The sequence below is a fragment of the Blautia schinkii genome (genome assembly GCF_013304825.1).
GTDB lineage: Bacteria > Bacillota > Clostridia > Lachnospirales > Lachnospiraceae > Blautia_A > Blautia_A schinkii_B.
In genome coordinates, this window is sequence record NZ_JAAWUO010000008.1 from 1 (window position 1) to 57,671 (window position 57,671).

Consider the following 57,671-nt stretch of genomic DNA (forward strand, 5'->3'; position numbering starts at 1 on the left):
GAAGTGTGGTAACACATGGAGCTGACTGTTACTAATCGGGTGAGGGCTTGACCAAGAAACGCAGGTTAAGAATTGATTCAAAGAGTTTGATTGACCATCAACAAAGCATGTATGTAGTTTTGAGAGTACAATGTAAAAGAATTTGTGGCCAACAGCCACTTTTTCTTGTATATAGGGGATTGGTCAAATGGTATGATAGGGGTCTCCAAAACCTTTGGTGGGAGTTCGATTCTCTCATCCCCTGCTATTTAAAAGTCGGAAAATCTTGAAAAATCAAGGTTTTCTGACTTTTTCTTTATTTTTACTGTCACACAAACAAAACCAGGGGATTGCCAATTGGCAATCCCCTGAATCATTAATATATATATATTATGCTTCTGCGTCAGCGTCAGCATCCTCATCCTCTTCCGGAGCTGCTGCGTACTCACCGATGTGAACAACAACTGCATCCTCAGGTGTGATAAAGTGAACCTGTTTGCCTTCCGGGATCGGGAGGTCTTTTACGTGGATGTCACGGACATCTGCCGGATAGCCGTTGAAGTCGATAACGATAGTATCCAGAAGGTTGGCCGGATCTGCTTTGTAGTGGATCTCTTCCATCTCCTGCTCAACGATACCCTGAACCATATCTGTATGTTCCAGTTTGACAGCAACTGTTGTGGAAACCTTCTCACCGGCTACCAGTGCCTGGAAGTCCAGAGCCATCAGCTGTTTTTCAATTGGATTATAATCAATGTTCTTTACCAGGGCATCAACTTTCTCGCCTTCGATGTCCAGATAAATCTGTGTACCTTCTTTATTTGCTTTAATGAATTTCGCTGCCTCGGCACCGTCAAACTGGAGTGCTACAGGCTCTTTCATTTCTTTTCCACTAAGAATTCCTGTGACGTAACCCTCACGTCTTAATTTTTTAGCTTTTACATTCGGGTTTCTTTTCTCTGCTTTCAATGTGATCATGTCAAATTCCTCCTCCTGATGCATGGATTCCGGTAATGTTGCTGTTCGCGCTGTTCGCAGTAACACGAATTCTGCATTTCTTTTCTGATTGGGATTATTATAGCACTTCTCGGGAAAGGTGGCTAACAAAAAGTTAGAAAATTTAAAAGCAATATTTTGTATTGTTTGACTTATATGCAAAACTTCAAGAGTAAAATTAGACAAAAACGAAGTGTATATTTTAGATTTTACAGAAAAAAATAAAACAACATGAAAAATTGCACAAATCAAGTAGCCATAAAAGCTTGAAAGTCGCCATTTATCTGGCACAGAGGCAAGTATTAAATGTGAATATTCTATTTTTATTTGATTCAGATATGCGAGGAGACGGGAAATATCTATATTGCTGACATATTGGAGAGAGCTGTTGTGATCAATGTAATAAAAATTGGAAGATATGATACAGGACAGAGATGACGGCGAAAGGAGGTGGCAACATAACGCAGCCGGAATTTTACTCTGGAGAAAGAATTTAACGGAATTGCATATAATTTCTGAAACAATTTTACATACACTTCACAAAGCCTTATCCCAACTACGATATCTGAATATCCGGAAAACTTCTATACTAAATAACATGTGAGCGAGAGAAGAGAAAGGAGATAAGTAATGTCAGAAATTGCACTTAGAAATGTATGTAAGCAATTTGATTCGGAGCATTACGGTGTGAAGGATTTTAATCTTGATATACATGATAAAGAGTTTGTGATCTTTGTAGGTCCGTCCGGATGTGGAAAATCCACAACTTTGCGTATCATCGCAGGTTTGGAGGAGATTACAGACGGTGAGCTGTGGATCGACGGTGAGCTTTCCAATTATCTGGAACCGAAGGAGAGGGGAATGTCCATGGTGTTCCAGAACTATGCTTTATATCCGAATATGACGGTTTACGGAAATATGGCATACGCCCTGAAGATCCGTAAGCTTCCGAAGGATGAGATCGACAGAAAGGTCCATGAGGTGGCAAAGATCCTGGAGATCGAGCAGCTTCTTGACCGGAGGCCGGCAGCTCTTTCCGGCGGTCAGAAACAGCGAGTTGCCATCGGAAGTGCAATTATCCGGAAACCGAAAGTCTTTCTTATGGATGAGCCCCTTTCCAACCTGGATGCAAAGCTTCGTGCTCAGATGCGTGTGGAGCTTGTGAAATTACATAAACAGCTGGACACCACCATTATTTATGTAACTCACGATCAGACAGAGGCCATGACACTTGGAACAAAGATTGTAGTCATGAAAGATGGATTGATTCAGCAGGTGGGCGCACCGCAGAGCATTTACGATAATCCGGTAAATCTTTTTGTAGCAGGCTTCCTCGGCTCTCCGTCTATGAACTTTTTCCGATGCACGGTGAAAGCAGAAGAAAATAACCGCACGGCTCTTCTTCTGGACGATGCCAAAACTGTAAAAAAGGTTTATCTGGACGGAACCAGAGGAAAACAGATCGCAGACAGATATAACGGCAGACACGTAATCCTGGGAATCCGTCCGGAGGATATCTACGAGCTGGATGAAGCGAAAAAGCTTGGTATTGAAAATGACAGCGTAGATGTAGACGAGCCTGTAGTAAACCGCGAGATGCTGGGAGCGGAAGTGATCCTCTATTTTGATGAGCAGGGCAAAACCCTGGCAGTTCGTTTAAGTCCGGAAAATCAGACACAGGTAGGGGAGAAGGTTTCTCTGTATTTTGATATGGAGAAGGCGCATGTGTTTGATCCGGAGACAGAAGAAAATATTTTTGTGCCATGAATTTATGTCACGGAAGAGCTTGAGTACAGGCAGATCAGCCTGTAGATAGAATCTGATTATGCAAGGAGGAGAAATAGTTATGGGAAATAACAGCAAAAGCAAGATTACACCGTACTTATATCTGGTACCCTGTATGTTGATTTTTGGAATATTCCTGTTTTATCCGTTTTTGAAAACAATATATTTAAGTCTTTACAAAACCAACAAAATGGGACAGGCAAAGCTGTACGTTGGTTTGGGCAATTATAAAGAGCTGCTTCAGTCAGCATCCTTTATCAACAGCCTGAAGGTGACGCTGATCTTTGTACTGATCGTTGTAGTTGGCGGCATGCTTTTTGGTCTGATCGCAGCAGTGCTTTGTAACAAGGCATTTCCGGGAATCCGGGTGTTCAGTACTTCCTATGCGCTGCCAATGGCTATCGCATCCAGCTCTGCAGCGATGATCTTCCAGATCATGCTCCACCCGGCAGTGGGTATTGTGAACAAGCTTACCGGCCTGGATATCAACTGGCTGAACGATCCGAACACGGCTCTGATCTGCGTAGCCATTCTTACCGCATGGCTTAACAGCGGAATTAATTTTCTGTATTTTTCCGCAGGACTCGGAAATATTGATGAGACCATTTATGAGAGAGCTTCTGTGGATGGAGCCAGCAGTGTGCAGCAGTTTTTCAGCCTGACGCTTCCAGGACTTTCCCCGATCATGTTTTACACACTGGTAGTAAATATCATTCAGGCCTTTCAGTCCTTTGGACAGATCAAGATCCTGACAGAAGGCGGACCTAATGAATCCACCAACGTAATTGTCTATTCCATTTACAGGGACGCATTCTTCAACTACCGCTTCGGAAGTGCGGCAGCCCAGTCCGTTATCCTGTTTGTGATCATCATGATCATTACACTGATCATGTTCCGTATTGAGAAGAAGGGAGTGAATTACTGATGAGCCAGATAGAAAATATGGCAGTTCCCACAGTGGGAAATATGTCAAAAGAGGAGCTCCTGGAGCTGAAAAAAGCCATGAATGCAAAAGCTCTTGCAAGGAGAAGAACAAAAACAGCGCTCCGTGTTACGGCAAATGTGGTATTTGCGGTTCTGATCCTGCTTCCATTGCTTTATGCCATCAGTATTGCGCTGATGCCTTCCAGTGAACTGTTTACTACAGAGTTGAATCTCTTTCCTAAGAATCCGACCTTTTCCAACTTTATCAATGCATTCCGCACGGTTCCGCTTCTCCGATTCATATTGAATTCCTTTATCATGGCGGGATGTATTACCATCGGACAGATCATTACCTGTTCTCTTGCTGCTTTTGCGTTTTCTTTCCTGGAATTCAAAGGAAAAGGTATTCTCTTCATGGTTGTGATGGCAACCATGATGGTTCCGGGAGAGGCAACGATCATTTCCAACTATCTGACTGTATCAGGCTGGGGAATGCTGGATACCTATCAGGTACTGATCGTGCCTTATCTTACATCCGCAATGGGAATTTTTCTGTTTCGCCAGTTTTATATGACCTTCCCGATCTCACTGTATGAGTCGGCAAAGCTTGACGGCTGCGGCAATCTGAAATTTATTGTAAAGATCCTGCTTCCGCTGACGAAATCCGCTATCGGTGCCATGGCAGTGTATACCTTTATCAATGCATGGAATATGTATATGTGGCCGCTGCTTGTAACAGGCTCCAACAATATGCGAACCGTTCAGATCGGTATCAGTATGCTGGACAGTGTGGATTCACAGTCCATCACACTGATGATCGCAGGAGTTGTTATGATCATTATTCCGTCCATTTCCATCTTTATCATCGGACAGAAACAGCTTATCCGCGGAATGTTTTCCGGGGCAGTCAAGGGCTGATACCGGAGCAGACCGCAGCCTCAGAGTGTTTTATCACAGGGGAAAAGATATTGTCACAGTCGTAAGACCTGGCAGTTCATCTTATATATAGGAAGAAAAAGAGAAAATTTTTCAAAAAGAGGAGAAAAAAGTTATGAAGAAAAAAATGATCGCAGCTTTACTTACTGCAGCAATGGCTGTTGGCTCTGTTTACGGAGTGACTGTATTTGCAGCAGATGCCGGCACAGATGAGAAAGCAGAGATGGCAGATGCTTCCGATGTAGACGGAACTACGATTACATTCTGGCATTCCATGGGTGGTGTTAACGGCGAGGCCATTGACACTCTGGTAAAAAAATTTAACGATGAGAACGAGTACGGAATCACGGTAGATGCGCAGTATCAGGGCGAGTATGATGATTCCCTGAACAAACTGAAAAGTGCTCAGATCGGAAATATGGGTGCAGATCTTGTACAGGTATATGAGATCGGTTCAAGATTTATGATCGATTCCGGCTGGATCGTGCCTATGCAGCAGATGGTCGATGCAGACAGCTACGATGTATCTGAGATCGAGCCGAACCTGGCTGCATACTACACCATTGACAATGAGCTGTACTCCATGCCGTTCAACTCTTCCACACCGATCATGTATTATAACAAGGACATGTTTAATAAAGCAGGTATCACAGAGGTTCCTGACAGTCTGGAAGGAATCGGTGAGATCGGACAGGAGCTTCTGGACAAAGGCGGCGCAGGCGAGGTAATGTCTCTTGGTATCTATGGCTGGTTCTTTGAGCAGTTTATCGGAAAACAGGGTCTTGAGTACGCAAACAACGGAAACGGACGTAAAGAGGCTGCTACAGCTGTTGCTTTTGACGAGAACGGTGCTGCAAAGAATATCCTTACAGCATGGAAAGACCTTAACGACAAAGGCTTTGCACCGATCGTAGGTAAAGGCGGTGATGCAGGACTTGCAGATTTCTCCGCAGGAAAGTCAGCGATCACTCTCGGTTCCACAGCGTCCCTGAAACAGATCCTTCAGGATGTAAACGGAAAATTTGAGGTTGGTACAGCATACTTCCCGAAGATCAAATCCAGCGACGAGGGCGGTGTTTCCATCGGTGGTGCATCTCTCTGGGCACTGAATAACAATGATCCGAAAAAGCTCCGTGCAACATGGGAATTCGTAAAATTCCTCATTTCTCCGGAGTCTCAGGCTTACTGGAACGCACAGACAGGATACTTCCCTGTAACTGTAAAAGCTCAGGACGAGCAGGTATTCAAGGATAATGTTGAGAAATATCCTCAGTTCCAGACAGCAATTGACCAGCTCCATGATTCTTCCGCAGATTATGTAGGTGCACTGTTAAGCGTATTCCCTGGGGCAAGAGCAACAGTAGAGTCTGAGATCGAGAGTATGCTCAACGGAAAAGAGGATGTAGATACAGCGGTGAAAAACATGGCTGATTCCATCAACAAATCCATTGAAGAATACAATCTTGTGAACGAATAATCAGAAAAAGCGCGAAAATCGAAAAAGAAAAATAAAAAGAAAAATAAAAAGAAGCAGCAGAAAAGCCCTGGAATCAGGTAGACAGTTACTACCTGTATATAATCGGATAATTGCAGAACAGTTATCCGGTTAGAATCCGGGGTTTTTCCTATTATATTGTGCAAAAATCGGCTATTGCCAGAAAATAACGGGATAAAAACGTTGGAATTACTGGACGGAATAGTATATATTAGCTATAATGATAAAGCTAATATTTACTCCTCAGGAAGGAAGATAAATCTGTGAACAGAAGTAAAAGAGAAGATTATAAAAGATTCGTGGTATTTTGTCTGGCAAGTCTGATCGTGATTGCACAGGCGGCTATTTTTGCCTATGTGTGGTATGATTTCTACAGAGGAATGATCGAGCAGCCCTTCTGGCGAAAAGGTAACTGGGTACTGATTCTGATTTATGCGCTGATCTACCTGATGTTTGCCAAGCTGTATGGCGGCCTGAAAGTAGGATATCTTAAGCGGATCGATGTATTTTATTCACTGACTCTGGCTCTTATTTGTGCCAATGTTGTGACATATTTTCAGATTACACTGATCAACCGCTGGTTCCTCTCAGCGAAACCGCTTTTTGAGATGACACTGGTGCAGATCGCAGTGACGATCATCTGGATCTGGGGTACGCGGTACATTTATTCGAAGCTTTATGGGGCCAGAAGACTTCTGGTGATCTACGGAGACCGTGATCCAGGAGATGTGATCCACAAGATGAATACCCGAAAGGATAAATACGATATCAGTGGAAAGGTTCATATCTGTGAAGGTGAGGAGAAGATCCACGCTATGATGGAGAAGTATGAGGGCGTGATCATCTGGGATCTTCCGTCCCAGATTCGAAACAGATATCTGAAATACTGCTTTTCCCATTCCATCCGCTGTTATATGAGTCCGAAGATCTCGGATATTATCCTGCTTGGAACAGACAGGATACACCTGTTTGACACACCGCTTCTGATGTGCAGGAATCAGGGACTTTCCATGGAACAGAGAGCATTTAAGAGAGTTCTGGATATTATTATATCAGGACTTGGAATCATTGTATCTTCTCCGATCATGCTGATCATTGCCATTGCAGTGAAGGCTTATGACGGTGGCCCGGTATTTTATCTTCAGGATCGTCTCACATATAAAGGAAAAGAATTCCGTATCCGGAAGTTCCGCAGCATGTGCGTGGATTCTGAGAAGAACGGAGCACGTCTTGCATCCAAGCATGATTCCCGTATCACACCGGTAGGACATATTCTTAGAAATCTGCATCTGGATGAGCTACCGCAGCTTTTCAATGTATTTATGGGAGATATGTCACTGGTAGGACCTCGTCCGGAGCGTGATGTGATCATGCAGGAATATGAGAAAGAGATCCCGGAATTCCATTACAGACTTAAGGTAAAAGCCGGACTTACCGGCTATGCTCAGGTATATGGCAAGTACAATACGACTCCGTATGACAAGCTGAAGCTTGACCTGTTTTATATTGAGAACTATTCATTTCTTCTGGATATCAAGCTGTTGTTTATGACTGTGAAGATCTTTTTCCAGAAAGAAGTATCTGAAGGTGTGGATGACGATCAGAAGAATGCTTTGAAGGATTCACAGGAAGAGAAATAAGATTTTTTAAGTGCGTGTCAGGCTGGCTCTGATGCGCACTTTGCAAATGGAGACATATGAGACATAAAGGAGGCGTTTTTTATGGAAAAACCACTGGTTTCAGTGATCATGCCTGTTTATAATGGTGAGAAATATATTGGAAAAGCAATCCGGTCAGTTCTGGAGCAGAATGTTCCTGTCGAGATCCTGGTGATCGATGACTGCTCCACAGACGGAACAGAACTTACTGTGATGAAATATATGGAAAGCGGAAGTATCCGTTATATCCGCAACGAGAACAATGTGGGAGCAGCCCGTTCCAGAAACAGAGGTGTGAAGGAATCACGGGGAAAATATATCGCCTTCCTGGATGCGGATGACTGGTGGGAAAAGGGTAAGCTTAGAGAGCAGATCGAAGTGATGGAGCTTACCGGATGTGTGATCTGCTCCACAGGAAGAGAGCTGATGCAGCCGGATGGCCGTACAACAGGGAAATATATCCCGGTTAATGAGCGGATCACCTACCGGGATCTTCTGAAGCATAACAGTATCAACTGTTCCTCTGTGCTCCTCAGAAGGGAAGATGCGATCGCTTTTCCAATGGAGCATGATGACAGCCATGAGGACTATATCACCTGGCTGAAAATTCTTCGAAAAGGTGGTTTTGCGGCAGGAATCAATAAACCGTATCTGAAGTGCAGGCTCAGTGAAGGCGGCAAATCCCGCAATAAACTGAGGTCAGCAGCCATGACCTATCAGGTCTATAAATATATGGGCTATGGAAAACTGAAAAGTTTGATATTCTTTGTATCTTACGCATTTCATGGAGTATGGAAGTACCGTTGAAAATGCTGGTAAACCAGAATAATCCTGGTAAATGTTAATTTTCTATTTCCAAATTCATAAATATATGTTATTATTTATTCATATTTTTTTAGCAAGTAGCGAAGCGGGTTATGGATATCCGTATGAATAAGGTGGGAACAGATGAAACAGAGAACAGACAGCCAGGGGGTTCCGTATTCCTATCTGGTTGATAACATTAAGGTATTACTGATTTTCCTGGTTGTATTTAATCATATTATTGCATTTCAGCTGGTTAAGGTTGACATGATCGTACGTTATGTATGGTACGCGATCACGATCTTCCATATGCCTGCTTTTGTTTTTATGTCCGGATATCTGTCCAAGAAGCCTCAGGATGTGCTGAAGAATGTGAAGAATCTGCTGATTCCTTACATTCTTGGATACAGTCTCACATGGTATGCCTATATATGGCTTGGCAAGAGCATGGATTATGAGCTTCTTCGTCCATCCGGAACAGTTATGTGGTATGTGCTTGCGCTTTTTATCTACAGACTGACTATCGAGGCTCTCGGCAAGGTGCGTTTTATTGTGCCGTTGAGCATTATTTTTGCGTTATGGGCAGGAACGAGACCGGAATTTACAACATATCTTTCCAGTTCCAGGATTGTTGTATTTTTTCCGTTTTTTGTGGCAGGCTATCTGTGGAAAAGTGATTATACGAAGATCGTACGTAAATTTAAGGGAAAATTGGTTCTGGTGCCAATTTCAGGACTGCTTCTTTACGCAATCCCTAATTTTATGATCGCCAATCAGATCCCGATCGATATTTTCAGGGGAAATCACACATATCAGTTATCCGGAATGGATGATATTACAGGAATGCTGATCCGTCTTCTGATGTATCTGGTATCCTTTGTGCTGGTACTTACATTTCTTGCACTGATGCCGGATGTGAAGCTGCCGATTACTTTTGTTGGAAGGAATACAATGGGGATATATTTCTTCCATTATCCGATTATGATCGTGATGAACGGACTGTTTCTTCTGAGCATTCCGCAGATGCTGAATGTATGGGTACTGTTCGGTGTATCATGGATATTTGTACTGCTTCTTGGAAGCAAGCCGGTATCCTTTATATATAATGGTGTTCTTAATCTTATCATTTTGATTTTCTTTAAGAGGGAAAAACCGGTCCAGGATGAAGGACTGGAAGATGAGTATGATGAAGAGGAACACTACAAAGTTATACGAAAAAGAAAAAAAGCAATTGAAGAACTGGCGGCAACTCTGGAAGAGGAGGATGCCATGAAGGTGAAAAATGATGTGGCGGCTGTGCTGGAAACTGAGGATGCTGAAGCGGCTCAGGTGGAAGTAAGTGCAGAGGAGCTTTATGCAGATAAGGATTTTGCTATGGAAACAGAGGGTGAGGATGCTGAGTCACCACAGACTTTTGAAGAACTGCAGGAGCTGGATGAATTAATGGATATTATAAAGCCACAGGAAGAGACAACGCTGACGGAAAAGGAATAGCAGAAAGAGCAGGATGATAATGAAAAGAGTTATTACTTACGGCACTTTCGATCTGTTTCATCAGGGTCACTATAATATCCTGAAAAGAGCAAGAGAGCTGGGGGATTATCTGATCGTTGGAGTCACCAGCGAGAGCTATGACATTGAGAGAGGCAAACTGAATGTCAAAGACAGTCTGCTGAAACGAATTGAGAATGTACGGAAAACAGGTTTTGCTGATGAGATAATCATAGAGGAGTATCAGGGGCAGAAGGTCAGTGATATTATTAAATATAACATAGACCTTCTTGTTCTGGGATCCGACTGGAAGGGTAAATTCGACTATCTCAAAAATTACTGTGAGGTTGTATATCTGGAACGTACCAAGAATATTTCCAGTACGAAGCTGAGAAGTGAGGGCAAGATATACAGGATCGGAATCGTGACCGATGATACAGAAGATAACGAGATGGTTCAGGAATCGAAATTCGTAAGCGGACTTCATGTAGAGAGTGTATATTCTGAGGATATTTCTGTAGCGGAAGAATTCTGTGACAAGTATGAACTGGATTCTTACGGAACAGATTACAGACGGTTTCTGGAGGGGCTGGAGATCGTCTACATTAAAGCCGGAATTAAGAAAAGGGCAGAGTATATAAGATATGCGCTGCAGCATGGCAGACATGTGGTTAGCGATACACCGATGACGCTGGATACAGGGGAGCAGAAAGCGTTATTCCAACTGGCCAAGGAACAGGGTGTTGTTCTCGTTGAGAAACTCACCCTTGTTTATCTACGTGCTTTTAACCAGCTTGTATGGCTGACACACAATGAACTGGTCGGTGATGTGGTAGCTGTGAAATGTGCAGTTTCACAGGATGATTTTCAGGGAGGAAAATCATTCAACGAGACTGTGAGCCAGGCACTTTGCGCATGTATCAAGCTGCTTGGAAAAGATTATCTGGATGTGAACACCAACGCTGTAAGGGGCAGCGACGGTGGCTTCGTCTATGATGTGATTACAGTGAAATATCCGAAGACACTGGCTACGATAGAGATCGGAACAACTGTAGATGTGGAGAATGAGCTTGTGATCATTGGAAGTAAGGGGAGGATCACAGTTCCCAATGACTGGTGGAATACCGGCTATTTTGAGGCGAAGGTGGAAGGCCAGGAATTTCTGAAGCGTTACAGCTTTAATTTTGAGGGAAATGGTCTTCGCTATCTTCTTCAGGAGCTGACCATTATGATCCGTGACAAACGGACAGAGTGTACCAGACTTTTTTATGAGGAGTCGGAGACACTGGCGGAGCTTTTGAAAATTATTGATCAAAGAGGTTGACAGATGACAGAAAAACAGGAGCTTCTTTTGCAGCTCTTCCGAGAGATCGATGAAATCTGCAAAAAGCATAATCTTAGATATGTGATGGCCGGAGGAACGCTGATCGGTGTCCTTCGAAACGAAGGCTTTATCCCATGGGATGATGATGTAGATATTTATATGCCGAAAAGTGACTGGGATAAATTCGTGGAAATCTGTAAGACAGAGATGCCACCTAACAGAGCGATCCACTGTTCTGATGTGGACAGGACGTATACGAATGGATTTCCACGTTATGCAAGCACAGACAGCTGTTCTATCCACAAGCATCAGATCATTGGAGAGGATAAGGCCGGGGAGATCATAGATGTGCTGACGCTGGATCCGATCCCGGACGATGACAGAGAATATGAGAAGTACAGAACACACATGATGATCTACACAGATCTTCTCAATATCAGCATGGTCGTGGGAGCGAGATGGGAGATTTCTGCTTTTCAGTATCTGTACTGGTTATTACGATACAAATTTTTTGGAAAAGACAGAACCTTGAAGAAGCTGGAGAAGATTATGTTTTCTTACAAAGAGGAAGAATGCAGCCGCTATGCAATGCGCTGGGGCGGATGTCCGTTCCTTTTTGACAAGGACATGATGTTTCCTGTGAAATATATGGATTTTGAAGGAACCAAAGTTATGGTTCCAAACAGAACCAGCGATTATCTGATCTGGCATTACGGAGATGAATGGTCTTATATACCGCCTCATGGGGAAAGGGAGTCCCATGAGTCTGTTTATGTGCCAGGAGCTACGTATCAGGAGATCCGTGACGAGTATCTGCCAAGGATCGATAAGGGCCGGATACGCAGACAGATGACATTCCGTAAATTCTACTGCCTTATCCAGACAAGAAAAGATCATAAGCTGGATATGCGAAGAAACAGGATCAAGGCAGGTGTGATTGCGAAGGATCTGGAAGCAAGGGTTATGAAGTCAGAGAAGAATGTGGAGACTCTTCTGGCAGAAGGCCACTATGATGTTCTGAATGAACTTTTTGAGGATTATTACAAGACACAGCTCAGTGTGGAATTTATCGGCCGTGAGGATTATAAGGGAATCCGTCCGTTTTATCACCCCACACTGATAGCTGTGGAGGATTCCGTTTTTCAGATCGCCATGCTGACACTGATTTATACAGAGCGTGTTTCCAAGGCGTATCGACTGTATGAAGTGAGAAAAAAACTGGATCATCTCACTCAGGAAATGGAACAGACAGTGGAAGATATCCGCAGATTTCGTAAAGCTGCCTGCCATTATGAATTTCGTGAGATGAAAGAAGCGGAGGAGATCGTGGATGATCTTCTGCGTAAATATCCGGACGCGCCGGGATTCCTGAAGTTTAAGTGCAGGTTCGTGATGGCTCGGGTTCAGGATCCATGGAACGCTTCTGAGGCAGAAGGATTTTTGGCACATGCGTTGAGGATCTTTCCTCACGATGGATATTTTATCAAGTATAAAGGGGATCTTCTGTGGAAAAAAGGGCTCCAGGATGAGGCACTGGAACATTTTGCGGAAGCGAGGGAATGTACCAGCAACGGAATTGTGCATCTTGAATTGGATAAATTCCTGAAAGACAAAAAGAGCCAGGCTGTGAAGGAATGCCGGAAACTTCTGGAGAACAGAAAAAAGGATGAGGCTTTTTCACTGATGGAACTGTGGAAGAGGCTGATGCCGGAGGATTCAGAAATCGACGGAGCTTTTTATCTGACAAAAACTTCTTATGTTCGCACGAAAGCGGAGCTTGAGGAAGTGATAAGTGAACTTTACTGCAAGATCGGTATATCTGATGATAAGATAGAGAAGGCTGAACTTTCGAATGAGATGCTGTACCGGGAGGCACTTACCCGCGCATGGCAGAGATTCGGTTATTCAAAACCTCTGGCACAGTGTCGTACCAGACTGCTGTGCACAGATGAAGAGAGTGAAATGGAATATCTGGCGGAGGAACTTCGCAGCTCCCGGATCCATAAGCAGCATCTTGGTGTAACATACAAACTGCTTGGAGACGTCCGCAGAAAACAGGGACAGACCCGGAGCGCATTTGAAAATTATTTCAAGGCACTGGAATGTGCGCTGCCTTCTTATATAAAGATGGAGCTTTCCAGGATCATCCTTGAGGATATGTATAAAGGAAGCAGAAGAGCAGCATTTTTTGCAAAAAAAGCAGATGCAGCGGAGTTTCTGAATGTCTGGCTGGATAAATATAAAAGTCAGGAGAATATCAGAACGATCCTGGATATAATTATGTAAATCTAAAAACCAACAGAAACGAGGCAGAGTATGTTGACCAGAGAGCAGAAGAAAATACTGGAACTTCTTAAGGAAATCGATATCATTTGCAGAAAAAACAAGATCACATATTTTCTTTCTCCGTATTTTACCCTCTGTGCTGTGACAGGACGGCCTTTTCCAATGAATCCGATGACAGGTGCAGTATATATGAAACCGGCAGATATGGAGCGGTTCAAGAATGCCTTTGAGGAAGAACCGGGGCTTCGAAGAGCACTGGAATCCATGGATAATAATAAGCATTTTCCGAATTTTCACCTTCGGTATACGGATAAAGATACCCTGTTTTACAGGCTGGATGATTACGGAAAATATCAGCATCCCGGAATGGCGGTGAATATTCTGCCGTTACAGTGTGAATATGGTCCGAAATGGAAATATTTCTGGAACCGTATGCTTGAGGAAGGCTGGAAAAAGATCAACGGAAAAAACAGCAGGTGGAAGACGAAGAGAGAGTTTGTGTGTATCTGGACAGTACGTTTTCTGTCACTGTGCGGCAGGGAATGGCTTGGAAAAAGAATCTTCCGGGATCTGATCCATCAGCCGCAGGAAGAAGTAAAGACTTACGTTGTTCGTACCATGAATAAGAATACGTATTATCCGGCTTATGTTTTTGAAGAGTCCCTTGAAGTGGAACTGGAAGGGGAGAGATTTTTTGTGCCGGGAGATACAGATAAATATCTTACAGTGGCTTTTGGTAAAAAATATCAGAACAAGGGTCCGGAGAATTACCGTCCAAGTCCTGTGGTAATGTGCAGTGCCCTGATTCCATGTGAAGAATTTATGCAGCAGTCAAAGGAGCTTAAAAAACTTGCTGCCAGCAGAAGGAAAAGAGCACGCCGTACAGATTTTGGTATGAGTTATAAGAAATATTTTAACAAGTGCTGGGATTATGCGAAATTTTGCGGAAAGAAGTATACCTGTGCAAGAGCATACAGGCAGAAGCTGGATTATATCAGGAATCTGTATAAAAATGCAGATTATGTTCAGCTGGAGAACGCATTCTCCGAGTATACGAATGTAATGAACAAATGTCTGAAATATGATGAAATATTTGAGGCAGATCCGGAAATACTGGATTTATATATGCAGTATCTTGAAAAAACGGGACGGATTCCACTTTTGGAAAAGGTAAAAAAATATGTCTGATAAAATGAAACTTACAGATTATGTGACAGAATTTCTTCAGAAAAAAGGAATTCACGATTTTTTTGGATACCAGGGAACGATGATCGCTCATCTGGTGGATTCTATTGAGCACAATGCAAATACAAAAAGCCATTCCAGCTATAATGAACAGGGAGCGGCTTTTGCAGCCTGCGGTTATGCACAGGCCAAGGATTCCTGTGCCTGCGCGTATGCTACCAGTGGTCCGGGTGCTGTGAACCTGCTTTCCGGCGTGGCTGATGCGTATTTTGATTCGCTGCCCGTGATCTTTATTACCGGACAGCTGAATACTTATGAATATTCCGGAATCGACGGTCTTCGCCAGCAGGGATTCCAGGAGATCGATATTGTTTCCATGGCGAAGCCTGTGACGAAGTATGCAGTGCAGATCCGGGAAGCACAGGATATTGTGAGAGAGCTTAATCTGGCATGGCAGATCGCCAATACAGGACGTAAGGGACCGGTTCTTATTGACCTTCCGATGAATATTCAGAGAGGGGAAGTCAGTGATCCGGTTTATGATATGAAGTTTTCCGATGAGGAGACAGAGGCAGCTGTATACAATCGGAAAGATGGTGGAAACGGAGCTGCTTTTTACAGGGAGGCTGTGGATAAAGCTGATTCTGCTGATGTAGCTGAAGCTGTGGAAGAAATTTTATGTAAACTTAAAGAGGCGAAACGACCGGTGTTTATGATCGGCCACGGAGCAGCTGGTTCCGGGGAAAAAATCCTCGTCGATATTGCAAGAAAGCATCAGATCCCTGTGATCACAAGCGTTCTGGCAAGATCAGTCCTTGCATGGGATGATCCGCTGAATTGTGGCTGTATTGGCGGCGCGTACGGACATCGTTATGCAAATATGATCGCCAATGCCAAGAGTGATCTTCTTGTGTGCTTTGGAATTTCCCTGTGTACACGTCAGATCGGAACCAAAGTTCATGAGTTTGCCAGGGGCGCACAGATCGTGAGGGTGGACATTGACCCTTATAATCTTCAGAGAGAAATCCATGAAGGCAGAGAAGGGGAGAAGTGTTTTTGCGTAAGCGCAGAGGACGTGGCAGAGAGATTAGCTGCCGCTGAGAGCCGGATCAGTTCTTACGGGGACTGGCTTGAGGTGTGCCGGAGAATCCGCAGAGAGCTTACACAGGTGGATGATGAGACTCCGGAGAGATATCCGAACCGCATGATCGCATATTTAAGTGACCAGCTTGGAGATACCGGTGCTGTGGCTGTTGATGTAGGTCAGCATATGGTATGGAGCTATCAGTCCTTTCATAATAAACAGGATCAGAAGATTCTTTTTTCCGGTGGACATGGTGCCATGGGCTATGCACTTCCGGCGGCGATCGGAGCCCATTATGCCACCGGGAAGCCGGTAGCCTGTATCTGCGGTGACGGTGCATTCCAGATGAATATCCAGGAGCTGCAGTGGGTGAAGCGTGAGAACATTCCGGTGAAAATGGTCGTGATGAATAATGAGGCTCTGGGTATGATACGCCATCTTCAGAGAGATTATTTTGATTGCGTATATGCGGATACTTCCGATGGCAGCGGATTTTCGTCCTGTGATTTTTCAGATGTGGCTAAGGCGTATGGAATCCGGGCAAAAAGGATCCAGGGTGAAGATGTGGAGAATGCTTCCGGGGAGTTTCTGGAGCAGAACGGGCCGGAGCTTCTGGAGATCATGCTGGAGAACGGAACTTATGCGTACCCGAAGACCTGTCTTGGGGAGCCGATCCACAATCAGCAGCCTTATATACCGAAACCGATTTTTGATGAACTGATGGAGATATAATATGGGAAAAGTAACTGTGATCACAGGCGGTACCTCCGGCATTGGAAGAGGGATCGCTGAGAAAATTCTGGCTGAGTCAGCAGCTGAGGACAGGATTTTTGTAACATATGGGCATAATGAGGACAAGGCACAGGCGTTTCTTGAGAACCTTCCCCGGGAAAAAAGATCTCAGGTGGTCCTGGTGAAAGCAGATATGTCTTCCTATGAAGATATGATGGCTTTTGTGGCGGAGCTGAAAGACCAGGCAGATCATATTGACTGGCTGGTGAGCAATGCGGGAGTGAGCACCTATGCCAAGTATGAGGATTATACTTTTGAGGAGTGGACAAGGATCGTGAACACCAATCTTTCTGTGCCTGTGTTTATGGTTAAGGAGCTGCGGCCAATGATGAGTGAAGGTGGAAGCATTTTGTTTACCGGATCTTATGCAGGACAGCAGGCGTATTCGTCTTCTCTGGTGTACGGTGTTACCAAGGCGGCGATCCATTTCCTGACCAAATCTCTTGTAAAAGAGTTTGAGCCGAAGGGCATTACTGTGAATGCCATTGCACCTGGATTTATCGAAACTCCATGGCACAGCGCCCGCACCCAGGAGAGCTATGACCGCATCAATAAAAAAATCGCACTCCACAGATTCGGAACAGTGGAGGAAGTGGCGGATATGGCATTTGCAGTGCTTGGAAACGGGTATATGAATGGCAGTGTAGTGGATATCCACGGGGGTTATGACTTCTTTTGACATTTCGAAAACGAGATGAAGCGGAGCGGAATCGAGTTTGTGCACTTGAGACGTTCGTATGGAACAGTGAATTTCTTTATATTTAAGTGAAAAAGGCTTGACTTGCATGCTTGCTCTGTGCTAAAATTGACAAGCGACATGGAAGTTAGGTCTTTTTTTTATGCCCGAAAATGACGACGGATAAACGTTCCGGGCAGTACGGAAGACCATGCAAATGAAAACACTGGAGGTGGAAGTTGTGCGCGTTAAGATTACATTAGCATGTACCGAGTGCAAGCAGCGTAACTACAATATGACGAAGGAGAAAAAGAACCATCCTGAGAGAATGGAGACCAAGAAATATTGTAAGTTCTGTCATACACACACTCTGCACAAGGAAACAAAGTAATCACAGAGATTTGTGAGGTTATGCTATGGAAAAACAGAAATCTGCGGACAAGCCGCAGAAAAAAAGTTGGTTTCAGGGAATTCAGTCAGAATTTGAGAAGATTGTCTGGACAGACCGTGCCACACTGGCAAAACAGACTGTTGTGGTCGTGATCATCACGATCATCCTGGCAGTGGTTATCAGTGTAATGGATTCCGGAATTCTGGAATGCATTAATTTCTTAATGAAGTAAGGATAAAGGTGATTGTATGTCAGAAGCAGCAAAATGGTACGTTGTCCATACCTATTCAGGGTATGAGAACAAAGTAAAAGCCAACATTGAAAAGACAATCGAGAACAGACACCTGGAAGACCAGATCCTGGAGGTACGTGTTCCGCTGCAGGATGTAGTGGAGATGAAGAACGGAACCTCAAGACAGGTTCAGAAGAAGATGTTTCCAGGCTATGTGCTTCTCAATATGGTGATGAACGACGATACCTGGTACGTTGTCCGTAATACCAGAGGTGTTACCGGATTCGTAGGACCGGGATCAAAGCCTGTGCCTCTTACAGAAGAGGAAATGCTGCCGCTTGGTATCCAGAAACCGGATATCGAAGTGGACTTCGCAGAGGGCGACATGGTAGTTGTTACTGGTGGTGCATGGAAGGATACCGCAGGTGTGATCACAGGTATCAATATGCAGAAACAGACAGTAACAATCAATGTTGAGCTTTTCGGTCGCGAGACACCGGTAGAAATAAGTTTCGCAGAAATCAAAAAAGCTGAGTAATAAAAAAACAAGGTAACAGCAAGTGGGAGGGACACACCCCCGCCAATACCACATAGGAGGTGCCGAAAATGGCAAAGAAAGTAACAGGATATATCAAATTACAGATTCCGGCTGGTAAAGCAACTCCAGCACCACCTGTAGGTCCGGCTCTTGGACAGCACGGTGTAAACATCGTACAGTTTACAAAGGAGTTCAACGCAAGAACAGCTGATCAGGGAGACCTTATCATCCCGGTTGTAATCACTGTTTATGCTGACAGAAGTTTCAGCTTCATAACCAAGACTCCGCCGGCAGCAGTTCTTCTTAAGAAAGCTGCAAACATCAAATCTGGTTCCGGTACACCGAACAAGACCAAAGTAGCTAAGGTTACTAAGGCACAGGTTCAGGAGATCGCTGAGCTGAAGATGAAAGACCTCAATGCAGCATCTATCGAGGCTGCTATGAGCATGATCGCCGGTACAGCAAGAAGTATGGGAATCGAAGTCGTAGACTAATAAATACCGAAGCTTAAGTTCGGGGTTCCCGTAGAAAAAGTGAAATTTTCAAGTGGGAGGGCTTTTCCCCGCAAATACCACAGGAGGTTATAGAAATGAAACGAGGAAAGAAATATGTGGAAGCTGCGAAAGCAGTAGACCGCGCAACATTATATGATGCACCAGAGGCTATCAGCCTTGTTAAAAAGGCTGCTGTAGCTAAATTCGACGAGACCATCGAAGTTCACATCCGTACAGGCTGCGATGGACGTCATGCAGATCAGCAGATCCGTGGAGCAGTTGTTCTGCCACACGGAACAGGTAAAAAAGTTCGTGTACTTGTATTTGCTAAAGATGCTAAGGCAGAAGAGGCAAAGGCAGCAGGAGCAGACTTCGTAGGAGCTGAGGATCTTATTCCGAAGATCCAGAACGAGGGATGGCTTGACTTTGACGTTGTAGTTGCAACACCGGATATGATGGGCGTTGTAGGTCGTCTTGGTCGTGTACTTGGACCGAAAGGCTTAATGCCGAACCCGAAGGCTGGTACTGTAACAATGGACGTAACAAAAGCTGTTAACGACATTAAAGCAGGTAAGATCGAGTATCGTCTTGACAAATCCAACATCATCCATGTTCCGATCGGAAAGGCTTCCTTTACCGAGGAGCAGTTAAGCGACAACTTCCAGACGCTTATGGGAGCTATCACAAAGGCTAGACCTAGCACACTGAAAGGTCAGTATCTGAAGAGCGTTACAATCGCTCCGACAATGGGACCTGGTGTTAAGCTTAACCCGGTTAAATTAGCTCAGTAATAAATTTTAAATGCCCTGTGCAGAGATGAGAATCTTTGCATAGGGTATTTTTTATTTGGAAAAAATTCTCAGGGAGATGGGAGAGAGTCTTGATTTTTTAGCTTAATGCTTTTACAATAAGGCTCAAACCAGTAATAGATGGATAGATTTAGAGATTTGTCAGAGATTTATCATCTAAAGTTTACAAATGAAAATTGAAATTATGTTAGGATATAAAAAAGATGGGGAAAACGTTTCTGTAGGGGAAACTTACAGATGAATTTGTCTGGACAGGGAGTATAAATTGAGATCAAAAAAGCGTAAAGCGAAGAAAATAAAGAAACAGGTAAATAAAATAAAAATGATACTCTGCCTGGTGGTGGAGGCTATCGTAATCCTGACACTTGTAGTGATCATCGGTTGGAACAAAGGTGTAGGAGACTGGATGGAGTCTCTGCAGAAACCGGTCGTACGCAAGCTTGAGATGAGTGGCATCAACAGTCCCTATGCAGTGCTGATGCAGGTAAAAGGCGGTAAGATCATCGGAAATATGAAGGGTGATGAGAAGATCTATCCGGCTTCTATGACGAAGATCATGACTGCGATCGTAGCCATTGAGAACCTGGATGATCTGGATCAGGAGATCACTCTGACACAGGAGATGTTTGCGGGGCTTTATGAGCAGGATGCAACCCAGGCAGGCTTTCAGCCGGGGGAAACAGTGCGTGCCATTGATCTTCTCTATGGTGCCATGCTTCCATCAGGGGCAGAGTGCTGTATCGCACTGGCAGATACAGTTGGCGGTTCCAGGGATGGCTTTGTGGAGATGATGAACAAGAAAGCGCAGCAGCTTGGCATGAATAAGACGCATTTCTGTGATACGACAGGGCTCCATGATTCGGATCATTACAGTACTGTGCGTGATATCGCGGTGCTTCTGAGATATGCACTTAAGAATGATACCTTCCGGGAAATTATTGAGAGTCCGCGGCATTCTACAGGAGTGACCAATATCCATCCAAGCGGGATCACATATTACAGTACCATGTTTAAGAATTTATCAGATACTTCTGTAACTGGTGGTCACATCCTGGGCGGCAAGACAGGATATACCAGTGAAGCCGGATTGTGTCTGGCAAGCTTTGCAAAAATCTATGACAGGGAATACATTCTGGTAACGGCAGGCGCAGCAGGCAATACGGGAAGTGCACTGCATGTGCAGGATGCAGTGACGATTTATAACCGGCTTGGCAGTGCGATTGAGGCGCAGATGGAGAAGTGATTTTTTATTCTAAAATTTACCGGCACAGAGGTGTATGCTGCTGTATTGGCAGTATAACACTTCTGTGCCGTTTTTTGATTCTTCAAAATGAAATCGTATAGCGGGAACCTGCAATGTATTCGCGGCTGATATAAAGCGGACTTCCATCAGGAGCTTCCATATAGGAATCCAGGATCAGCACAGGATCACCGGAAGACAGACGCAAAGTTTTGGCCATATCAGGGGAGGCTGCAGTAACAGAAATTGTGCTGCGGCTGGACTCTGCGATCGTACAGCTGTAGGTGGCTTTGATATATTCAAAAAAAGAACCGTTTTCTACAGCATTCGGATCAAAATCCGGGAAAAGTCGTGTGGGGAGCCAGGTGTGAACATCAATAACCGGAATACTGTCAGCCAGAAGAAGACGTTCCAGGAAAAAAATTTCTTCATCGGGAGCAAGCTGCAGAAAATCAGAGGTTACGGTGTTCGCATTTTTTTTGCAGAAGGACAGTACGTGAGATTCCGGAATACGGTCATTCTGACGGCAGGATTCGGAAAAACTCATATTTTTCTGGGATTCAAATTTACGGAAGATCATGGGGGATTTTACAAAGGTTCCTTTTCCCTGGTGCTTGATAAGATATCCCTGTGTGCAAAGCTCTTCCACGGTACGTCTGACAGTGATCCGGCTGACATGGTAAAGATCGGCAAGCTCCGGCTCTGTCGGGATTTTTTCCCCGGGCTTATAAGTACCGTTTTTGATCTGACTGGTAATAATATCCATAAGCTGCTTGTAAAGCGGCTGGATCGAATTTTTATTTAACATGAAAATATCCTTTCTAGAGATTGTTCATAAACGATATTTTACTATAGTGCGGATGTATTTGTCCAGTAAGAGACAAGCCTTTGCAGTGCGGAGGAGTGTGTATAGGATGAATAATTAATCATAAATCATGAATATACTCTTTACTATAACGTTATAATATGTTATATTCTTCAAAAAGGTAAAATGCAAAAAATTAAGAGAAAGAAAATCATCTGAAAATCCGAAAAAACCTGTATTTTCAATGGATTTAGAGGATTGTCAGACGAATTTCCACAAAACCGGAGGATGAAAAATGGACGCAGTAAAAATCGTAAATAAGATCAGTGAAGAGCATGGAACAATCAAAAATGTGTATTTTCTTGCATGTGGAGGTTCTCTTGTAGATTTATACCCGGGATATTATTTCCTGCGTGCGGAGTCAGCAGTGATGGATGCACAGTGGATCCCGGCCAGAGAGTTTGCTTTGACACCGCCTAAGAAGCTTGGAAAAGACAGCCTTTTGATTATCTGCTCTCACAGCGGAAAGACCAAAGAATGCCTGGAAGCGGCGAAAGTGGGAATGAATGCAGGTGCAGCAGTTGTGACCATGACACATGCACCGGGATCTGCCTGCGATACAGATGAGTGGATATCTGTTGTATATGACTGGGCACCGGGAGTGAAAGAAGCAGAGAAGCCGCAGGGAATCGTACTTCGTATTCTTAATGAGCTGATGAAGGTACAGGAGCCGGGATATGTTCTTTATGACAAAATCGCAGAAGGATTTGATAAGATCGATGAGATTATTGCAGCAGCAGTGAAGGATCAGCAGAATGCGGCATGGCTTTTTGCAGAAAAATATTCAGAGGAACCGAACCTTTATATCATGGCATCAGGAGCCTCCTATTCACAGGCCTACGGATTTGCTATCTGTTCACTTCAGGAAATGCAGTGGATGGACTGCGGATACCTGAACAGTGCAGAATATTTCCATGGACCATTTGAGGTGACAGACGAGGAGCACCTTTACATTCTGATGATGAGTCGTGGAAGAAACCGTATGATGGATGAGCGTGTTCTGACTTTCCTTGAAAAATACGGAAAGAAATACGAAGTGATCGATGCGGACAAACTTGGCATGGCAGCTATTGACGACAGCTGCGTGGAATATTTTACACCAATGCTTTTCTATACCATGACAACTGTTTACCGCACCGCACTGCAGGATAAACGCCGTCATCCGCTGGATATGAGAAGATATATGGGTGTTGTGGAATACTAAAAACGCTGCTTGTGCCTGTGCACAGAGAAAGGGGAAAAATGAGCAGATACAGTACAAAACTCCTTGGGTTCGGAGACAATGTTGTGGATATCTACGATCACTTAAAAACCATGTATCCAGGTGGCAATTGTGTAAATGTCAGTGTCTACGGTAAAATGGCAGGCTGTGAAAAAACAGCATATATGGGATATTTCGGGAATGATGACAGGGCAGAGCTGATCATAGATGTGCTGGGAAAAACCGGCGTGGAAACTGTGAAATGCAAACAGCTTCACGGTGAAAATGGCTATTCCAGGATCACATTAAAAGACGGAGATCGTGAATTCCTGGATTTTAATGAGGGTGGCATTCGTGGAAAAACACCGTATATCTTAGATCGTTTTGATCTGGAATACATGAAAGGATTCGATGTGGTACATAGTGGAAATTATTCTTTTACAGAGAGTGAGCTCCACAAGATCAAAGAATCCGGAATCCCGGTTTCCTTTGATTTTTCTGATGATTCCACAGAAGAATATTATGAAAAAACGGCACCGTATGTTACATATGCTTTTTGCTCTTTTGATGGAACCGATGAGGAAGCAAAAGAACATCTGAAAAAGCTCACCTCCATGGGACCGGAACTTGCCATGGCTTCCAGAGGTGCGAAAGGCTGTATTCTCTATGATGGGGAGAAATTTTTTGCCCAGGAAGCAGCTCCGCTTGAAAAAGTGAAGGATACTCTCGGTGCAGGAGATTCCCTGATCGCGTCTTTCCTTACAGGCTTTATTGGAAGAACTAAAGCCGGTATGGATAAGGAAACCGCGATCTGTGAAAGTCTTGAAGAGGCAGCTGCTTTTGCGGCGGGTATCTGTGGTATGGAAGGTGCTTTTGGCTACGGAAAAAAATATGAATAGCAGGAGGGGAAAATAATGGGACGCAATGGAAAAAGCAGAGCTCTTATTTGCTTTGTACTGTGCATGATCATGGCTCTGCCGGTATATTTCAGCAGTGCAGTGGCAGTAAAAGCGGCAGAACAGCAGACCATCATCATAGGAACGAATGCAGAGTATTCGCCGTTTGAATACCTGGACGATGATGGAAATATTACAGGTTTTGATTACGATCTTCTGGAGGCGATAGCCAAAGAAGAAAACGTGAAGCTGGTATGGAAGGATATGCCCTTCGATTCCCTGATGGGTTCTATGGAGGCCGGAGATGTACAGGTGATCGCTGCCGGAATCGGACCTACTGAGGATCGTAAAAAAAGTGTTGATTTTTCCGATGTTTATTATACCGGTACACAGTGTATCATAAGCCGTAAGGATAATCCAATCAAGAATTTTGAGGAGATGTCCGGAAAAACAGTTGCAGTTCTGGAGGGTGCACAGAGTGATATGATCGCATCCGGCGAGACTACTGATTACGGTGAAGTTAAGGATGCCAAAGTAAAAAGATTTAAAAACGCTTCCAGTGCAGTCATGGAGCTGAAAAACGGTGGAGCAGATGCAGTTCTGATCGACAATATCATGGCTGAAATTTACTGTAAACAGAATTCAGATCTGCAGTATGAGTCTGTGCCAAGCACAGCAGAGGATACTGTTTTCTGTATTGAAAAAGGAAACACAGAGCTTGTCCAGATCATCAATGACGGGCTTGCAAAAGTAAAAAAATCAGGGGAATATGATGATCTTTATCAGAAGTATTTTGTAGACACAGTTGAAAACAGTGAGGATGTGACAGATGTAGCAGCAACAGATGGTTTTCTGGGACTTTTAAGCTTTATTTTCCTTCAGGATAACCGCTGGAAGTTTTATATCAATGGTCTTGGGATCACGCTGATCGTTTCCCTTTTGTCAGTGGTCGTAGGTATCCTGATCGGTCTTGTGGTGGCTCTGGTACGTCTTGGAGCTGCGAAAAAAGGCAGAAGAACCATTCTTTCCACGATCGCGGATATTTATGTTGATGTGATCCGCGGAACACCGTCGGTTCTTCAGCTGATGATCATTTATTTTGCTGTATTCCACAGTAGGCTTGGATATGTGGCAGCAGTGGTCAGCTTCGGTATCAACAGTGGTGCGTATGTTTCCGAGGTTATCCGCGGAGGTATTTTGTCTGTTGACAAAGGTCAGAGTGAGGCAGGACGTTCGCTGGGCCTTGGATATAAAGATACCATGCGTTTTATTATCATTCCGCAGGCTGTAAAAACCATCCTTCCGGCAATGGGTAACGAGTTTATCCAGCTGATCAAAGAGACTTCTATTTTGGGCTATGTGGGTATCATGGATCTGACAAAGGCGGCAAGCTATGTTTCTTCCCGTACTTATCAGATGTTCATACCGCTGATCGTTGCAGGTATCATGTACTATCTGATCGTGAAGTGCCTGAGCCTTCTGCTGAAGAGATTTGAAAGGAGACTGAGAGAAAGTGATTGATGTTAAAAATCTGAAAAAATCCTTCGGGGATGTACACGTATTAAAGGGAATCACAACTCATGTAAACAAAGGTGAGTGTATCTGCATCATCGGTCCGTCCGGCTCCGGAAAATCTACTTTTCTGCGCTGCCTGAATCTTCTGGAAAAACCGGAGGAAGGTGAGATCACCGTAAACGGACAGCAGCTCCTGGATCCGAAGCTGGATGTAGATAAATTCAGAGAAAATGTGGGAATGGTTTTTCAGCATTTTAATCTGTTCCCCAATATGACAGTATTAAAAAATATCACCCTTGCACCGGTACGCCTTGGCAAATGGAATGCAGCGGAAGCTGACCAGAAGGCAAGAGCTCTTTTGAAAAGAGTCGGGCTTGAAGAGAAAGCGGATGTTTATCCCGGAAAGCTTTCCGGCGGACAGAAGCAGAGGGTTGCTATCGCCAGAGCACTGGCAATGAATCCCCAGGTACTTCTGTTCGACGAGCCAACATCAGCTCTTGATCCTGAGATGGTCGGGGAGGTTCTTGAGGTTATGAAAGAGCTTGCAAAAGAAGGCATGACCATGCTGGTGGTTACCCACGAGATGGGATTTGCAAGGGAGGTAAGCGACAGAGTGCTCTTTATGGATGATGGGGTGATTCTTGAGGATAGAAATCCGAAAGAACTGTTTGGGAATCCTCGAGAGGAAAGGACGAAGGAGTTTCTTTCCAAAGTATTGTAGGTTTTTTGGGGGTAAAAAAGTTCTGTTTTGAAAAAACGGGGAAATTCGTGGGGAGGGGAGGCACTCGGAGTTGCGAAGCCCGTTTCCCCTCCCCACACCCCACCCCTCCGGGCACGCCAAAGTGTCCCCTCCGAAAGGGAAAGAGCCCCACTGCCCAAGTGTCCCCCTGGAAAGAAACTATCCGTCAGAAGACACAGGCTCTCCGCCCAGGAGCGTACGTCAGACGCCCGACATTGTACAATATCTGGTACAATTTTCTCATTAATTTTATCAATAGTACATTCCCTTGTATATTATAAAGAACATACATCTAATCTGTTGACTTTGAAATCTGAATCTGTTATCTTATGGTCGTCATGAGAAATGTTATATATTACTAACTGCGCGGGCAGTGAACGAATAATGATTAAGACAGAACAGAGAAAGGATGTGCAACAAATTGGCAAAAGTTAATTTCGAGCAGTGGAACGGATTCAAAGGCGATCGTTGGAAAGAGAAAATCGACGTTCGTAACTTCATCAGCATGAACTATACACCATATGATGGAGATGCTTCCTTCCTGGAAGAGCCAACAGAGGCAACTGATAAACTCTGGGGCAAACTTCAGGAGCTTCAGAAAGAAGAGCGTGCAAAAGGCGGCGTTCTTGATATGGAGACAGAGGTAGTAACAGGAATTACAGCATACGGTCCTGGATATATCGATGAGGAGCTCAAAGACCTGGAGCAGGTTGTAGGTCTTCAGACAGACAAACCTCTGAAACGTGCTTTCATGCCATACGGCGGAATTAAAATGGCAGAGCAGGCATGTGAGACTTACGGATACCATGTAAGCGACAAAATCAAAGATGTTTTCAACAACTATGAGTTCAAAACACACAACCAGGGTGTATTCGATATCTACACACCAGAGATGAAGAGAGCACGTCACAACAAGATCCTTACAGGACTTCCGGATACTTACGGACGTGGACGTATCGTAGGTGACTACAGACGAGTAGCTCTTTACGGAATCGATTACCTGATCGCAGGTAAAGAGAAAGACTTCGCAGCATGCGACCGTCAGGGTATGAGACGTTATGACTTCCAGCTTCGTGAGGAGATCGCAGATCAGATCCGCGCTCTGAAGAAGATGAAAGAAATGGCTCAGATCTATGGCTTTGATATTTCCCAGCCGGCTAAGAATGCAAAGGAAGCATTCCAGTGGCTGTACTTCGGATATCTTGCAGCGATCAAGACTCAGAACGGAGCTGCAATGAGTGTTGGACGTATCTCCACATTCCTTGATATCTATATTGAGAGAGATCTTGAGAACGGAACTCTTACAGAGAAAGAGGCACAGGAGCTTGTTGACCATATCGTAATGAAATTCCGTATGGTTAAATTCGCTCGTATCCCGTCTTACAACCAGCTCTTCTCCGGTGACCCGGTATGGGCAACTCTGGAAGTAGCAGGTATGGGACAGGACGGACGTTCCATGGTAACAAAGAACGACTATCGTTTCCTTCATACACTTGAGGATATGGGACCGGCTCCGGAGCCGAACCTTACAGTTCTCTATTCTTCAAGACTGCCTGAGAACTTCAAGAAATATGCAGCAGACATCTCTGTTACAACAAGTTCCATCCAGTACGAGAACGATGATGTTATGCGCCCGGTATGGGGCGATGACTACAGCATCTGCTGCTGTGTATCTGCTACAGAGACAGGTAAAGAGATGCAGTTCTTCGGTGCTCGTGCAAACCTTGCAAAATGCCTTCTTTACGCGATCAACGGCGGTGTTGATGAGAAGACAAAACAGCAGGTAGGACCTCAGTACCAGCCGATCACTTCCGAGTATCTTGACTATGACGAAGTAATCGCAAAATATGATCAGATGATGGACTGGCTTGCACATCTGTATGTCGGAACACTGAACATGATCCACTACATGCATGATAAATACTACTATGAGGCAGCTGAGATGGCACTTATCGATACAAAGGTTGACCGTTCTTTCGCAACTGGTATCGCCGGATTCTCACATGTAGTAGATTCCCTTGCCGCTATCAAATATGCAAAAGTAAAAGCAATCCGTGATGAGGACGGAATCACAACAGACTTCCAGGTTGAGGGTGACTTCCCACGTTATGGTAACGATGATGACAGAGCAGACGAGATCGCAACCACTCTGCTTTCCACATTCCTTGAGAAGCTGAAACACATCCATACCTATCGTGATTCCAAGCCAACCACATCCATCCTTACCATCACATCCAACGTTGTTTATGGTAAAGCTACAGGATCTCTTCCGGACGGAAGAAAAGCCGGCGAGCCTCTGGCACCGGGAGCTAACCCGTCTTACGGCGCAGAGCAGAACGGACTTCTTGCTTCCCTGAACTCTGTTGCAAAGCTTGACTATGAGGATGCACTTGACGGAATCTCCAATACTCAGACAATCAACCCGGATGCACTTGGCCATTCAGAGGAAGAGCGTACAGAGAACCTTGTAAATGTACTTGACGGATATTTTGACCGTGGGGCACATCACCTCAATGTAAACGTATTCGGTAAAGAGAAACTTATCGATGCTATGGAGCATCCGGAAAAAGAGGAGTATGCAAACTTCACGATCCGTGTTTCCGGATACGCTGTTAAGTTCATCGACCTTACAAGAGAGCAGCAGCTTGACGTTATCGCAAGAACCTGCCACGAAAGGATGTAATAAAAAATATGGGCGACCAGAAAAAAATCACTGGCTACGTCCACTCACTGGAGAGCTTCGGCTCTGTTGACGGACCAGGAGTCCGGTATGTGATCTTTTTGAGCGGCTGTGCCATGCGCTGCCAGTTCTGCCACAATCCGGACACCTGGCAAATGAAAACAGGAACGGAGTACACAGCAGATGAGCTGCTTGAAAAAGCCTGTCGATACCGCTCTTACTGGGGAAGTAAGGGCGGTATTACTGTGAGTGGAGGCGAGCCACTGTTGCAGATCAATTTTCTTATTGAACTTTTTAAGAAAGCCAAGAAACAGGGAATCCACACAACTCTTGATACCAGCGGCAATCCTTACACAGAAGAAGGCCCATGGCATGAGAAATGGGAAGAGCTGATGAAATATACAGATCTTGTCATGCTGGATATTAAACACATTGACGAGGAGCAGCATAAGATCCTCACAGGATGTACCAATCAAAATATCCTTGCCATGGCACAGAAGCTTTCTGATATGGGGATTGCAATGTGGATCCGTCATGTGCTTGTGCCGGAGCGTAATGACCGTGACGATTATCTTCACCGCCTGGCTGATTTTATCGGTACACTTAAGACCGTTGAAAGAGTAGAAGTTCTTCCATATCACACCCTGGGAATCTTCAAATGGGAAAATCTTCACATTGACTATCCGTTGAAAGGCATCAATCCACCGACAAAAGATCGGATCGAAAATGCGGAGAAGATCCTGGGTGCAGGTACTCACTGATCATAGAAAATATTCGGGCGGATATTTATGAGCCGCAGAAACCTATCAGATTTTGATAAAACCATATTTCATGTCGTAAAATGGACATGAGATATGGTTTTTTTATATTTCTTACTATACTTTGAAAAAAAATAATGATATCATAGATGTGTTGAAAAACATGATGGAATACTATGTGTAAACAAGGCAAAGGAAGAATAATGGGGATAAAAGAAACAATGACAATGCAGGAAGCATTGGCAATGAAGCAGCATCTGGAGCAGGTTTTTTCTATTGTGCGCTTTTTGGACAGAGAAACACTGGAAACAGGCCGGGGTGTGGAAGAACCATGTCAGTGTTATTCGATATGGGGTAAAACTAATCAATGCGACAATTGCATTTCCAGGAAGGCATTTGAGCAGAAATGTCAGAAAACAAAAATAGAGATCGTAGATTCAAAAGTCTATCAGGTTATTGCCAGATACCTGGAGATCGATGAAGTACCATATGTTATGGAAATGATCAACAGCCTGGAAAGAGATGATATCATTGATGCTGAGGATAAGGAGAATCTTCTGGCTGAACTCAGCGGATATGCAGATGCACTGTACAAAGATGTTCTGACAGGAGTTTTTAACAGAAGATACTATGAGGAAAAGGTGAAAAATCTGGAGAGTTCTGCCGGAGTAGCCATGGTGGATCTGGATGATTTTAAACTTTATAATGATACATATGGTCATGATGCAGGAGATAAAGCACTGAAAACAGTAGTAGATGTCATTCGCCGCCATGTTCGTAAGAATGATAAGGTTATCCGTTTTGGCGGAGATGAGTTCCTGCTTCTGATCCCGGATATTAATATCGATAATTTCACCAAGAAACTGAGAGAGATTAAGGAGGAAGTTCATGCAGCCAGAGTTCCAGGTTATTCCCAGCTGAAACTTTCCGTAAGTATTGGTGGCGTGCTGTCATGCAATGAGACACTTGGAGAAGCGGTTTTAAAAGCGGATAAATTTATGTATCAGGCCAAGACACGTAAGAATATGGTAGTTATCAGCGATAATGAGATTAAGGGAGGAGGGAATTCTGAGGAATTCCTTATGCGGGATAAGACCAGGCTGACCATTCTTATTGTAGATGATTCTGAAATGAACCGTTGTATCCTTTCGGAGATGCTTGGCGAAGATTATGATATTCTGGAAGCTACCAATGGAGAAGAAGCGATCAGTCTTCTGAGACAGTACGAGACGGAAATTTCCCTTGTGCTTCTTGATCTTGTCATGCCTGTAATGGACGGATTCGGTGTGCTGAGTTATATGAATGAGCGTAACTGGATCGAAGATATCCCGGTAATTATGATCTCAGGAGAGGATTCCGTATCCTATGTGAGGCGTGCGTTTGACCTGGGAGTTGCAGACTATATCAAGAAACCGTTTGATGCACAGATCGTATACAGACGTGTATACAATACCATCACACTTTACGCGAAACAGCGAAGACTTCTTCTTCTTGTAGCAGATCAGATTTACGAGAAAGAGAAGAACAACCGAATGATGATCAGTATTTTGAGCCAGATCGTAGAGTTCCGTAATGGAGAGAGCGGCGCGCATGTACTGCATATTAACATTATTACAGAACTGATTCTTGAGAGACTGATCCAGAAGACGGATAAATATGATCTTTCCGGAGCTGTGCGCGGGATGATCGTTACAGCATCTGCACTTCACGATATTGGAAAGATCGGTATTGATGACAAGATCCTCAATAAACCCGGAAGGCTGACAAATGAAGAATTCGAGGTCATCAAGACCCATAGCGTCATTGGAGCCTCCATGCTTGAGAGTCTGGAATATTATAAAGATGAGCCACTGGTACGGATTGCCCATGATATCTGCAGATGGCATCATGAGCGTTATGATGGAAAAGGTTATCCGGACGGCCTGAAAGGTGAGGAGATCCCGATTTCCGCACAGGTAGTTGCTCTGGCTGACGTATATGATGCACTGATCAGCGATCGTGTATACAAAAAAGCCTATTCTCATGAGAAAGCTGTTGAGATGATCCTGAACGGAGAATGCGGAACCTTTAATCCGTTGCTTCTGGAATGCCTGACAGATATTCAGGGCCGCCTGAAGGAAGAAATGCTTACAATGGCAGAAGAACGTGTGGAAACTGAGGATAAAGGAAGTGCAACATCAGAATTTGAGGGTTACGAGAAAACGAAAGAACAGCTATTTAAGACAATGTCCGAAGATCTCCGAAAAGAATACATAGATAAGGTCCCTATGATCGGGGGGGGGGAACAGACGTTCCTGAAAAAACCGAATAAAAAAATCCATTCATAAATAAAAAAGGAGCCGGTGTGATCCGGCACAGCCCCTGTCAGACAGGGGACTGTGCATTGGAATTACACCAGCTCTTTATTTTTTATAAGCATTTCTTTGATGATATTCTGTGTATAAGCACCAAGATGACGTTGTGTATCACGGTCAAGCTCAGACGGGATGATCGGTTTGCCGTATTCAATGACAACATGTACAGGTGTCATTTTGGGAAAATTGGCCTCCCAGATATTGGCGGAATTGCTGATCGCTATAGGGATAATAGGACTTTTTGCCCTGGTTGCGATCTTAAAGCTTCCGTCATGGAATGGCAGCATATCCAGCTCATCGGAATTTTTGTTTCTGGTTCCCTCGGGGAAGATGCAGACAGAAATGCCGGATTTCACATAGTCGGCAGCCTGGAGGATGGTTTTAAGTCCCTGCTTGATATCTTCCCTGTCAAGGAAGAGACAGTAGAGATTGTGCATCCAGTTGGAGAGCAGCGGGTAACGCTCCATTTCTTTTTTTGCTACATAGCCGGTACGTCCCGGGCAGCGGCTGTATGTGAGCAGGATATCAAAATAGCTTCTGTGGTTGGCAACATAGAGAACGGCCTGATCTTTGGGGACATTCTCCTCACCGATCACAGTTACCCTGGCTCCTGTAAGCCACAGGATAAACTTAAAGATGGCCTGTACCATGCGCAGGGAGCTGATATCCTTTTTCATGGGGGCGAATTTCCCGATGATCCATTCTATAAGAAGAACCGGGATCGTCAGCACCAGATATCCGATCACTGTGATACATACAAGTATAAATCGAATCATATCTTTTGTCCTTTCTGTATTTGAACACATTACGGCTTTTTAAAAATGGCCGTGGTATTTTTTTATTATACGAAGAATTTCAGATAGTTGCAATAAATCTTTTCCTGATTACATAGAATAAATACTGAGTAATGCGAAAAAACGGAGAAGCGCATTATGAAAAAAGCAGTTTGTCTGCTTGCAATCCTGGTACTGGCAGCTGTACTATCCGGCTGCGGTCTTATCCGGATCGAGGAAGAAGAACGCAAACCGGTTGATTATACAGTGGTGGAACGCCAGGATATTCCTGCGGCTCTGGATGAGATCATGAATGAAAAAAAAGAAAAAGAGTTTCAGCTGAGCTATGAAATGGGAGAGACCCTGTACCTGGCAAAAGGCTACGGACGACAGATGAGCGGAGGATACAGCATTCAGGTGGAAGAACTGGGAGCCTCCTCAAACGGGCTTTTTTTTGTTACAAGACTTATTGGCCCGAAAGATCTTAATGAGGCCGGAGTTCCTTCTTATCCATGTATTGTCATAAAAACAGAACCCCAGAAGAAACCGGTGGTTTTCCGGGAGGGAAAGGCAGACAGCGGATCTGAGAAAGGGGAATAGGCAGTGGAATTAAAAAAAGAAAGCATACAGGTGTTAAGAAAAAAAAGCCATGCAAGAAGCCAGATCACCTTTGACGAGGATTTTAATGTGCCGGATGCAAAGCCGGATGTGGGCAGGCTGATCCAGCATAAAGGACGCATTATAATGGAAGACGTACGTCTCACAGATGGAAAAGGGATCCTCACCGGAAATCTGGAAGCAGATGTGCTTTATGTGGGGGAAGAGAGCGGAATTGTCAGCAGTCTTACTGTAAAACTTCCGTTTGAGGAAACTCTGAATCTGAAAAATATCACAAACGGAGATAAAATGTGCCTGAAGTGGGAGATTGAAGATCTTGCGATCCGTCTGATCCATTCCAGGAAGCTGAATATCAAAGCACTGGTAACTTTTTGCGCAGCTGTGGATGAGACGAATCAGATCAGGATACCCGTTGCACTGGATACACCTGATGTATCTGCCAGAAAAAAACAGATCCGCTTTCTGGGACTTGGCGTACATAAAAAAGACACCTTGCGGATCAAGGATGAATACACCATTGCTTCCAATCGGCCGGATATTTCAGGACTGATCTGGTACACCATGGATATAAGGGGACTGGAGCTGAAATCCGGGGAAAATACAGTAAAAGCCAGGGGGGAGCTGTCTGTTTTTGTGCTGTATGAGTCGGAGGATACGGAGGCACCTGTGCAGTGGCTGGAATATTCCATGCCTTTCTCCGGCGAGGTGGAATGCACTGGCTGCACAGAAGAACTGATCCCGGATATCACAGTATCTGTGATGCACCAGAGCCTGGAAGCAAAGCCGGATGCAGATGGCGAGGAGAGGATTTTTGTTTCAGATGTAGTGCTGGAGCTGGATATGAAATTTTTCCGGGAGGAAGAATATGAACTAGTGACAGACATCTATACACCTGTCCGTGAATGTATTCCGGAAGGAAAGACGGAAATTCTGGACCGGCTTCTTGTGAGAAATTTTTCCAGATGCAGGCTCAGTGAGCGGATCCAGGTCAAGGAGACACAGGGAAAAATCCTCCAGCTTTGTCACAGCCGGGGAAAAGTGAAGATCGATAAGACCAGGATCGTGGAAAATGGCGTGGAAGCCCAGGGAGTGGTGATGCTGAAGATTTTGTATATCATCGGAAATGACAGCATGCCGTTTTATTCCATGGAAGCCATGCTGCCGTTTACTTATGTGGTGGAGGCGCGTGGAATCCGTGAGGACAGCACGTATCAGTTAAAAGCGGAACTGGAGCAGCTTTCCGCAGCAATGGCAGATGGAAATGAGATCGAGATCCGTGCGTCTGTCGGCTTAAATCTTCTGGCTGTCAGTAAGGAAGAAGTTTTTGTTATAGATAAAGTAGAAGAAAAACCTCTGGATATGAAAAAGATCCAGGCAATGCCGGGAATCCTGATCTATATGGTGAAACCAGGAGATGAACTCTGGGATATCGCAAGAAGATACCACACATCTGTTGAGGAAATCAGAGAACTGAACGGACTGAACGAAAATCAGGAGCTTTCACCGGGAACTCCGATCCTTGTGGTGAAAAAAGTAGAAGGTCAGATCAAATGAGAAAAACTATCGGAAACGAAAAAAAGCTGGAATATTTTGCTGTTGAAAAGAATGTAAAAATCATATAAAATATAAGTATAAATACTGTATACAAAGTACAAATGGAGGGGCATATGCGGTTAAAAGCAATGGCAAAAATCAATCTCGGACTTGATGTTCTGGGAAAGAGAGAAGACGGCTATCATGAAGTGCGCATGATCATGCAGACGATCCGTATGTATGATATCCTTGATATACGAAAGACAAAAAAGCCTGGAATCGTGCTGACAACGAATCTTCCTTTTATTCCGGCAGACAGAAGAAATCTTGTATATAAAGCAGCAGAGATGCTGATGGAGGAGTTTGGTGTTGAAGAAGGACTTTCCATCAAGCTACGCAAGTTTATTCCGGTGGCAGCCGGAATGGCAGGCGGAAGTTCTGATGCAGCGGCTGCATTCGTAGGGGTAAACCGGATGTTCCGTCTGGGACTTACCGAAGAACAGCTGATGGAACGTGCAGTGAAAGTAGGAGCAGATGTTCCGTACTGTATCATGCGTGGAACAGCTCTGGCAGAAGGGATCGGTGAGAAGCTGACCCGTCTTCCGAAAGTTCCGAAGTGCTATGTTCTCATAGGTAAGCCGGGGATCAATGTTTCCACGAAGACAGCATATGAGAATCTGAACCTTGCCGGGATCGGGAAACATCCGGATATCGATGGAATGATCGGGGATATTGAGAAGGGAGACCTCTATGCAATGGCCTCCAAAATGGAGAATGTTTTTGAGCCGGGGATCATAAGACAGTATCCGGTGATCGGAGATATCAAGACTCTCATGGAAGAAAAGGGTGCACTGAAGGCAGTGATGAGCGGAAGCGGTCCTACTGTATTTGGAATTTTTGATAACAGGGATAAGATGGCAGCTGCAGCAAAGAGCCTCCGAAGGAGCGGCCTTGCGAAGACAGTATTTGCTACAGATATTTACAACAGGGATGGAGGATTTACGGATGACAAGTGATTTTTCTGTGGATATGAATGAGTATCTGCCGCTTCGCGATGTTGTTTTTAACACTCTGCGGCAGGCAATCCTGAAGGGCGAGCTGAAACCTGGAGAAAGACTTCTGGAGATCGCCCTTGCGGAGAGGCTGGGTGTGAGCAGAACTCCGGTCCGTGAAGCCATGCGTAAGCTGGAACAGGAAGGGCTGGTGGTGATGATCCCGAGAAGAGGAGCCCAGGTTGCAAGTATCACGGAGAAAGATCTCAACGATGTTCTGGAGGTGCGTATTGCCCTTGAGAATGTTGCCATAGAGAAAGCCTGCAAGCTGATCACAGAGGAAGAGCTGGGACGGCTCTGGGTGGCAGCCAAGGAATTTGAGAAAACCAAGGCAGAGGGAAATCTGGTACGTCTTGCCGAGACAGACGTTGCTTTTCATGAGATCATATACCAGGCATCAGATAACAAACGTCTGAACCAGGTGCTGAATAATTTAAGAGAGCAGATGTACCGCTACCGTGTGGAATATCTGAAAGAAGAGCAGACAAGAAACCTTCTTGTCAATGAGCATGAGGAACTGGTGAAGGCGATCCGTGATGGAAATGTGGAGAGAGCTCAGGAGATTTCCTTCAATCATCTGGAGAACCAGAGGAAGGCCATCATTCGCACCATCCGCGCAGAGAACGAAGCGAAAGAGGACAAGAAGAAAGAATAAAAATAAGATACATGGAGATATTAAGAGAGATGTCAGGACGACATCTCTCTTTTTTCATATGGTAATTTATTTGATCATATGTGTATGGATGCCTGGAAAGGAGGGGGTATTTGTGGAAGACAGAAAAATATCAGCATTGCTCCACGAGAACGAAACTTACATCCGAAAACGCTGTGAAAACTGCGATGACATTCTGATCCGGCCCATGGTTCTTGGAGAAGGCCACAAGGTAAACTGTCTTATGGTCTATATCGAGGTTACAGTTTCCAATATGATGCTGGATGATTCTGCCATTGGAAAAATGGTAAATCATTTCTGGGAAATACCGGCAGAAAAGATCCGGGAATTTATCCGGAAAAACAGTCTTGGAATCGCTGATGCAGAAGAATTATCTACCATGGAGGAAGTATTTTCTGCAATGCTTGCGGGAAATGCTGTTTTCTTTATGGATGGCTATGACAAAGCCATGAAAATATCCAGCAGGGGATATCCTGGCCTTGATGTATCCGAGGCAGAGACGGAAAAAGTCCTCAGAGGATCCAAAGAGGGCTTTTGCGACAGAGTAAAAATTAATGCGGCTCTCATACGAAAGCGGCTTCGGGATACCAGGCTGAAAGTGGAACAGCAGGATATAGGTGTGCGTTCCCATACAGTAGTCCAGTTATTATATGTGGATGACCTTGTACATGAGGAACTTCTGGAATCCATCAAAGAGCGTCTGGAATTCTTTACAGTGGACGGAATTCTGGACAGCGGCATGCTGGAGCAGCTGACCGAAGAAGCCTGGTATTCACCGTTTCCGCAGTTTCAGACAACGGAGCGGCCTGACCGTGCTGCACAGGAACTTCTTAATGGAAAAGCAGTTCTGCTTTGTGACAACTCGCCTGTGGCACTGGTACTTCCGGGAGCTTTCAACAGCTTCATGGAAAGCAGTGAAGACTGGTACAATCGTTTTGAGATGACATCGTTTCTGCGGGTATTGCGGTATCTGGCCATGGCTGTTGCAACGCTTCTTCCGGGACTTTATCTGGCTGTGATCCGTTTTCATACACAGGTGCTTCCTGCAAATCTGATCCTTTCTTTTGCCCAGGCAAGGGAAGGTGTGCCTTTTTCCAGTGTGGTGGAGCTTGTATTTCTGGAGCTTTCATTTGAGCTGATCCGGGAGGCTGGGGTGCGGATTCCGGGGGAACTTGGAAATGCCATCGGTATTGTCGGAGGCCTGATCATCGGACAGGCAGCAGTGGAGGCAAACCTGGTAAGCCCGGTGGTGGTTATCATTGTAGCTTTGACTGCACTTGGTTCCCTGGCAATCCCAAATGAAGAATTTGCTTCTGCATTCCGGCTTTTAAAATATGTGTTTTTGTTTCTGGGCGGATATCTGGGGATCTTTGGGATTGTGCTGGGGCTGTATCTCACAGCTGCACATTTAGCCGGACTTTTAAGTTTTGGTGTCCCATACCTGGTACCTTTCGTGGAAAAAAACGGAGAGTCGGAAACCGGGGGAAGGATCTTGAGGCTCCCTTTCCGAAAAAGAAAATTCCGTCCGCTTTATGCGCGCAGTGACCAGAAAAGAAGACTTAGAACTTTGGCCTGGCGGCAGAAAGGAAAAGGTGTATGAGGTTCGCAGAAAACAACAGGATTTCTCACAGGCAGCTTTTCAGACAGATCATACTGGTATTTCCGGCACCGTTTTTGCTGTGTCTGTTCCAGGGTGGCTCCATGATCGGAAAAAGTGCGGTGGCGGGGACTGTGACAGCGGCAGTTATTCTTCTGTTTTATGTGATTTGGCTGATCAGGTTAGGGCCTGCATACAGTGAGATGGAAAAAACGGCTGGAAACATTACTGTACGGTTTATTGGACTTTTCTTCCTGGTATATGTGATCTTAAGTGCTGCTTTTCTTGCAGACCTCATGGCACAGGTGGTTCCGTCAAGCCTGATCAGCGGTATCTCCGGAAAATATCTCTCTCTTCTGGCAGTGGCAGCCTGCAGCATTGGCACACATCGGGGAATGCAGCGTCGTGGAAGGATCGCAGAAGTGTCAGGAGGATTTTTTCTGGCAGGAATAATCCTGCTGATGATCTTAAGTGCAGGTCAGGGAAAAACGGAATATTTTCTTGAAGTCTGGACTGGGGAAAGCAGTGGATTTTCAGGAGAAGAATGGATGGGCAGCACCTGGAGGCTTTTAAGTGCTTTTTCCGGGGTGGGGCTTTTGCCTTTTGCCCTGGATAAAGTAGAAAAACAGGGAAGTGCAAGGAAACCGCTGATTTCAGGGCTGCTTACAGTGTGCGGCGTTGTACTTGGAATGCAGATTCTTCTTCCGGCAGTGTTTGGGCGTGAGAGACTTTTTACGGAGGTGTATCCCATCCTGCCGCTTCTGGATGGGGCAGATCTTCCGGGAAATGTACTGGCCAGATTCGATGTGATCTGGATGGGATTTCTTGTATTTGGGCTGTTTTTTTCTATGGGAAGTCTGTTTCATTATGGGAACCAGATCGCGGCCGGAACGAAGCTGGGAACCGGGAGATACTGGATCCCTGCGGCAGGTTGGATTCTTTCCGTATATAATTGGAATGGTTACGGGATCAGAGATTATTATGGCAGTTATCTTGGATATGTTTTTGTGCCGGGACTTCTTGTGATACAGCTACTTCTGAGCATGGGAAAATACGGACACAGAAGAAAAAAAGTGGCAGCAGCAGCTTTGTTTCTGGCAGTATGTCTGACCGGAACAGGATGTGCTGCCGTAGAACCGGAAAAAAGAATCTATCCACTTGCTCTGGGAGCAGGAGCTCTGGAGAAGGGATTTATGCTGAAATATGCAATGCCTGACATGAATGTCACCACAGGACAGGAAAAGCCGGATGAAGATCCTGTGTCAGTTCTGACTATTGCAGGAGCGGATTTTAATGAGATCGAGAAGATTTACAATCGTTCCCAGGAAAAATATCCGGATCTTGGTCATCTACAGGTTGTGATCCTGGATGAAAATATGCTCACAGAAGAGAATCGGGTGGCTTTTGTCCATTATCTGAAACAGGAGGAGCATGTGGGAGAGGATGTTTATGTGTTCCGCACGCAGATGCTTTCTGAAGTTTTTCGCTGGAAAGGTGCGCAGCAAAGTTCTGTAGGGGAATACCTTCAGGGAATCCAGGAAAACCGGACTTCCGGGCAGCAGAAAAAGGGAATCACTCTTCGGGAAGTGTATCATCAGTTTTATAAAGACGGGACTTTGCCGTGGCTTCCTTCTGTGTGGGTGGACGGTGATCTTCTGGAGGTAGATTACGGAAATAGTGAATAAAGTCAGAGGATCTGGTGAATAATTGAGATACCTTAAGGAAAAAGAAAAGCAGGGGGAAGATCTGATGAGGAAGATCGGAGAGAGACTTGAAATAAGCAGCAGATTCAGGAAAATACTGAGGGCTTTGGCTGTGGTAGCAGTGATCCTGACTATTACAGCTGGATGTGCAGATTATATTGGAGCATGGGGCTCCGGCGGCTCAGAGAACAATGCAGGAAGTATAGCGAAAAATACAGCAGATAACACACATAATATACCGGAGTTTTATAATCCGCAGCTCTACGCATGGTGGGGAACTATCTACCCGGAATTCTGTTTTGAAAAAGGCGAGGATACCGATGAAACTAAGCCTGTGAAGCTTTCCTTCTGGCTTGCGAAAGCTCTTGATTGGTGATACAATAATCTAACGATTAATCAATTCAGGAGAAAAGATCAATGAATATAGATAGAAATGCACCGGTAGGTGTGTTTGATTCCGGTATCGGAGGGCTGACAGTAGCCAGGGAGATCATGCGCAATCTCCCTTCCGAAAAAATAGTATATTTTGGAGATACGGCGAGAGTTCCATATGGAAGTAAATCCAGGGAGACGGTAATCCGTTATTCACGCCAGATCATCCATTTTCTTCAGGAGCAGAAGGTCAAGGCTATTGTGGTAGCCTGCAACACAGCCAGTGCTTTTGCCCTGGATGCAGTTCGTGATGAGCTGGATATTCCTATTATAGGAGTGATCGAGTCCGGTGCAAGGATCGCTGCCCAGGAGACGAAGAATAAGCGGGTAGGAATTATCGGTACAGTTGGAACAGTAGGCAGCGGTATCCACGCTTCCTATCTGAAAGAACTGGACCCGGAGATCACAGTGATCGGCAAGGCATGTCCGCTGTTTGTCCCACTTGTTGAGGAGGGCTGGCTTCATGATCCGGTCACTGAGGAAGTGGCCAGAAGATATCTCAAAGAGCTTCAGGATCAGGAGATCGACACATTGATCCTTGGCTGCACTCATTACCCTCTTCTTCGTTCTACGATCCGTAAGATCATGGGAGAGGAAGTGCGTCTGGTGAATCCGGCTTATGAGACTGCACTGGAGCTTCGCAAGCTTCTGGCAGATATGGGGCTTGCAAGCGATGAGACGGTGGAAGAGGAATTTCCGTATCGCTTCTATGTAAGTGATCTGGCTGAGAAATTTAAAGATTTTGCCAATTCGATCCTGCCTTACAACGTAGAAAAAACGCAGAAGATTGATATTGAGAAGTATTGAAGTTACTGTTCACGAAGTGAAGTAAGCAGTATAAGTATTAGGAGAAAAGAGAAATGCAGAAAGAAGTTTTGATCCATGTAAGAGGACTTCAGATGATGGATGCCCAGAGCGATCAGGAGCCGATCGAGATCGTTGTTCCGGGACAGTATTATTTCCGCAATGGTTTCCATTATCTCAGATATGAGGAGATTCTGGATGAGAGTTCAGAGCCTACTATCAACTACATAAAAATGTCCGGGAAAGGTCTGGAAGTCAGCAAGAAAGGTCTGGTCAATGTACATATGGTATTTGAGCAGGGCAAGAAAAACATGACATATTACACCACTCCGTATGGAACACTTCAGATGGGGATCGCAGCCACTAATCTGGAGCTGACAGAGAGTGAGGAGGATATTCATATGAAGGCGGATTATGCACTTGATATGAATGAGGAGCATGTGGCAGACTGTTATCTGGCGATCCAGGTACAGCCGAGGGACTGTAAGGATTTTGTCTTATAAAACCCCAAAATAGCGGATAAGAGTGATTTTATCCATCTGGCGAAGAAATAAAAAACCGCTGTGTCACCTGAGGATGATATATCCTGCAGTGCACAGCGGTTAATTTTTCGGATTTTACATTATTTACGAAATCTGGCGAGAAAGCCTTTTTTCTTCTTCTGCGGAGTTTCAAGTGAACCGCGGATTCCTTTAACACCAACGATGTAGAGACCGCTGACTTCTGCTTTGATCTCTTTTTTAACCGGGATCAGATCGAAAACTTTTTCATCTGCAATGAGAATGCTGATCTTCGGACCAACTTTGGCTTTAACGATCGGAAGTTTGGAACGGCGCATAAGCTTAGGTGTCTGGTCGATGACCATCTGCGGAAGTCCGGAATCTTTTAAAGGCATCCGTTTTTTATCGATGACCAGCATGGAAACTGTCTGCTTGTTAGCCTGGATCTGAGCCTGCTGTTCGTCCTGTTTTTTCTGAGCCTTTTTTCCGAAGAAATAGAGAGCGACTAATGCTGCGATCAGAATAACGAGGATGACCAGAAGAACAATGGTAACTGTACTCATTTGAGAATCCCCCTGTATGTATATTTGTTTCGCAATCGGTTACATTACGTAAACATCATTTTAGCATTGTTTCAGGAAAAAGGCAATTAAAAAGTTAAAAAGACACCGGGAACGGTGGAAATTTAAATGTTTACAAGTTATAATGACTGTGATGTGATTCACAATGTATGGTGTGAAAATTGCAGGACATAACTATAGTCAAGATATAAATCAGCAATCTGGATAAACCGGATATGGAGGAAAACGAAATGGAGAAGGAAAAGCCCAGGGGAACACGCCCGGAAATGGGAACCCCGGAGTATGAAGAATGGCGTAAACGTATGATCGCGCGAAGACGAAAACGTTTGCAGAGAGAACGAAGGAAACGGCTGATTGCTATGGGGGTGGCACTTGTAGTTGTGATAGGCGGTATTTCCGCAGGAATCAACAGCTGTAATGGAAAAAAATCTTCCGTATCCCGGCAGGATAACACTTCTGCCAGTGCGAAAACAGAAAACGGAACTTCAGCGAAGAAGGACTCCGCAGAAGATACGACAGATTCCAAAGAAAATTCAGCAGCAAAAGATATCCTTGCGCAGGCAGATATCCTTGCACAGCAGTATAATTACGATGAAGCGATTTCTCTTTTGAAAAAAGATTCATCTTATTCTTCCAGTAAAAAGCTGCAGTCAGCAGTAAAGAAATACGAAGAAACCAAAGCAACCTGTACTGCGTGGCCACTTGAAAAAGTGACCCATGTTTTTTATCATATACTGATCAAAGACACGTCCAAAGCCTTTGATGGAGATTATAAAGAAGCAGATTACAATCAGGTAATGACGACTATTGATGAGTTTAACAAGATCACCCGGACCATGTATGATGAAGGCTACGTTATGGTAAGCATCAAGGATATGGCAAAGGCAGATGAAAACGGCAATATGACAGAAGGTGAGATCCTTCTCCCGCCGGGTAAAATCCCGTTTGTTCTTTCTCAGGATGACGTATGTTATTATCACTACATGGATGGCGACGGTTTTGCCACGAAATTAATTGTGGATGATGAGGGGAAGATCCGCAATGAATATGTGGAAGATGATGGAAGCATATCCGTGGGCGACTATGACATGGTACCGCTGATCGACCGTTTTGTGGAAGAGCATCCGGATTTCTCATACAGAGGAGCCAAGGGAATCATTGCGCTTACCGGATATAATGGAATTTTGGGATATAGAACAGATGAGAGTTATGAGACCCGGCCGGCTGACCTGGATGACAACAAAGTGGAATGGCTTAATGAACATCCGGATTTCAGTCTGGAAAAAGAGCGCGAAGGTGCAAAAAAAGTGGCAGATGCCATGAAGGCTGAAGGCTGGGAATTTGCAAGCCATACCTGGGGCCACCAGAATGTAGGTCAGATCTCTCTGGAGAAACTTCAGGCAGATACCGAGAAATTCAAGAAAAATGTAGATCCGCTGATCGGGGGAACGGATATCATTATATTTGCTTTTGGGACAGATATTACTGATGCTGAAGATTACTCCGGCGATAAATTCGAATATCTGAAAGGTCAGGGATACAATTATTACTGTAATGTGGATTCCAGTCAGTATTTTGTGCAGATTCGGGACAGATACTTCAGACAGGGCAGAAGAAACCTGGATGGATACAGAATGTATTATAATCCGGAACTTCTGGAAGATCTTTTTAATGCAAAAGATGTTTTTGATCCGGCAAGACCTACGCCGGTACCGCCAATGGGCTGATAAATTTTTTATCTGTACAGCAACGAGGGGACATTAAAGAAAGGGGCTACTATTATTATGAAGAAAAAAATTGCAGGTGTACTGACAACAGTACTTGCAGCATCGCTTTTTGTGGGAGGAAATGTACCTGTTACCACACAGGTTGGCAGTATGGCAGCAGAATCACAGGAAGACGAAGATACACAGGCAGATGAGGCAGAAGCTGAAAGCGGCGAAGATACACAGTCTGAGGTGGATGAGGAAGAGGCGAAAGTAGCAGCAGATCCGGAAGATCAGCCGGCAGCTGCCGAGACACCGGAAGAAGAGGCAAAAGCAGAGAAAGAAACACAGAAACGCGAGGCATCCGAAGATACCTCTTCCAGCACACTTTCAGATGAGAAAGCACTTCTCAAAAAAGCCAAAAAACTGGCGCAGCAGTATGATTATACAGGTGCGATCTCAACCCTGAAAAACAACTGGAAATTTGCAACCAGTGATAAGATGCAGGAAGTAGCAGCAGCCTATATGAAGAAGAGAGATGCCTGCGTGGAATATCCGCTGGAGAAGATCACCCATATATTTTTTCATTCCCTGATCGTGGATACAAACAGGGCTTTTGACGGAGATTCCGATGAAGCCGGATATAACCAGATGATGACTACAGTCAGTGAATTTAAAAAGATGCTCCAGATCATGTATGATAAGGGGTATGTTCTGGTAAGTCCTCATGATATGGCAGTTGTGAATGACGACGGAACTATGAGTAAAGGCAAGATCATGCTTCCAGAGGGCAAGATCCCGTTTGTTCTCTCAGAAGATGATGTCAGCTACTATCATTACATGGATGATGACGGATTTGCATCAAAGCTTGTGATCGATGATAACGGAGATATCAAATGTGAATATACGAAGGCAGACGGAAAGACAGTGACCGGTGATTATGATGTTGTGCCGATCCTGGATTCCTTTATCAAAGAGCATCCGGATTTTTCCTATCACGGAAGAAAAGGAATCCTGGCTATGACCGGCTATAACGGTGTTCTGGGATATCGTACAGACGGAGCCTATAAGACCGGAAAGAACCTGCAGGACGATCAGAAGGCTTTTCTAAAGGCTAATCCGGATTTTGATTATGATAAAGAAGTAAAAGCAGCCAAAAAAGTGGCAAAAGCCATGAAGAAAGATGGCTGGGAATTTGCAAGCCACACCTGGGGGCACAGAAATGCTACAACATCTACAGCAGCCGAGCTGAAAACAGATAACAAGAAATGGGAAAAGTATGTAGCACCTATTCTTGGAAAAACAGATATGATCATTTTTGCCTTTGGCGCAGATATCGGTGACTGGGAAGGATACACTTCTGATAATGCTAAATATGAGTATTATAAGAGCCGCGGATATCGCTATTTCTGCAACGTGGATTCCAGCCAGTACTTTGTACAGATCACAAGTCAATATTTCAGACAGGGAAGAAGAAACCTGGACGGATACAGAATGTATTACAATCCGGATATGTTAAGCGATCTTTTTGATGTATCTGAAGTGTGGGATTCATCCAGACCGACACCGGTTCCTGAGATGTAAATTAACGTACGTCAGGAACATCTGACGCAGTAATTTATGCTCTGCACAGCTGAACTTGATGAAGTAATTTCCAGGAGTGCTATAAGTAAATAAATTTTACAGATAAGCGGGAAAAAGAGATTATAATTTTACCATACGTGATTTTTTCGAAATGATTTTGATGAAGGGAGTAGGATATGAAGAAAAAAGCATATCTTGTTGTTCTGGCATTGTGTACAGCACTGGCATTTACAGCCTGCGGCACAACAACCGATAAAAAAGAGAATACAAAATCTGCTGCAGAAGCACAGGATACAACAAATACCGATAAGGAAGATTCAGGATCAGAGGCCTCTGACAGTGTAGATTCATCAGATAAAGCTGCAGTTTCCGGAGATACAAGACTTGTTTCTGCAGACGATGTCAGCAAGTACGTTACTATTGGACAGTATAAAGGGCTTTCCCTTGATAATACTGTGGAAGCTGTGACAGACGATGCTGTTGACGGAAGAGTAGAAGAAGAACTTCAGAACAAGGCAGAAGAAGTAACAGAAGGCAGCGTTCAGGATGGAGATGTTGTCACCATCAACTATGTAGGAACCAAGGATGGAGTGGCATTTGACGGCGGTACAGCGAATAATTATGAGCTGACTATCGGATCCGGAACATTCATTGACGGTTTTGAGGACGGGATCATTGGCATGAAGAAGGGCCAGACAAAAGATCTTGACCTTACATTTCCGGATGAGTATCCGTCTGAAGATCTTGCAGGACAGGAAGTTACATTTAAGGTAACTTTACAGAGCTTTAAAAGGGCACCGGAGCTTACTGATGAGTGGGCTGCCAAGAACACAGACTGTAAGACTGCAGAGGACTATAAAAAAGAAATCCGGAAAACTCTTGAGAGTGAAGCAAAGACAAGCGCACAGAATACGCTGCGTGAGACAGCATGGAACACTGTGCTCTCAGCATCTGAAGTGAAGGAATATCCTCAGGATGATCTGGACACAGCAAAAACAGAGTTCAGGACACTTTATGAGAATTATGCAAAACAGGGCGATATGACACTGGAAGATTTTGTGAAAGCCCAGGGAATCTCCATGGATGATTTTGAGGAGCAGGGCAGCCAGTATGCAGAGTACAAGGTGAAACAGAATCTGATCGTACAGGGAATCATGGATGCTGAGAATATGACACTTGAAGATGAGAAGTCGCTTGCTGTTCAGGATGAACTGATCCAGGCTTATGGTGTTAAGGATCTGGCGGCACTGGTGGATAAATATGGTCAGGCAGCTGTAGATGAATCCATCGGGCTTCTGAGAGTGGAAGATTTTATCCTGGATAATGCAACTGTTGAGGAGAAGGTCACAGCCGGTGATACAGAAGGTGAGAACGGAGATGATCCTTCTACAGACGGAAGCAGTGCAGAAGGTGAAGTAGATGAGGAGCTGGAAACAGCGGAAGCTGCTGATATGGTACCGGCAGAATAATAACAGAACCTGATGTGCGGTTCCTGGAAGTCTTTTCGGGAACCGCCTTTTGCACGGAAAAGACAGAATAGAAAATTAAGAGATTCTTTCGGGAATTGGCATTGTATTTAAGTGGCAAATGAGGTATGATTAAAGGCAGAAATTAAAGAAAGTTATAGGGATATAAACGGGGATGTAAAAATGGACAAAAGAGTTTTACGTGAACGAATGCGCAGAAAACAGCAGCAGTTGAGACGACGCAGGATGATGAAACGTGTGACGTGTGTGATTGCAGCAGTTCTTCTGCTTATTTTTGTTGTCAGAGGCGTAATTCTTCCAATTGCGAATCGCATAGGCGGTGGAAGTAATAAAGAGGCGGAGACAGTGAATGTACAGGCGAATGCTTCGGGAGCTTCATCAGATAACAGCACCGGGGATGACACTGCATCGGCAGATACAGCTGATTCATCTGAATCATCATCGGACAACAGCAGTACAGATGCTACAGTAATGCCGGTAAAAGGTACAGCAGCAGGAGACAGGCTTTCTGTTATGACACCAGGCTGGCATGAGGGTTCCAACGGTAAATGGTATCAGAATCCGGATGGTACATATTATATCAATGGCTTTGCAGAGATTGACGGAACTACATACAGTTTTGATGAGAATGGATACATGCAGACAGGCTGGGTTGAGAAAGGTGTGAAGGATTACTATTTCAATGAGGATGGTTCCTATGATCCTTCCAAAAAGCGTCCGATGATCGCACTGACCTTTGATGATGGCCCGGGAGAGTACACAGAGACTCTTCTTGATACTGTTGAGAAATATAATATTCATGTTACTTTCTTTATGCTGGGACAGAATGTGGAAGGTCGTGAATCCACAGTACAGAGAATGCTTAAGCTTGGATGCGAGATCGGAAACCATACCTGGGATCATCCTTCCCAGACACTTCCGAACATGGATCTGGATTCTGTTTTACAGGAGTTCCAGAAGACAGATGATGCTCTTGTGAAAGCCTGCGGACAGGCTGCAACTGTCTGCCGTGCACCATATGGTGCCATCACAGAGGAGCAGATGACAGCAGTAGACAAGCCGTTCTTTATGTGGTCTACAGATTCTCTTGACTGGAAGCTGATGGACGCAGATGCAGACTATAATGAAATCATGAATGACAGCGGACTGGGAGACGGTTCCATTATCCTGATGCATGATATTCATGAGCCATCTGTGAAATGTGCCACAGAGAAACTGATCCCTGAGTTGATCAATGAAGGATATAAACTCGTGACAGTCAGTGAGCTTGCAGAGGCTAAGGATGTTACTTTACAGAGTGCTTCCTATTCTGATTTCTGGGACAGCTCCCTTCAGGCCGGTCGTGTTGCAGGATATGCCGGAAATTCCGATGCCTCCTCTGATGGCAGTGATTCTTCTGAGGACAGCAGTGCGGCAGATGGAGCAGATGTGAGTGATGGATCTGACGGATCTTCCGACAGCAGTTCTGACGGAAGCGGCGACGGATCTGACGGATATTCCGATGGAAGCAGTGATGGCAGTGATTATTCTGATGGTTCCGAAGACGGTTCCTATGATGACGGAAGTGAAGAATACTAAATAATATGTGAGATTAACCAAAGAGATCCGGGTGACAAAATGCGTGTCATCCAGGTCTCTTTTTTGACTTTATCCGACACTGTCGGATAATAGACACATATCGGATGGAGGGGGTTTTTCCTTGACTGAAAATATAGGGATTGGTATAATTATAGAATAAAAAACTCCACTAATAATTGGGGAATGAACGGTGGCAGAACTATAAAGGGAGGTACCTGAAAATGGGAAAGAAATTGCAGTTTACGGAGCTTGACCAGTATCTTTTTGGTCAAGGCACGCATTATGATATTTACAGAAAACTGGGGGCTCATCCGGATACGCAGAACCGGAAAAAAGGAGTTTATTTCGCAGTGTGGGCGCCGAATGCGCAGGCGGTTTCTGTTATAGGTGAATTCAACGGATGGAATAATGAGAAGAATCCTATGAAGAAAGTTGGAACGATTGGTGTTTATGAGACATTTATACCTGGAGCCAAGATCGGACAACTGTATAAATTTTACATTACGGGAGCTCATGGTGAAGAGCTTTACAAGGCAGACCCGTATGCCAATGAAGCTGAGCTGCGTCCAGGAACTGCATCCCGGATCACAGATATTACCAACTATAAATGGAAAGATGTTACCTGGATGAAGAACCGTGAGAATTTTGATCCGGATACAAGTGCCATGTCCATTTATGAGGTACATCCGGGTTCCTGGATGAAACATCCGCAGTCAGAGCAGGATGAGGACGGATTCTATTCCTACAAAGAGCTGGCACCGAAGCTTGCCCAATATGTTAAGAAGATGGGGTATACACATGTTGAGCTTATGGGTATTGCCGAACATCCTTTTGACGGTTCCTGGGGATATCAGGTAACCGGCTATTATGCACCGACATCCCGTTATGGAACTCCGCAGGATTTCAAATATCTTGTTGATTATCTTCACCGTCAGAAGATAGGCGTTATTCTTGATTGGGTACCTGCCCATTTTCCGAAAGATGCCCATGGACTTGTCAATTTTGACGGTACAGCTGTATATGAACATGCAGATCCGAGACAGGGTGAGCATCCGGACTGGGGAACCAAGATTTATAATTATGGTCGTCCTGAGGTCAAGAACTTCCTGATCGCCAATGCCCTTTACTGGGTGGAGGAGTGCCATGTTGACGGTCTTCGTGTGGATGCAGTTGCTTCTATGCTTTATCTTGATTATGGTAAGAAGGATGGAGAATGGGTTGCCAATAAATTCGGCGGCAACAAGAATCTTGAAGCTATTGAATTCTTTAAACACCTGAATACAGTTGTGCTTGGAAGAAACCATGGAACTGTGATGATCGCAGAGGAGTCCACAGCATGGCCAATGGTAACAGGCAAGGCTGAGGATGACGGACTTGGATTTTCCCTGAAATGGAATATGGGATGGATGAACGACTTCCTGGAATATATGAAGCTGGATCCGTATTTCCGTAAATTTAACCACAATAAAATGACTTTTTCTATGACATATGCCTACAGTGAGAAGTATGTTCTTGTTCTTTCCCACGATGAGGTTGTACATCTGAAGTGCTCTATGCTTGAGAAAATGCCGGGAGAACTGGATGATAAATTCAAGAACCTGAAAGCAGGTTATACATTCATGTTTGGCCACCCCGGTAAGAAGCTTCTTTTTATGGGACAGGATTTCGGTCAGCTGCGCGAGTGGAGTGAAGCGAGAGAGCTTGACTGGTATCTTCTTGGAGAGGAGAATCATCAGAAGCTGCAGCAGTATGTCAGTGATCTTCTCCATCTGTATAAGAAGTATCCGGCACTTTACGGATCAGATAATGATCCGTCAGCATTTGAGTGGATTAATGCCAATGACGGTGACAGAAGCATTTTCAGCTTTATCCGTAAATCTCCGACAGGCCGCAATAATATTCTGGTCGTATGTAACTTCACACCGGTGGCACGCCCGGATTACCGTGTAGGGGTACCGAAGAAAAAACAGTACAAACTGGTCCTTAATGAGCAGGGACTTCTGGAGAAAGGCAAGGCATTCAAGGCTGAGAAGAAAAACTGCGACAACCGCGAATTCTCCTTTGCATATCCGCTGGAGCCGTATGGAATTGGCGTATTTACATATTGATAAATTATTGGCTGACAAATGCTTTCTGACAATACAGTGAAACCCTGTAAAGGGGAACTGCGTGTGCGTCAGTGTTCAGTATGGAGTTAATTTGCCGATAGGATCAACAGAGCTGAATATGATAATAAAATACCGGGAACAGAGAAAACTGAAAGCAGTAAATTCAGATTTCTCCGGTTCCCGGCGTTTTTATTAAGAATTGATTAGTTTTTTACCTGGTAAAGGATTATTCTTCGCTATCATCATAATAGCTGTCATCGTAAGAACCGTCGTCGTAAGAACTGTCATCATATGATCCGTCATCAGAACCATCGTCAGAACTGTCATCGGAGGAGCCTTCTGCACTGCCAGAACTATTGTCTGCAGTATTGAAGGATTCGGAAGTGATGTCAATGCCTTTGTCTGCGTAATATTGTTCAGCAGTGATGGAAGCAGTATCTTCTACCACGTTTCCTGATGAGTCGATCATGTTCAGATCTGTATTAATGGTTACGTCAAGAAGATTGGTTCCTGTGGATGGAGTTACGTTCATGGACATGATCTCATTGAATTTCTTTTTCAGGTTATCCAGTGTGAATACACCATCACCAATGTATTTCTGTACACCGTTCTGGGAAGCAAGTTCTTCTGTGTAATCAGAAAGCATGTAAGGACCGAATTCACCGGAATCACTGTTATAGTGCATTACCAGAGGCTCTACTGTTGGTGTAAGGATCTTAACAGAGGTCTTGCCGTCCTTCGCAGTTTTCTGGATGGTGAATTTTGCCATTCCGCCAAGAAGCTCTTCCAGCTTCTGCTGTGTAGATACAAAGTTTCCAAGGGAATAAAAGACAACAGTCTCATTTCCTTTATCATCGGTAAGGCGGCCGTATGGCTGGAGTACATGAGGGTGACCGCCAATGATGACGTTTACTCCCTGTTCCATAAGGTATGCAGCCCACTGTTTCTCATATTCATTTGGCATGGTTTCATCTTCCGTGCCCCAGTGTGCAACGAAGATAATGCAGTCTGCCTGCTGTTTGGCTTTCTGGATCATGGTGGTGATCTTATCCTTGCGGATCATATCGATCATGTAGTCTTTTCCTTCGATACCGCCTACGTTTGTACCGTAGGTGTAATCCAAAAATGCGATCTTGATGCCGTTTACTTCGCGGATCTTGACAGTATCGGCATCCTCCTGGGAATCATGGATTCCAATAAGCGTGACATCCGGATAATTTGTTTTCCAGAAATTCAGAGTGTCTGTGAGAAATCCTTCACCGAAGTCATCAATATGATTGTTGGCAGATTCGACTACGTTAAATCCGGCCTTTATGATGGCATCGCCTACTTCCGTTGGTGTTGCAAAAGACGGGTAGGAGCTTACATTGTCGTGATCGGTTGTAAATACAGTTTCCTGATCGATCATCCTGATGTCGGCATCTTTGATGGCATCTGTGATGTGGGTATAGATTTTGTCATAATTCCAGGTTCCGTCTTCGGAAACGCCTGCATCAATAAGACTCTGGTGATAAAGATTATCGCCAACTGCAATGACAGATGCTGTTGTTACATCGCCGGTAGCAGCTTCTGTCTCCTGTTTTTCTTTTGCTGTGACAGCCTTTTTCTGGGCATCTATAGCTGGTTTTCGGATCAGACGGTAATCCAGCTGGTTAAACAAAATGACCAGAATGGCCAGGACAGCAACAGAAGCCAGAAGACTTGTCCGGGCATTGCTGCGCTCACGGAAGTTCAGCGGAATGTTTTCTTTAAAATTTCGCTTAACAGCTTTCCTGTTTTCACGCGCCTCCCGGAAATTCTGAAGCCGCTCCGGAAGATTTTCCCTTTTAAAGGGATTGTTGAAGTTCGGTGGAAATTTCATTTATGATTTACCTTGACTTTCTTTAAAATATCGATTTTTTGCTGTAAAATTTATTATAGCAGATTTTTCAGGGGGTGGGAAGAGGGGAGAGATGTTGGTTTGTGTTGAGACTTTTTGTTTTAAAGAGGAGTATAAAAATGAGTGTTTATAAACGTAAAGCACAGTATCATGAAACGGATCAGATGGGAATCATCCATCATTCCAATTATATTAAATGGATGGAGGAAGCCCGGATTGCGTTTATGGGAGAGATGGGATTTGGCTATGGTGAGGTTGAGAAACGGGGAATCGTTTCTCCTGTAGCCGGAGTTTCAGTTTCTTATAAGAAGCCGGTTCTGTTTGATGATGAAGTGGAGATCACAGTTTCTGTGAAAAAGTACAATGGTGCAGTTCTGGAGCTGGAGTATGAATTTTATAATGCAACGAGAAATGAGAGCTGTACGGTAGCCTCCTCGAAGCATTGCTTTACAAAAGACGGAAAACTGGTATCACTGAAGAGGGAAATCCCTGAACTGGATGAACTGTTCAGGAAGAGTCTGAAAGGAGAGAATGCCTGATGGAAGTAGTAGAAATGCTTGATAATCTGAAAGAAAAAGCCAGAAAAGATCCGGCACTTCGTGAAGAACTGCTGGCAACACGTGAGGAGAAAGAACCTCTGGCAGCTTTCTGCAAAAAGTGCCGGGAGCTGGGCGTTCCGGTTTATGAGATGGATCTTATTGCAGCAGGCGAAGAATTCTATGCAGCTATGAAACGAAGTACAAATGGCGGCGGGGAGAATTCACCGATGCTTGAAGGTGAAGATGATTTTTATGAATTGTTTTTTGCAGGGCTGTGATGTTTATCTCTGTCTGAAAATATTTACTACACAAAATGTAAGGAGTATTTTCAGACAGGGATTTTTATTTACTCAATCATATCAATATACTTCTCCAGCACCGGAAACTGCATCCCTCCGATCTTCAGCACTCTGCGGTGAAAGTCTTTCATATCGAAATCCTGTCCAAGTCGTTTTTGTTCGGTTGTGCGCAGATCCAGAAGACTTAAATATCCCCAGTAATATTTCAAATAATTTCCAGGAGTCTCCAGAATGTACTGGTAAATTTCCGAGATAACCGTGCTATCCTCAATGCCAAAGGCTTTCAGAAAACTGGCAGCTTCAGCCTGATTCCATCCATTATAATGGATCTCAATATCCAGAAGAGAGTACATACATAGGTTAATACTGCGGTTCAGCCATGAAAGACGTGCAAGATCAGAGGCAGAAGAATCCAGGATATAATCAGCTGCATATTCATAGGCAAAGGGCTCCACATAAGTAGCCCACCCTTCCGCAAACCCGGAAGTATCCAGAAGATTTCGGATTCCAGACGGATTCTGGCGTTCAAAACTAACTGTCTGATAAAGATGACCCGGGAATCCTTCATGAGCCAGAGTGGTAAAAAGCTCCAGACCCTGATAATTTGCGGACGGATTTATGTAGATCACATTAGGAGTACCCGTATCCATAGGCGGTGTGAGATAAAAAGCAGGACTCAGATAATCTTTCATGGAGTCATGCACAGTTTTAAGTTCAAAAGAAACATCCTCCAGTGGAGGAAAATCTGAGCTGATTTTTTTCTGCAGGGAAGAAAGCATCTGAGCTGGTCTTATTTCTGTAAAAGAAATTCCTTTATTAAGTGTAGTAAGAAGTTCCGGATTCTGGCGAAGCATATTTCCAACAATACCAATTTCACTGGAAAGCTGCCTGGAAAGCCGTTTTTCGATCTCTTTCACAGGAACATAAGTACCGGTCTGGCTTTGCAGAAGATAAAGATAGTACGCTTTACCACCTTTAAAATACGCCAGGCCGCGAGGATTTTTTCCAGTGCCCCGCAGAGCTTCCAGACCTGTCATAAGCTCCTGATAGGCAGGAATCACTTCCGTTTTCATAAGATTCTGATGAGTAAGAATCAGAGTCTGCTGTTCTGAACCGGAAAGTTTTCCGTAGTCTGAAATTTTTGTGCGGAAAATATCCAGCATATAATTTTCATCCGGATTCCGGATAAAAGCACTGCACTGTGCAAGAATCCGGTCCAGCGTGGCATCACTCATAAAGAAACCGGCCTGAGATTTCTTCTGCTCGAATTTTATAATACTTTGAAAATACGGACGTATGGTGGTCAGAAGATTCAGGTAATCAGAGATATCCCGATCCTCATAAAAAGCATATTCAGCCAGAAGAACCGGTAGCTGTGCCTGGATTCCCAGGCTTGGTCCAAGAGGCTCCTGGAGAAGGTAATTATCGCCAAGAGATTTTTCTGTGTGATAATAGAGAAGCATGGAATCGAGAGTCATCTGATTTTCCGTGGAAAGATGACTGTAGCGGAATGCTTTCAGCTTATCCTCGTACTGCTGACAGACCTTGTAGGTGTTTTGCATATCTGTGGGAACCGTGCCAAGAGAAGCTGTTTTTCGCCGGATTCCCTGCTTTTCCGGATGAGCCAGGGAATAATGAAGAGTAAGAGAACTGCCGGAAACTTCGTTTCGGAAAACCTCCTGGGTAAAAGCCTCGAATTTTCCGTTTTCTGTAATTCCATGAGCAGAAAAATATCCGGCAGCTATGCCGATAATAAAAGTAAAAATAAGACCGCAGGCAATAAAAAAAGAAGATTTTTTCTTCAGGATCTTAAAAGGCATAGAAAGTCCTTCCTGCATTTGGCTTTGTACTATCATATTGGAAAAATACGGAATCTATGATATTATGTGAACGGAAATTATGTATTATAAATGGAGAAAAAGTATGAGCGATATCTATGATCTTGCAATTCTGGGCGGGGGTCCTGCAGGGATCACAGCGGCGATCTATGCGTCCCGTGCCAGATTAAATACAATATGGATCGATAAAAACTTTGCACCAGGCGGTCAGATCACGGCTACTTATGAAGTAGATAATTACCCCGGAATGCCGGGAATCTCAGGGATGGATCTGGGCGAGGCCTTTGGGGAACATGCCCGTAAACTAGGACTGGAGCCGAAGCGTGAGAAGATCCTTTCCCTGGAAAATATTTCAGGAGATATCAAGACGATACACACAAAAAAGAACGAATATCAGGCCAGAACCATTATCCTTGCATTTGGCGCAGAGCACCGGAAACTGGACATTCCGGGAGAAGATGACCTGGGAGGACTTGGAGTTTCCTATTGTGCAACCTGTGACGGAGCTTTTTATAAAGACAGAACAGCCGTGGTAGTTGGAGGCGGAAATGCGGCAGCAGAGGATGCGGTATTTCTTTCCGGACTTTGCAAAAAAGTGTATCTTGTTCACCGCCGGGACGAACTTCGTGCAGACAAGGCCATCCAGGAGAAGGTTTTTGACTGTGAAAATATTGAAATGGTATGGGAAAGTATTCCTCTGGAAATCCTGGGGCAGGATGAAGTGACAGGCATTAAGATCCAAAATGTAAAAACAGGGGAAGAACGCGAACTGGATACAGACGGCGTTTTTATTGCAGTGGGAATTGTTCCGAATACGACACTTTTGGAAGCTCAGCTGGAGCTTGATGAGAACGGGTATATCTGTGCAGGGGAGGAAGGAATTACCAGTGCAGCAGGCGTTTTTGCAGCGGGGGATATCCGTACCAAGGCACTCAGACAGGTGGTAACTGCTGTTTCAGACGGAGCCAATGCAGTGGCTTCCGCACAGAAATATCTCTGGAGGAAAGACAATGGCAACCATTAAAGAAATCGCGCAGAGAGCAGGCGTAAGTACAACGACTGTCTCCAACGTCATACATGGAAAAACCAAAAAAGTATCTCCTGCCAACATTCAGAAAATCGAGAATCTTATCCGTGAAATGGGATATGTACAGAAAATGGGACTGAGAGTACTGAATAAGGAGAAATCCCAGTTGATTGCAGTTGTGATCAACTATCATAAAGACTTCAGGGATTCCATCATCGGAGATCCTTTTTATGGAAAAATTATCGGTTTTATTGAAAAATATGTGCAGGAGCTGGGTTACTATCTGATGCTTTATTCAGCAAAAGATACGGACAGGATCTTCCAGATGGTTATGGGCTGGGATGTGGACGGAGTCATTGCTATTTCCTTCAGCAAAAGCAATTGTGAAAAAATCTATCAGCTGATCAACAAGCCGATTGTTTCCATTGATGCTTACGGAGAACTGGATGCCGGTCAGGAGAGTCATGTCCTGAATATCGGACTGGATGATGAGAGCGGCGGATACCTTATGACAAAATATCTTTTGGAATGCGGCTATGAACATATCCAGGTCTGTGCAGGACGTGATAATGGTGTTGACCATCTCCGTTATATGGGAGCGCAGAGAGCAGCAAGGGAATTCGCAGGAAAGAAGCAGAAGGTACAGTTTACTGCACTGGGTATGAATTACGCAAAGCGAAAAGAAAGCTACGCATGGCTGATTCAGCGAAAAAAACCGAAGACTGCATTGTTCTTCCTTTCAGATCTCTATGCTCTGGAAGCGATCAGTTTTTTCAGCAGCAGAGGTGTGAAGATTCCGGAGGAGATTGGAATTGCAGGATATGATAACATCAGTTATGCAGAGTTTTCTGTGCCACGACTTACTACAGTCAGTCAGAATGTGGAGCAGAAAGCATCTCTCGCTGTAGAAATTCTGATGGAGAGAATCAATGGTGAGGATAAAGAGCGGGAAAATGAGATCAGGCTTCCGGTTACACTGATTTCAAGAAAGTCAGTGCAGCGTCAGGATGAGAAAAAATAGAAAATAAAGTGTTACTGCAGAGATGCAGAATACAGCAGGAAGGGATTTTCAATACGGAAAATCTGGGATATAACGATGTTAAAAGCCGAAATATACGGAACTGTCAACATATGGCAGCCAGAGTATTTCGGCTTTTTTGCAGCATATATTTATGTAAATTCTGCACAAAACCATAATTTTAAACTTGTCACAATGAATGGTTATGTACATAA

49 protein-coding genes and 1 tRNA gene are annotated in these 57,671 nt (G+C 44.4%); 44 read left to right on the forward strand and 6 right to left on the reverse strand.

Annotated features, from left to right (window positions below):
• Positions 1-173: 173 nt before the first annotated feature.
• Positions 174-244: transfer RNA gene (locus HFM85_RS07365), tRNA-Trp, on the forward strand.
• Positions 245-369: 125 nt separating this feature from the next.
• Here HFM85_RS07365 and HFM85_RS07370 read toward each other — a convergent pair.
• Positions 370-957 (reverse strand): 50S ribosomal protein L25, encoded by a 588-nt coding sequence (locus HFM85_RS07370; RefSeq protein ID WP_015525319.1) that lies wholly within the window; start codon positions 955-957, stop codon positions 370-372.
• Positions 958-1,605: 648 nt separating this feature from the next.
• Here HFM85_RS07370 and HFM85_RS07375 point away from each other — a divergent pair.
• The 18 genes from HFM85_RS07375 (at position 1,606) to HFM85_RS07460 (ending at position 21,122) form a co-directional block, all read left to right on the forward strand.
• Positions 1,606-2,742, forward strand: coding sequence for an ABC transporter ATP-binding protein (locus tag HFM85_RS07375; RefSeq protein WP_173737645.1), 1,137 nt, complete (start codon positions 1,606-1,608; stop codon positions 2,740-2,742).
• 79 nt (positions 2,743-2,821) lie between these two features.
• Positions 2,822-3,685 (forward strand): carbohydrate ABC transporter permease, encoded by an 864-nt coding sequence (locus tag HFM85_RS07380; protein WP_173737646.1) that lies wholly within the window; start codon positions 2,822-2,824, stop codon positions 3,683-3,685.
• Complete coding sequence (locus tag HFM85_RS07385; protein WP_173737647.1) at positions 3,685-4,602, forward strand: carbohydrate ABC transporter permease; 918 nt, start codon at positions 3,685-3,687, stop codon at positions 4,600-4,602. The genes HFM85_RS07380 and HFM85_RS07385 overlap by 1 nt, the downstream gene beginning before the upstream one ends.
• Positions 4,603-4,735: 133 nt before the next feature.
• Positions 4,736-6,097: an ABC transporter substrate-binding protein gene (locus HFM85_RS07390; protein WP_173737648.1), complete on the forward strand. Its 1,362-nt coding sequence runs from the start codon at positions 4,736-4,738 to the stop codon at positions 6,095-6,097.
• A gap of 281 nt (positions 6,098-6,378) precedes the next feature.
• Entirely contained in the window at positions 6,379-7,755 is a 1,377-nt protein-coding gene (locus HFM85_RS07395) for an exopolysaccharide biosynthesis polyprenyl glycosylphosphotransferase (protein ID WP_173737649.1), read from the forward strand.
• Positions 7,756-7,836: 81 nt separating this feature from the next.
• Positions 7,837-8,580, forward strand: coding sequence for a glycosyltransferase family 2 protein (locus HFM85_RS07400; RefSeq protein WP_173737650.1), 744 nt, complete (start codon positions 7,837-7,839; stop codon positions 8,578-8,580).
• Between the two features lie 141 nt (positions 8,581-8,721).
• Entirely contained in the window at positions 8,722-10,071 is a 1,350-nt protein-coding gene (locus tag HFM85_RS07405; RefSeq protein ID WP_173737651.1) for an acyltransferase family protein, read from the forward strand.
• 19 nt (positions 10,072-10,090) lie between these two features.
• Positions 10,091-11,392 (forward strand): adenylyltransferase/cytidyltransferase family protein, encoded by a 1,302-nt coding sequence (locus HFM85_RS07410; RefSeq protein ID WP_173737652.1) that lies wholly within the window; start codon positions 10,091-10,093, stop codon positions 11,390-11,392.
• Positions 11,393-11,395: 3 nt separating this feature from the next.
• On the forward strand, positions 11,396-13,678 hold the full coding sequence (locus HFM85_RS07415; RefSeq protein WP_173737653.1) for a LicD family protein: 2,283 nt from the start codon (positions 11,396-11,398) through the stop codon (positions 13,676-13,678).
• A 30-nt stretch (positions 13,679-13,708) separates the two neighbouring features.
• Positions 13,709-14,866 carry a LicD family protein gene (locus HFM85_RS07420; protein ID WP_173737654.1) on the forward strand — a complete coding sequence of 386 codons (1,158 nt, stop codon included), beginning with the start codon at positions 13,709-13,711 and terminating at the stop codon, positions 14,864-14,866.
• Positions 14,859-16,679 carry a thiamine pyrophosphate-binding protein gene (locus HFM85_RS07425; RefSeq protein WP_244092501.1) on the forward strand — a complete coding sequence of 607 codons (1,821 nt, stop codon included), beginning with the start codon at positions 14,859-14,861 and terminating at the stop codon, positions 16,677-16,679. The genes HFM85_RS07420 and HFM85_RS07425 overlap by 8 nt, the downstream gene beginning before the upstream one ends.
• A gap of 1 nt (position 16,680) precedes the next feature.
• Positions 16,681-17,418 (forward strand): SDR family NAD(P)-dependent oxidoreductase, encoded by a 738-nt coding sequence (locus HFM85_RS07430; protein ID WP_173737655.1) that lies wholly within the window; start codon positions 16,681-16,683, stop codon positions 17,416-17,418.
• Positions 17,419-17,656: 238 nt separating this feature from the next.
• Positions 17,657-17,806 (forward strand): 50S ribosomal protein L33, encoded by a 150-nt coding sequence (gene rpmG, locus HFM85_RS07435; protein ID WP_044961412.1) that lies wholly within the window; start codon positions 17,657-17,659, stop codon positions 17,804-17,806.
• Positions 17,807-17,831: 25 nt separating this feature from the next.
• The gene (secE, locus tag HFM85_RS07440; protein ID WP_173737656.1) at positions 17,832-18,038 is read left to right on the forward strand and encodes a preprotein translocase subunit SecE; all 207 of its coding nucleotides are present in this window, start codon (positions 17,832-17,834) and stop codon (positions 18,036-18,038) included.
• Between the two features lie 16 nt (positions 18,039-18,054).
• Entirely contained in the window at positions 18,055-18,576 is a 522-nt protein-coding gene (nusG, locus tag HFM85_RS07445) for a transcription termination/antitermination protein NusG (RefSeq protein WP_173737657.1), read from the forward strand.
• 68 nt (positions 18,577-18,644) lie between these two features.
• The gene (gene rplK, locus HFM85_RS07450) at positions 18,645-19,070 is read left to right on the forward strand and encodes a 50S ribosomal protein L11 (RefSeq protein WP_015525333.1); all 426 of its coding nucleotides are present in this window, start codon (positions 18,645-18,647) and stop codon (positions 19,068-19,070) included.
• Between the two features lie 95 nt (positions 19,071-19,165).
• Positions 19,166-19,861 carry a 50S ribosomal protein L1 gene (rplA, locus tag HFM85_RS07455; protein WP_021976011.1) on the forward strand — a complete coding sequence of 232 codons (696 nt, stop codon included), beginning with the start codon at positions 19,166-19,168 and terminating at the stop codon, positions 19,859-19,861.
• Between the two features lie 283 nt (positions 19,862-20,144).
• The gene (locus tag HFM85_RS07460) at positions 20,145-21,122 is read left to right on the forward strand and encodes a D-alanyl-D-alanine carboxypeptidase family protein (protein WP_330594785.1); all 978 of its coding nucleotides are present in this window, start codon (positions 20,145-20,147) and stop codon (positions 21,120-21,122) included.
• Positions 21,123-21,204: 82 nt separating this feature from the next.
• Here HFM85_RS07460 and HFM85_RS07465 read toward each other — a convergent pair whose 3' ends face one another.
• Positions 21,205-21,927 carry a GntR family transcriptional regulator gene (locus tag HFM85_RS07465; protein ID WP_173737658.1) on the reverse strand — a complete coding sequence of 241 codons (723 nt, stop codon included), beginning with the start codon at positions 21,925-21,927 and terminating at the stop codon, positions 21,205-21,207.
• A 292-nt stretch (positions 21,928-22,219) separates the two neighbouring features.
• Between HFM85_RS07465 and HFM85_RS07470 the strand changes: the two genes are divergently transcribed.
• From HFM85_RS07470 to HFM85_RS07500, 7 genes are all read left to right on the forward strand, one after another.
• Positions 22,220-23,188 (forward strand): SIS domain-containing protein, encoded by a 969-nt coding sequence (locus HFM85_RS07470; protein ID WP_173737659.1) that lies wholly within the window; start codon positions 22,220-22,222, stop codon positions 23,186-23,188.
• Between the two features lie 38 nt (positions 23,189-23,226).
• A complete protein-coding gene (locus tag HFM85_RS07475; RefSeq protein WP_173737660.1) occupies positions 23,227-24,084 on the forward strand; it encodes a PfkB family carbohydrate kinase in 858 nt (285 codons plus the stop codon).
• A 15-nt stretch (positions 24,085-24,099) separates the two neighbouring features.
• Positions 24,100-25,602, forward strand: a complete 1,503-nt coding sequence (locus tag HFM85_RS07480) for an ABC transporter permease subunit (protein WP_173737661.1) — start codon at positions 24,100-24,102, stop codon at positions 25,600-25,602.
• Entirely contained in the window at positions 25,595-26,317 is a 723-nt protein-coding gene (locus HFM85_RS07485) for an ATP-binding cassette domain-containing protein (protein ID WP_173737662.1), read from the forward strand. Before HFM85_RS07480 ends, HFM85_RS07485 begins: the two co-directional genes overlap by 8 nt.
• 439 nt (positions 26,318-26,756) lie before the next feature.
• The gene (pflB, locus tag HFM85_RS07490) at positions 26,757-29,018 is read left to right on the forward strand and encodes a formate C-acetyltransferase (protein WP_243251594.1); all 2,262 of its coding nucleotides are present in this window, start codon (positions 26,757-26,759) and stop codon (positions 29,016-29,018) included.
• Positions 29,019-29,026: 8 nt separating this feature from the next.
• Positions 29,027-29,776: a pyruvate formate-lyase-activating protein gene (pflA, locus tag HFM85_RS07495; RefSeq protein ID WP_173737664.1), complete on the forward strand. Its 750-nt coding sequence runs from the start codon at positions 29,027-29,029 to the stop codon at positions 29,774-29,776.
• A 200-nt stretch (positions 29,777-29,976) separates the two neighbouring features.
• Positions 29,977-32,100, forward strand: coding sequence for a diguanylate cyclase (locus tag HFM85_RS07500; RefSeq protein WP_173755597.1), 2,124 nt, complete (start codon positions 29,977-29,979; stop codon positions 32,098-32,100).
• Between the two features lie 62 nt (positions 32,101-32,162).
• Here HFM85_RS07500 and HFM85_RS07505 read toward each other — a convergent pair whose 3' ends face one another.
• On the reverse strand, positions 32,163-32,903 hold the full coding sequence (locus HFM85_RS07505) for a lysophospholipid acyltransferase family protein (protein ID WP_173737666.1): 741 nt from the start codon (positions 32,901-32,903) through the stop codon (positions 32,163-32,165).
• A gap of 156 nt (positions 32,904-33,059) precedes the next feature.
• Between HFM85_RS07505 and HFM85_RS07510 the strand changes: the two genes are divergently transcribed.
• The 9 genes from HFM85_RS07510 (at position 33,060) to HFM85_RS07550 (ending at position 41,815) form a co-directional block, all read left to right on the forward strand.
• A complete protein-coding gene (locus tag HFM85_RS07510; protein WP_173737667.1) occupies positions 33,060-33,500 on the forward strand; it encodes a protease complex subunit PrcB family protein in 441 nt (146 codons plus the stop codon).
• Between the two features lie 3 nt (positions 33,501-33,503).
• The gene (locus HFM85_RS07515; protein ID WP_173737668.1) at positions 33,504-35,072 is read left to right on the forward strand and encodes a DUF3794 and LysM peptidoglycan-binding domain-containing protein; all 1,569 of its coding nucleotides are present in this window, start codon (positions 33,504-33,506) and stop codon (positions 35,070-35,072) included.
• 113 nt (positions 35,073-35,185) lie between these two features.
• Positions 35,186-36,067: a 4-(cytidine 5'-diphospho)-2-C-methyl-D-erythritol kinase gene (gene ispE / locus HFM85_RS07520; protein WP_173737669.1), complete on the forward strand. Its 882-nt coding sequence runs from the start codon at positions 35,186-35,188 to the stop codon at positions 36,065-36,067.
• The gene (locus HFM85_RS07525; protein WP_119239407.1) at positions 36,057-36,758 is read left to right on the forward strand and encodes a GntR family transcriptional regulator; all 702 of its coding nucleotides are present in this window, start codon (positions 36,057-36,059) and stop codon (positions 36,756-36,758) included. The genes ispE and HFM85_RS07525 overlap by 11 nt, the downstream gene beginning before the upstream one ends.
• A gap of 88 nt (positions 36,759-36,846) precedes the next feature.
• Complete coding sequence (locus HFM85_RS07530) at positions 36,847-38,376, forward strand: spore germination protein (RefSeq protein ID WP_173737670.1); 1,530 nt, start codon at positions 36,847-36,849, stop codon at positions 38,374-38,376.
• Positions 38,373-40,058 carry a GerAB/ArcD/ProY family transporter gene (locus tag HFM85_RS07535; protein WP_173737671.1) on the forward strand — a complete coding sequence of 562 codons (1,686 nt, stop codon included), beginning with the start codon at positions 38,373-38,375 and terminating at the stop codon, positions 40,056-40,058. The genes HFM85_RS07530 and HFM85_RS07535 overlap by 4 nt, the downstream gene beginning before the upstream one ends.
• Positions 40,059-40,122: 64 nt before the next feature.
• A complete protein-coding gene (locus HFM85_RS07540) occupies positions 40,123-40,452 on the forward strand; it encodes a hypothetical protein (RefSeq protein ID WP_173737672.1) in 330 nt (109 codons plus the stop codon).
• A gap of 41 nt (positions 40,453-40,493) precedes the next feature.
• Complete coding sequence (murI, locus tag HFM85_RS07545) at positions 40,494-41,315, forward strand: glutamate racemase (protein WP_119239410.1); 822 nt, start codon at positions 40,494-40,496, stop codon at positions 41,313-41,315.
• Between the two features lie 53 nt (positions 41,316-41,368).
• Positions 41,369-41,815, forward strand: a complete 447-nt coding sequence (locus HFM85_RS07550; RefSeq protein WP_173737673.1) for a DUF1934 domain-containing protein — start codon at positions 41,369-41,371, stop codon at positions 41,813-41,815.
• Between the two features lie 119 nt (positions 41,816-41,934).
• Here the strand turns inward: HFM85_RS07550 and HFM85_RS07555 are convergent, their stop codons facing one another.
• Positions 41,935-42,375 (reverse strand): hypothetical protein, encoded by a 441-nt coding sequence (locus tag HFM85_RS07555; protein WP_173737674.1) that lies wholly within the window; start codon positions 42,373-42,375, stop codon positions 41,935-41,937.
• A gap of 248 nt (positions 42,376-42,623) precedes the next feature.
• Here HFM85_RS07555 and HFM85_RS07560 point away from each other — a divergent pair, with 248 nt between their 5' ends.
• The 5 genes from HFM85_RS07560 to glgB all read left to right on the forward strand — a co-directional run bounded on the left by HFM85_RS07560 (position 42,624) and on the right by glgB (position 50,856).
• Positions 42,624-44,120 (forward strand): polysaccharide deacetylase family protein, encoded by a 1,497-nt coding sequence (locus HFM85_RS07560; protein WP_243251597.1) that lies wholly within the window; start codon positions 42,624-42,626, stop codon positions 44,118-44,120.
• Between the two features lie 57 nt (positions 44,121-44,177).
• Positions 44,178-45,683: a polysaccharide deacetylase family protein gene (locus HFM85_RS07565; protein WP_173737675.1), complete on the forward strand. Its 1,506-nt coding sequence runs from the start codon at positions 44,178-44,180 to the stop codon at positions 45,681-45,683.
• A gap of 176 nt (positions 45,684-45,859) precedes the next feature.
• Entirely contained in the window at positions 45,860-47,152 is a 1,293-nt protein-coding gene (tig, locus tag HFM85_RS07570) for a trigger factor (protein ID WP_173737676.1), read from the forward strand.
• A 180-nt stretch (positions 47,153-47,332) separates the two neighbouring features.
• Positions 47,333-48,748 carry a polysaccharide deacetylase family protein gene (locus HFM85_RS07575; protein WP_173737677.1) on the forward strand — a complete coding sequence of 472 codons (1,416 nt, stop codon included), beginning with the start codon at positions 47,333-47,335 and terminating at the stop codon, positions 48,746-48,748.
• A 221-nt stretch (positions 48,749-48,969) separates the two neighbouring features.
• Positions 48,970-50,856 (forward strand): 1,4-alpha-glucan branching protein GlgB, encoded by a 1,887-nt coding sequence (glgB, locus tag HFM85_RS07580; protein ID WP_173737678.1) that lies wholly within the window; start codon positions 48,970-48,972, stop codon positions 50,854-50,856.
• Between the two features lie 226 nt (positions 50,857-51,082).
• Here glgB and HFM85_RS07585 read toward each other — a convergent pair whose 3' ends face one another.
• Positions 51,083-52,717, reverse strand: coding sequence for a CapA family protein (locus tag HFM85_RS07585; RefSeq protein WP_243873834.1), 1,635 nt, complete (start codon positions 52,715-52,717; stop codon positions 51,083-51,085).
• 137 nt (positions 52,718-52,854) lie between these two features.
• Between HFM85_RS07585 and HFM85_RS07590 the strand changes: the two genes are divergently transcribed.
• Together HFM85_RS07590 and HFM85_RS07595 are read left to right on the forward strand one after the other, a co-directional pair.
• Positions 52,855-53,274, forward strand: coding sequence for an acyl-CoA thioesterase (locus tag HFM85_RS07590; RefSeq protein ID WP_173737679.1), 420 nt, complete (start codon positions 52,855-52,857; stop codon positions 53,272-53,274).
• Positions 53,274-53,552 (forward strand): hypothetical protein, encoded by a 279-nt coding sequence (locus tag HFM85_RS07595; protein WP_173737680.1) that lies wholly within the window; start codon positions 53,274-53,276, stop codon positions 53,550-53,552. Before HFM85_RS07590 ends, HFM85_RS07595 begins: the two co-directional genes overlap by 1 nt.
• A gap of 68 nt (positions 53,553-53,620) precedes the next feature.
• On the opposite strand, the gene HFM85_RS07600 is transcribed toward HFM85_RS07595, so the two are convergent.
• Positions 53,621-55,393 (reverse strand): DUF885 domain-containing protein, encoded by a 1,773-nt coding sequence (locus HFM85_RS07600; RefSeq protein WP_243873835.1) that lies wholly within the window; start codon positions 55,391-55,393, stop codon positions 53,621-53,623.
• A gap of 103 nt (positions 55,394-55,496) precedes the next feature.
• Here HFM85_RS07600 and trxB point away from each other — a divergent pair, with 103 nt between their 5' ends.
• A complete protein-coding gene (gene trxB / locus HFM85_RS07605; RefSeq protein ID WP_173737681.1) occupies positions 55,497-56,435 on the forward strand; it encodes a thioredoxin-disulfide reductase in 939 nt (312 codons plus the stop codon).
• Positions 56,422-57,459 (forward strand): LacI family DNA-binding transcriptional regulator, encoded by a 1,038-nt coding sequence (locus HFM85_RS07610; RefSeq protein WP_173737682.1) that lies wholly within the window; start codon positions 56,422-56,424, stop codon positions 57,457-57,459. Before trxB ends, HFM85_RS07610 begins: the two co-directional genes overlap by 14 nt.
• Positions 57,460-57,671: the final 212 nt, after the last annotated feature.

Excerpts from the sequence above, each read along its gene's own strand:
- HFM85_RS07370 (WP_015525319.1), bottom strand. The coding sequence starts at position 957 with ATGATCACATTGAAAGCAGAGAAAAGAAACCCGAATGTAAAAGCTAAA.
- HFM85_RS07375 (WP_173737645.1), top strand. The coding sequence starts at position 1,606 with ATGTCAGAAATTGCACTTAGAAATGTATGTAAGCAATTTGATTCGGAG.
- HFM85_RS07380 (WP_173737646.1), top strand. The coding sequence starts at position 2,822 with ATGGGAAATAACAGCAAAAGCAAGATTACACCGTACTTATATCTGGTA.
- HFM85_RS07385 (WP_173737647.1), top strand. The coding sequence starts at position 3,685 with ATGAGCCAGATAGAAAATATGGCAGTTCCCACAGTGGGAAATATGTCA.
- HFM85_RS07390 (WP_173737648.1), top strand. The coding sequence starts at position 4,736 with ATGAAGAAAAAAATGATCGCAGCTTTACTTACTGCAGCAATGGCTGTT.
- HFM85_RS07400 (WP_173737650.1), top strand. The coding sequence starts at position 7,837 with ATGGAAAAACCACTGGTTTCAGTGATCATGCCTGTTTATAATGGTGAG.
- HFM85_RS07405 (WP_173737651.1), top strand. The coding sequence starts at position 8,722 with ATGAAACAGAGAACAGACAGCCAGGGGGTTCCGTATTCCTATCTGGTT.
- HFM85_RS07410 (WP_173737652.1), top strand. The coding sequence starts at position 10,091 with ATGAAAAGAGTTATTACTTACGGCACTTTCGATCTGTTTCATCAGGGT.
- HFM85_RS07415 (WP_173737653.1), top strand. The coding sequence starts at position 11,396 with ATGACAGAAAAACAGGAGCTTCTTTTGCAGCTCTTCCGAGAGATCGAT.
- HFM85_RS07420 (WP_173737654.1), top strand. The coding sequence starts at position 13,709 with ATGTTGACCAGAGAGCAGAAGAAAATACTGGAACTTCTTAAGGAAATC.
- HFM85_RS07425 (WP_244092501.1), top strand. The coding sequence starts at position 14,859 with ATGTCTGATAAAATGAAACTTACAGATTATGTGACAGAATTTCTTCAG.
- HFM85_RS07430 (WP_173737655.1), top strand. The coding sequence starts at position 16,681 with ATGGGAAAAGTAACTGTGATCACAGGCGGTACCTCCGGCATTGGAAGA.
- secE (WP_173737656.1), top strand. The coding sequence starts at position 17,832 with ATGGAAAAACAGAAATCTGCGGACAAGCCGCAGAAAAAAAGTTGGTTT.
- nusG (WP_173737657.1), top strand. The coding sequence starts at position 18,055 with ATGTCAGAAGCAGCAAAATGGTACGTTGTCCATACCTATTCAGGGTAT.
- rplK (WP_015525333.1), top strand. The coding sequence starts at position 18,645 with ATGGCAAAGAAAGTAACAGGATATATCAAATTACAGATTCCGGCTGGT.
- rplA (WP_021976011.1), top strand. The coding sequence starts at position 19,166 with ATGAAACGAGGAAAGAAATATGTGGAAGCTGCGAAAGCAGTAGACCGC.
- HFM85_RS07465 (WP_173737658.1), bottom strand. The coding sequence starts at position 21,927 with ATGTTAAATAAAAATTCGATCCAGCCGCTTTACAAGCAGCTTATGGAT.
- HFM85_RS07470 (WP_173737659.1), top strand. The coding sequence starts at position 22,220 with ATGGACGCAGTAAAAATCGTAAATAAGATCAGTGAAGAGCATGGAACA.
- HFM85_RS07475 (WP_173737660.1), top strand. The coding sequence starts at position 23,227 with ATGAGCAGATACAGTACAAAACTCCTTGGGTTCGGAGACAATGTTGTG.
- HFM85_RS07480 (WP_173737661.1), top strand. The coding sequence starts at position 24,100 with ATGGGACGCAATGGAAAAAGCAGAGCTCTTATTTGCTTTGTACTGTGC.
- pflA (WP_173737664.1), top strand. The coding sequence starts at position 29,027 with ATGGGCGACCAGAAAAAAATCACTGGCTACGTCCACTCACTGGAGAGC.
- HFM85_RS07500 (WP_173755597.1), top strand. The coding sequence starts at position 29,977 with ATGGGGATAAAAGAAACAATGACAATGCAGGAAGCATTGGCAATGAAG.
- HFM85_RS07505 (WP_173737666.1), bottom strand. The coding sequence starts at position 32,903 with ATGATTCGATTTATACTTGTATGTATCACAGTGATCGGATATCTGGTG.
- HFM85_RS07510 (WP_173737667.1), top strand. The coding sequence starts at position 33,060 with ATGAAAAAAGCAGTTTGTCTGCTTGCAATCCTGGTACTGGCAGCTGTA.
- ispE (WP_173737669.1), top strand. The coding sequence starts at position 35,186 with ATGCGGTTAAAAGCAATGGCAAAAATCAATCTCGGACTTGATGTTCTG.
- HFM85_RS07525 (WP_119239407.1), top strand. The coding sequence starts at position 36,057 with ATGACAAGTGATTTTTCTGTGGATATGAATGAGTATCTGCCGCTTCGC.
- HFM85_RS07530 (WP_173737670.1), top strand. The coding sequence starts at position 36,847 with ATGCCTGGAAAGGAGGGGGTATTTGTGGAAGACAGAAAAATATCAGCA.
- HFM85_RS07535 (WP_173737671.1), top strand. The coding sequence starts at position 38,373 with ATGAGGTTCGCAGAAAACAACAGGATTTCTCACAGGCAGCTTTTCAGA.
- HFM85_RS07540 (WP_173737672.1), top strand. The coding sequence starts at position 40,123 with ATGAGGAAGATCGGAGAGAGACTTGAAATAAGCAGCAGATTCAGGAAA.
- murI (WP_119239410.1), top strand. The coding sequence starts at position 40,494 with ATGAATATAGATAGAAATGCACCGGTAGGTGTGTTTGATTCCGGTATC.
- HFM85_RS07550 (WP_173737673.1), top strand. The coding sequence starts at position 41,369 with ATGCAGAAAGAAGTTTTGATCCATGTAAGAGGACTTCAGATGATGGAT.
- HFM85_RS07555 (WP_173737674.1), bottom strand. The coding sequence starts at position 42,375 with ATGAGTACAGTTACCATTGTTCTTCTGGTCATCCTCGTTATTCTGATC.
- HFM85_RS07560 (WP_243251597.1), top strand. The coding sequence starts at position 42,624 with ATGGAGAAGGAAAAGCCCAGGGGAACACGCCCGGAAATGGGAACCCCG.
- HFM85_RS07565 (WP_173737675.1), top strand. The coding sequence starts at position 44,178 with ATGAAGAAAAAAATTGCAGGTGTACTGACAACAGTACTTGCAGCATCG.
- tig (WP_173737676.1), top strand. The coding sequence starts at position 45,860 with ATGAAGAAAAAAGCATATCTTGTTGTTCTGGCATTGTGTACAGCACTG.
- HFM85_RS07575 (WP_173737677.1), top strand. The coding sequence starts at position 47,333 with ATGGACAAAAGAGTTTTACGTGAACGAATGCGCAGAAAACAGCAGCAG.
- glgB (WP_173737678.1), top strand. The coding sequence starts at position 48,970 with ATGGGAAAGAAATTGCAGTTTACGGAGCTTGACCAGTATCTTTTTGGT.
- HFM85_RS07585 (WP_243873834.1), bottom strand. The coding sequence starts at position 52,717 with ATGAAATTTCCACCGAACTTCAACAATCCCTTTAAAAGGGAAAATCTT.
- HFM85_RS07590 (WP_173737679.1), top strand. The coding sequence starts at position 52,855 with ATGAGTGTTTATAAACGTAAAGCACAGTATCATGAAACGGATCAGATG.
- HFM85_RS07595 (WP_173737680.1), top strand. The coding sequence starts at position 53,274 with ATGGAAGTAGTAGAAATGCTTGATAATCTGAAAGAAAAAGCCAGAAAA.
- HFM85_RS07600 (WP_243873835.1), bottom strand. The coding sequence starts at position 55,393 with ATGCCTTTTAAGATCCTGAAGAAAAAATCTTCTTTTTTTATTGCCTGC.
- trxB (WP_173737681.1), top strand. The coding sequence starts at position 55,497 with ATGAGCGATATCTATGATCTTGCAATTCTGGGCGGGGGTCCTGCAGGG.
- HFM85_RS07610 (WP_173737682.1), top strand. The coding sequence starts at position 56,422 with ATGGCAACCATTAAAGAAATCGCGCAGAGAGCAGGCGTAAGTACAACG.